Origin of the sequence: Streptomyces sp. NPDC020996, from assembly GCF_040641355.1 — a bacterium.
Lineage (GTDB): Bacteria > Actinomycetota > Actinomycetes > Streptomycetales > Streptomycetaceae > Streptomyces.
Map to the genome: position 1 here is coordinate 1 of NZ_JBFADM010000044.1, position 49,150 is coordinate 49,150.

General features: G+C 74.3%; 43 protein-coding genes and 3 pseudogenes. 23 read left to right on the top strand and 23 right to left on the bottom strand.

Annotation, left to right across the window (positions count from 1 at the left end; translation table 11 throughout):
• The 4 genes and pseudogenes from AB0G63_RS26395 to lnt form a co-directional block, all read right to left on the bottom strand.
• Positions 1 to 227, bottom strand: a pseudogene (locus AB0G63_RS26395) (serine/threonine protein kinase); the annotation flags it as partial.
• Positions 228 to 303: 76 nt separating this feature from the next.
• On the bottom strand, positions 304 to 1,104 hold the full coding sequence (locus AB0G63_RS26400) for a 3-hydroxybutyrate dehydrogenase (RefSeq protein ID WP_360754806.1): 801 nt from the start codon (positions 1,102 to 1,104) through the stop codon (positions 304 to 306).
• A gap of 54 nt (positions 1,105 to 1,158) precedes the next feature.
• The gene (locus tag AB0G63_RS26405) at positions 1,159 to 1,638 is read right to left on the bottom strand and encodes an NUDIX domain-containing protein (protein ID WP_360754808.1); all 480 of its coding nucleotides are present in this window, start codon (positions 1,636 to 1,638) and stop codon (positions 1,159 to 1,161) included.
• Positions 1,639 to 1,706: 68 nt separating this feature from the next.
• The gene (gene lnt, locus AB0G63_RS26410; RefSeq protein WP_360754810.1) at positions 1,707 to 3,317 is read right to left on the bottom strand and encodes an apolipoprotein N-acyltransferase; all 1,611 of its coding nucleotides are present in this window, start codon (positions 3,315 to 3,317) and stop codon (positions 1,707 to 1,709) included.
• Positions 3,318 to 3,657: 340 nt separating this feature from the next.
• Here lnt and AB0G63_RS26415 point away from each other — a divergent pair, with 340 nt between their 5' ends.
• Positions 3,658 to 4,635 (top strand): O-antigen ligase family protein, encoded by a 978-nt coding sequence (locus AB0G63_RS26415; RefSeq protein WP_360754968.1) that lies wholly within the window; start codon positions 3,658 to 3,660, stop codon positions 4,633 to 4,635.
• A gap of 9 nt (positions 4,636 to 4,644) precedes the next feature.
• Here AB0G63_RS26415 and AB0G63_RS26420 read toward each other — a convergent pair whose 3' ends face one another.
• Positions 4,645 to 5,190: a hypothetical protein gene (locus tag AB0G63_RS26420; RefSeq protein WP_360754813.1), complete on the bottom strand. Its 546-nt coding sequence runs from the start codon at positions 5,188 to 5,190 to the stop codon at positions 4,645 to 4,647.
• A gap of 129 nt (positions 5,191 to 5,319) precedes the next feature.
• Positions 5,320 to 6,105, bottom strand: coding sequence for an aspartate/glutamate racemase family protein (locus AB0G63_RS26425; protein ID WP_360754815.1), 786 nt, complete (start codon positions 6,103 to 6,105; stop codon positions 5,320 to 5,322).
• Between the two features lie 57 nt (positions 6,106 to 6,162).
• Between AB0G63_RS26425 and AB0G63_RS26430 the strand changes: the two genes are divergently transcribed.
• The gene (locus AB0G63_RS26430; protein ID WP_360754817.1) at positions 6,163 to 7,338 is read left to right on the top strand and encodes a glycosyltransferase; all 1,176 of its coding nucleotides are present in this window, start codon (positions 6,163 to 6,165) and stop codon (positions 7,336 to 7,338) included.
• Between the two features lie 16 nt (positions 7,339 to 7,354).
• Here AB0G63_RS26430 and AB0G63_RS26435 read toward each other — a convergent pair whose 3' ends face one another.
• On the bottom strand, positions 7,355 to 8,668 hold the full coding sequence (locus tag AB0G63_RS26435; protein ID WP_360754970.1) for a TerD family protein: 1,314 nt from the start codon (positions 8,666 to 8,668) through the stop codon (positions 7,355 to 7,357).
• 306 nt (positions 8,669 to 8,974) lie between these two features.
• Between AB0G63_RS26435 and AB0G63_RS26440 the strand changes: the two genes are divergently transcribed.
• The 4 genes from AB0G63_RS26440 to AB0G63_RS26455 all read left to right on the top strand — a co-directional run bounded on the left by AB0G63_RS26440 (position 8,975) and on the right by AB0G63_RS26455 (position 13,874).
• On the top strand, positions 8,975 to 9,415 hold the full coding sequence (locus AB0G63_RS26440) for a DUF6643 family protein (protein WP_360754820.1): 441 nt from the start codon (positions 8,975 to 8,977) through the stop codon (positions 9,413 to 9,415).
• Positions 9,416 to 9,514: 99 nt separating this feature from the next.
• Complete coding sequence (locus AB0G63_RS26445; protein WP_360754823.1) at positions 9,515 to 10,351, top strand: MOSC N-terminal beta barrel domain-containing protein; 837 nt, start codon at positions 9,515 to 9,517, stop codon at positions 10,349 to 10,351.
• Between the two features lie 371 nt (positions 10,352 to 10,722).
• Positions 10,723 to 11,328 (top strand): hypothetical protein, encoded by a 606-nt coding sequence (locus AB0G63_RS26450; protein ID WP_360754825.1) that lies wholly within the window; start codon positions 10,723 to 10,725, stop codon positions 11,326 to 11,328.
• Between the two features lie 107 nt (positions 11,329 to 11,435).
• Positions 11,436 to 13,874 carry a right-handed parallel beta-helix repeat-containing protein gene (locus AB0G63_RS26455; RefSeq protein WP_360754828.1) on the top strand — a complete coding sequence of 813 codons (2,439 nt, stop codon included), beginning with the start codon at positions 11,436 to 11,438 and terminating at the stop codon, positions 13,872 to 13,874.
• Here the strand turns inward: AB0G63_RS26455 and AB0G63_RS26460 are convergent.
• Positions 13,844 to 16,195, bottom strand: a complete 2,352-nt coding sequence (locus AB0G63_RS26460) for a hypothetical protein (RefSeq protein WP_360754830.1) — start codon at positions 16,193 to 16,195, stop codon at positions 13,844 to 13,846. The genes AB0G63_RS26455 and AB0G63_RS26460 overlap by 31 nt on opposite strands.
• A gap of 322 nt (positions 16,196 to 16,517) precedes the next feature.
• Between AB0G63_RS26460 and AB0G63_RS26465 the strand changes: the two genes are divergently transcribed.
• Positions 16,518 to 17,336, top strand: coding sequence for a DeoR/GlpR family DNA-binding transcription regulator (locus AB0G63_RS26465; protein ID WP_360754833.1), 819 nt, complete (start codon positions 16,518 to 16,520; stop codon positions 17,334 to 17,336).
• A gap of 151 nt (positions 17,337 to 17,487) precedes the next feature.
• Positions 17,488 to 17,958: an SRPBCC family protein gene (locus tag AB0G63_RS26470; protein WP_360754836.1), complete on the top strand. Its 471-nt coding sequence runs from the start codon at positions 17,488 to 17,490 to the stop codon at positions 17,956 to 17,958.
• A gap of 4 nt (positions 17,959 to 17,962) precedes the next feature.
• Here AB0G63_RS26470 and AB0G63_RS26475 read toward each other — a convergent pair whose 3' ends face one another.
• Complete coding sequence (locus AB0G63_RS26475; RefSeq protein ID WP_360754839.1) at positions 17,963 to 19,087, bottom strand: PLP-dependent cysteine synthase family protein; 1,125 nt, start codon at positions 19,085 to 19,087, stop codon at positions 17,963 to 17,965.
• 332 nt (positions 19,088 to 19,419) lie between these two features.
• Here AB0G63_RS26475 and AB0G63_RS26480 point away from each other — a divergent pair, with 332 nt between their 5' ends.
• The gene (locus AB0G63_RS26480; protein ID WP_360754841.1) at positions 19,420 to 19,743 is read left to right on the top strand and encodes a hypothetical protein; all 324 of its coding nucleotides are present in this window, start codon (positions 19,420 to 19,422) and stop codon (positions 19,741 to 19,743) included.
• A 259-nt stretch (positions 19,744 to 20,002) separates the two neighbouring features.
• Positions 20,003 to 20,527 (top strand): ATP-binding protein, encoded by a 525-nt coding sequence (locus AB0G63_RS26485; protein WP_360754843.1) that lies wholly within the window; start codon positions 20,003 to 20,005, stop codon positions 20,525 to 20,527.
• A 141-nt stretch (positions 20,528 to 20,668) separates the two neighbouring features.
• On the opposite strand, the pseudogene AB0G63_RS26490 reads toward AB0G63_RS26485, so the two are convergent.
• The 3 genes and pseudogenes from AB0G63_RS26490 to AB0G63_RS26500 all read right to left on the bottom strand — a co-directional run.
• Positions 20,669 to 21,580, bottom strand: a pseudogene (locus AB0G63_RS26490) (ABC transporter permease); the annotation flags it as partial.
• A 54-nt stretch (positions 21,581 to 21,634) separates the two neighbouring features.
• Positions 21,635 to 21,931 carry an SHOCT domain-containing protein gene (locus AB0G63_RS26495; RefSeq protein WP_360754846.1) on the bottom strand — a complete coding sequence of 99 codons (297 nt, stop codon included), beginning with the start codon at positions 21,929 to 21,931 and terminating at the stop codon, positions 21,635 to 21,637.
• 171 nt (positions 21,932 to 22,102) lie between these two features.
• Positions 22,103 to 22,615 carry a hypothetical protein gene (locus AB0G63_RS26500; RefSeq protein WP_360754848.1) on the bottom strand — a complete coding sequence of 171 codons (513 nt, stop codon included), beginning with the start codon at positions 22,613 to 22,615 and terminating at the stop codon, positions 22,103 to 22,105.
• Positions 22,616 to 22,928: 313 nt separating this feature from the next.
• On the opposite strand from AB0G63_RS26500, the gene AB0G63_RS26505 reads away from it, so the two are divergent.
• Complete coding sequence (locus tag AB0G63_RS26505) at positions 22,929 to 23,561, top strand: DUF5701 family protein (protein WP_360754972.1); 633 nt, start codon at positions 22,929 to 22,931, stop codon at positions 23,559 to 23,561.
• A 6-nt stretch (positions 23,562 to 23,567) separates the two neighbouring features.
• Here the strand turns inward: AB0G63_RS26505 and AB0G63_RS26510 are convergent, their stop codons facing one another.
• From AB0G63_RS26510 to AB0G63_RS26520, 3 genes are read right to left on the bottom strand one after another with little or no spacing between them, the layout of a single operon-like run.
• The gene (locus tag AB0G63_RS26510) at positions 23,568 to 24,020 is read right to left on the bottom strand and encodes an RpiB/LacA/LacB family sugar-phosphate isomerase (RefSeq protein WP_360754851.1); all 453 of its coding nucleotides are present in this window, start codon (positions 24,018 to 24,020) and stop codon (positions 23,568 to 23,570) included.
• A gap of 22 nt (positions 24,021 to 24,042) precedes the next feature.
• On the bottom strand, positions 24,043 to 25,284 hold the full coding sequence (locus tag AB0G63_RS26515; protein ID WP_360754854.1) for an ROK family protein: 1,242 nt from the start codon (positions 25,282 to 25,284) through the stop codon (positions 24,043 to 24,045).
• Positions 25,285 to 25,320: 36 nt separating this feature from the next.
• Positions 25,321 to 25,962 (bottom strand): alpha-ketoglutarate-dependent dioxygenase AlkB, encoded by a 642-nt coding sequence (locus AB0G63_RS26520; RefSeq protein WP_360754857.1) that lies wholly within the window; start codon positions 25,960 to 25,962, stop codon positions 25,321 to 25,323.
• 234 nt (positions 25,963 to 26,196) lie between these two features.
• On the opposite strand from AB0G63_RS26520, the gene AB0G63_RS26525 reads away from it, so the two are divergent.
• Complete coding sequence (locus AB0G63_RS26525) at positions 26,197 to 27,330, top strand: methyltransferase (protein WP_360754975.1); 1,134 nt, start codon at positions 26,197 to 26,199, stop codon at positions 27,328 to 27,330.
• On the opposite strand, the gene AB0G63_RS26530 is transcribed toward AB0G63_RS26525, so the two are convergent.
• Positions 27,331 to 28,185, bottom strand: coding sequence for a ketose-bisphosphate aldolase (locus AB0G63_RS26530; protein ID WP_360754859.1), 855 nt, complete (start codon positions 28,183 to 28,185; stop codon positions 27,331 to 27,333). It lies immediately after the preceding gene.
• 140 nt (positions 28,186 to 28,325) lie between these two features.
• Positions 28,326 to 29,207, bottom strand: a complete 882-nt coding sequence (locus AB0G63_RS26535) for an SIS domain-containing protein (protein WP_360754861.1) — start codon at positions 29,205 to 29,207, stop codon at positions 28,326 to 28,328.
• 130 nt (positions 29,208 to 29,337) lie between these two features.
• Between AB0G63_RS26535 and AB0G63_RS26540 the strand changes: the two genes are divergently transcribed.
• From AB0G63_RS26540 to AB0G63_RS26555, 4 genes are all read left to right on the top strand, one after another.
• The gene (locus tag AB0G63_RS26540) at positions 29,338 to 30,117 is read left to right on the top strand and encodes a DeoR/GlpR family DNA-binding transcription regulator (RefSeq protein WP_360754863.1); all 780 of its coding nucleotides are present in this window, start codon (positions 29,338 to 29,340) and stop codon (positions 30,115 to 30,117) included.
• Positions 30,118 to 30,348: 231 nt separating this feature from the next.
• Positions 30,349 to 32,187, top strand: a complete 1,839-nt coding sequence (locus AB0G63_RS26545) for a glycoside hydrolase family 15 protein (protein ID WP_360754865.1) — start codon at positions 30,349 to 30,351, stop codon at positions 32,185 to 32,187.
• A 158-nt stretch (positions 32,188 to 32,345) separates the two neighbouring features.
• Entirely contained in the window at positions 32,346 to 33,908 is a 1,563-nt protein-coding gene (locus AB0G63_RS26550; protein WP_360754868.1) for an amidohydrolase, read from the top strand.
• A gap of 717 nt (positions 33,909 to 34,625) precedes the next feature.
• The gene (locus tag AB0G63_RS26555; protein WP_360754872.1) at positions 34,626 to 34,907 is read left to right on the top strand and encodes a hypothetical protein; all 282 of its coding nucleotides are present in this window, start codon (positions 34,626 to 34,628) and stop codon (positions 34,905 to 34,907) included.
• Between the two features lie 266 nt (positions 34,908 to 35,173).
• Here AB0G63_RS26555 and AB0G63_RS26560 read toward each other — a convergent pair whose 3' ends face one another.
• Entirely contained in the window at positions 35,174 to 35,986 is an 813-nt protein-coding gene (locus AB0G63_RS26560; RefSeq protein ID WP_360754874.1) for an SAM-dependent methyltransferase, read from the bottom strand.
• 233 nt (positions 35,987 to 36,219) lie between these two features.
• Here AB0G63_RS26560 and AB0G63_RS26565 point away from each other — a divergent pair, with 233 nt between their 5' ends.
• Positions 36,220 to 37,473: a SpoIIE family protein phosphatase gene (locus AB0G63_RS26565; protein ID WP_360754876.1), complete on the top strand. Its 1,254-nt coding sequence runs from the start codon at positions 36,220 to 36,222 to the stop codon at positions 37,471 to 37,473.
• Between the two features lie 24 nt (positions 37,474 to 37,497).
• On the opposite strand, the gene AB0G63_RS26570 is transcribed toward AB0G63_RS26565, so the two are convergent.
• Positions 37,498 to 37,938, bottom strand: coding sequence for an ATP-binding protein (locus AB0G63_RS26570; RefSeq protein WP_360754879.1), 441 nt, complete (start codon positions 37,936 to 37,938; stop codon positions 37,498 to 37,500).
• Positions 37,939 to 38,209: 271 nt separating this feature from the next.
• Here AB0G63_RS26570 and AB0G63_RS26575 point away from each other — a divergent pair, with 271 nt between their 5' ends.
• The 3 genes from AB0G63_RS26575 to AB0G63_RS26585 all read left to right on the top strand — a co-directional run bounded on the left by AB0G63_RS26575 (position 38,210) and on the right by AB0G63_RS26585 (position 40,225).
• Positions 38,210 to 39,088, top strand: a complete 879-nt coding sequence (locus AB0G63_RS26575; protein WP_360754881.1) for a helix-turn-helix transcriptional regulator — start codon at positions 38,210 to 38,212, stop codon at positions 39,086 to 39,088.
• The gene (locus tag AB0G63_RS26580) at positions 39,085 to 39,336 is read left to right on the top strand and encodes a DUF397 domain-containing protein (RefSeq protein ID WP_360754884.1); all 252 of its coding nucleotides are present in this window, start codon (positions 39,085 to 39,087) and stop codon (positions 39,334 to 39,336) included. Before AB0G63_RS26575 ends, AB0G63_RS26580 begins: the two co-directional genes overlap by 4 nt.
• Positions 39,337 to 39,418: 82 nt before the next feature.
• A complete protein-coding gene (locus tag AB0G63_RS26585; RefSeq protein ID WP_360754887.1) occupies positions 39,419 to 40,225 on the top strand; it encodes an SAM-dependent methyltransferase in 807 nt (268 codons plus the stop codon).
• On the opposite strand, the gene AB0G63_RS26590 is transcribed toward AB0G63_RS26585, so the two are convergent.
• Genes AB0G63_RS26590 through AB0G63_RS26600 form a run of 3 tightly spaced genes read right to left on the bottom strand, consistent with a single transcriptional unit; the run spans position 40,215 to position 43,032 of the window.
• The gene (locus tag AB0G63_RS26590) at positions 40,215 to 41,000 is read right to left on the bottom strand and encodes a cupin (RefSeq protein ID WP_360754890.1); all 786 of its coding nucleotides are present in this window, start codon (positions 40,998 to 41,000) and stop codon (positions 40,215 to 40,217) included. The genes AB0G63_RS26585 and AB0G63_RS26590 overlap by 11 nt on opposite strands.
• A complete protein-coding gene (locus AB0G63_RS26595; protein WP_360754893.1) occupies positions 40,994 to 41,920 on the bottom strand; it encodes a PmoA family protein in 927 nt (308 codons plus the stop codon). Before AB0G63_RS26595 ends, AB0G63_RS26590 begins: the two co-directional genes overlap by 7 nt.
• Positions 41,917 to 43,032 carry a Gfo/Idh/MocA family oxidoreductase gene (locus tag AB0G63_RS26600; protein ID WP_360754896.1) on the bottom strand — a complete coding sequence of 372 codons (1,116 nt, stop codon included), beginning with the start codon at positions 43,030 to 43,032 and terminating at the stop codon, positions 41,917 to 41,919. The genes AB0G63_RS26595 and AB0G63_RS26600 overlap by 4 nt, the downstream gene beginning before the upstream one ends.
• Before the next feature lie 262 nt (positions 43,033 to 43,294).
• Between AB0G63_RS26600 and AB0G63_RS26605 the strand changes: the two genes are divergently transcribed.
• Positions 43,295 to 45,025 carry a serine/threonine-protein kinase gene (locus AB0G63_RS26605; RefSeq protein WP_360754899.1) on the top strand — a complete coding sequence of 577 codons (1,731 nt, stop codon included), beginning with the start codon at positions 43,295 to 43,297 and terminating at the stop codon, positions 45,023 to 45,025.
• Between the two features lie 111 nt (positions 45,026 to 45,136).
• On the opposite strand, the gene AB0G63_RS26610 is transcribed toward AB0G63_RS26605, so the two are convergent.
• On the bottom strand, positions 45,137 to 46,831 hold the full coding sequence (locus AB0G63_RS26610; RefSeq protein ID WP_360754902.1) for a cellulase family glycosylhydrolase: 1,695 nt from the start codon (positions 46,829 to 46,831) through the stop codon (positions 45,137 to 45,139).
• Positions 46,832 to 47,078: 247 nt separating this feature from the next.
• Here AB0G63_RS26610 and AB0G63_RS26615 point away from each other — a divergent pair, with 247 nt between their 5' ends.
• A complete protein-coding gene (locus AB0G63_RS26615; RefSeq protein ID WP_360754905.1) occupies positions 47,079 to 48,764 on the top strand; it encodes an FAD-dependent monooxygenase in 1,686 nt (561 codons plus the stop codon).
• A 150-nt stretch (positions 48,765 to 48,914) separates the two neighbouring features.
• Positions 48,915 to 49,150, top strand: a pseudogene (locus AB0G63_RS26620) (hypothetical protein); the annotation flags it as partial.

The following is a 49,150-nucleotide window of genomic DNA, read 5'->3' on the forward strand; positions in this document are numbered from 1 at the left end:
CGTCCGGCCGCGGCGGTCGCCGGGCCGGGGCGTTCGGCACCGGCGGTCGCCGGACCGGGGCGTTCGGCACCGGCGGTCGCCGGACCGGGGCGTTCGGCACCGGCGGTCGCCGGACCGGGGCGTTCGGCACCGGCGGTCGCCGGACCGTGGTGTTCGGCCCCGGCGGTCGCCGGGGCGGGTGGCGCGGCGCCGACCCGCTCGGCGGACTGCGTGTGATCGCGAGGCATACTCACAGGATCACCCATCGCACGACCACCCCGTCAGCCCTGTGGACAACTCGGCGGCTCAGTGGAACCGGCCCGCTCAGTGCGCGGTCCAGCCGCCGTCGAGGACGAGCGAGGTGCCGGTCACGAAGGAGGCCTGCGGGGTGCACAGGTACGCCACGGCCTCGGCGACCTCCTCGGGTTCGACGAGTCGTTTGACGGCGCTGTCCTGCAGGAGCACCTCCGTCAGCACGCGTTCCTCGGGGATGCCGTGCGCGCGGGCCTGGTCGGCGAGCTGCTTCTCGACCAGGGGAGTGCGCACATAGCCCGGATTCACACAGTTGGAGGTGACACCGTGGGGCGCCCCTTCGAGGGCCGCGGTCTTGGACAGCCCCTCCAGACCGTGCTTGGCGGAGACGTAGGCCGACTTGTAGGCGGAGGCGCGCAGGCCGTGCACGGAGGACACATTGACGATACGGCCCCACTTCTGCCCGTACATGTGGGGCAGGGCGCCGCGGATCAGCCGGAAGGGCGCCTCCAGCATCACGGTGAGCACGGTGTGGAACACGTCGGGCGGGAACTCCTCGATGGGGCGTACCAGTTGGAGCCCGGCGTTGTTGACGAGGACATCGGTGCCGGCGGCCGCCCGCTCGGCGGCGTCGAGGTCGGTGAGGTCGAGGACGTGGGGCTCGACGCCGCCCACCAGGCCGGCGGCACGGTCGGCGAGCTCCTCCAGTCCGGCGGCGTCCCGGTCGACCGCTCTGACCTTGGCCCCGGCGGCCGCGAGCCGCAGCGCACAGGCGCGGCCGATGCCGCCGGCGGCACCGGTGACGAGGGCGGTACGACCGCCGAGGTCGAGGGAGGACGCGTGGGGGGCCGCAGGGGCGGTGGGCGGGGTCATGCCTCGACCCTAGGCAGCACCCCCGCCCCACCACATGTGGTCAGCACCCACACTTCACTCGTCACTCATGGGCTGGAACCATGTGGGTTCGTCGGACAGCGCCTGCTTGATCCGGAAGTGCTGGTACTCGCCCATCTCGGGCAGCGCGTCCAGTTCGAACCAGCCGACCTCGAGGGACTCGTCGTCGTTCACACACGCCTCGCCGCCGACCGCCCGGCAGCGGAAACAGATGTCCATGAACTGGCAGATGTCGCCGTTGGGGTAGGTGACCTGCCGGCCCGACCTCACCGCGACGACACGCTCGACGACGCACCGTACGCCCGTCTCCTCGAACACCTCCCGCACGACGGCGGCCGCGGGCTGCTCGCCCGGGTCCGGGATACCGGAGATCACCGTCCACTTGCCGTTGTCCGCGCGCTGCCCCAGCAGGATCCGGCCCTCGTCGTCGAAGACGACGGCGCTGACACCCGGGAGCCAGAGCAGCTGGTGGCCGGCCGTGGTCCGTATACGGCGGATGAAGTCAGGAGTAGGCATGAGTCCGACCCTAACCGGCCGACCGCGCCGCCTCCGTGCGACGCGAGGGGCGTGCGTCCGGCGTACGGCTACGCCGCCCCGGCGCGCCGCCCGCGCACTCCGGCTGTGATCGCCCAGCCCAGTCCCCCCGCGGCGACCAGCAGCAACAGCATCTCCGGCAGGACCCCCAGTCGGGTGGCCGGCGTCTCGGAGGAGCGCAGCGGCACCTTCTGGACCAGGTGACCGGGCACGAACATGCCGGTCTTCTGGGTGATCCTGCCGTCCGGCATGATGATCGCGCTGACGCCGCTGGTGACCGGCACGGTGACCGTCCGGCTGTGCTCGACGGCGCGGACCCGGGACATGGCGAGCTGCTGGTACGTCATCTCGCTGCGGTCGAAGGTGGCGTTGTTGCTCGGCACGGAGATCAGCTGGGCGCCGTCGGCGACCTCGGAACGCACGGCCCAGTCGAAGGCGGCCTCGTAGCAGGTGACGAGGCCGACCTTGGCGCTGTCCATGGTGAACACGCCCGGCTCGGTGCCCCGGCTGAAGTCCTGGCGGACCATCGAGGTCCAGTCGCTGTTGATCGCGCCGATGAGCGAGCGCAGCGGGAGGTACTCGCCGAACGGCTGGATCTGCCGCTTGTCGTACGTCTGGGTGGGGCCCTTGACCGGGTCCCACAGGATCTGCTCGTTGTACAGCTTCCCGTCCCGTTCGACGACGCCGCCGACCGAGATCGGCACGCCGACGGCCTTGGCCGCCCGGTCGATGACGGCGCGCGCGTCGGCGTAGACGAACGGGTCGATGTCGGAGGAGTTCTCCGGCCACAGCACGAAGTCGGGCCTGGCGATCCGGCCCGCATCGACCTCGGCGGCCAGGCGTTCGGTCTCGCGGGCGTGATAGTCGAGCACGGCCCGCCGCTGGGCGTTGAACTCGAGACCGGAGCGGGGCACGTTGCCCTGGATGACGGCGACGGTGCTGTAACCGTCCTCCGCCGCGTCGCTCACCAGGGACCGGGCGGCCAGCGCGCCGACGACCGGGACGGCGACGCTCAGCAGGGCCACGGCCGCCGCGGACCGCCGCACCGCCCGGGTGCGGCGCCCCAGCACCGCCAGCCGTACCGCCTCGCACAGACCGAAGCCGCACAGCACGACCCCGAAACCGAGCACCGGGGTGCCGCCGACCGCGGCGAGCGGCAGGAAGACTCCGTCGGCCTGCCCGAACGCGATCTTGCCCCAGGGGAAGCCGTGGAACGGCACACGCGCGCGTACCGCCTCGCCGGCGATCCACACCGCGGCCGCCCAGACGGGCCACCCGGGCAGCCGCGAGACCGCGGCCACGCCCGCGCCGACCAGAGCGACGAAGACCGCCTCGATCGCCACCAGCGCCAGCCAGGGCCCGGGGCCGACCTCCACCCCGGTCCACACCAGCAGCGGGAGCAGGAAGCCCAGGCCGAACAGGTAGCCGAGGCCGAGGCCCGCCTTCCAGCCGCGTCCGCGCAGCACTCCGCCGAGGACGGCGAAGGCCGGCAGGGCCAGCCACCACACGGTGCGCGGCGGGAAACTGACGTAGAGCAGCACTCCGGAGAGCGCCGCGACGAGAGCCGGGAGGAGACGCACCAGCCGTGCCGCACGCCACCCGGGGGCGATGCGCGACTGCGACGGGGCCGACTCGTCCACGGAGGTTGCGGTGACGGTCACCCTGCGGAGTCTACGGCGGGTGACCTCGGCACGGACAGCGGCGGTCGGTGCGGCGGCGGGGGCCACTCCGGCCGGCCGGGCTCCCCCCATGAGGGCGGCGCGGTCCGAGGGCTCGATCCGGCGGCGCGATCCGGCCCGACCCGTCCACACGACGCCCCTCAGCGGTTACGGTGTGCCGGGGCCTCGGTCGCCCGGCCGTCGCGGCCGGACGGGTCCGGGGCGTGCGGGGTCGGGACGGCGGCCGGTTTCGGGGGGCGGGGTGCGTTCCACGGGGATGACGTCTGTGGCGGGTCCTGGGGAGGACGGCGACAGACGGAACGTTTCTGACGCGACGGGCGTGCTGGTGCTCGGGGCGTGCGCCGCCTGGTCGCTGATCACGGCGGGCGTGCGCGGCGGCCGCCCGGAGGGCGTGCTGCTCGCGGTGCTGGCCGTGGCCGCCGGCTACGCGACGGGCCGGATCTGCGGCGCGCTGTTGCCGGTCGCGGCCCCGTGCGCCGGGGCACTGGCCGGGGCCGGCCTCACGGTGGCCGTCCCGCGTCTCACGCCGGGCCCGCAGATCGCCGTACCGCTCGGACACGCCGGAGCCACCGCCGCCCTGCTGGTGCTCTCCACGGGCGCCGCGTGCTGCGCCGCCTGGGCCGCCGCACCGGGCCGGCGGCCGGCCCTCGGCGCGCTCGCGGCCGGCATCACGGTCACCGCGGCCGTCCTCGGGTCGGTCACCGGGTTCGTCGCCTGCGCCGCCGTGCTGCTGTGCTCGCTCGCCGCCGGCCGGGTGCACCGCCGCGGCCCGGGCATCGCGGGCCTGGCGCTGAGCGCGGCCCTGATCACCGCGGGAACCTGGGCCGTGGCCGGGGACGCGCTGCCGGGCGGGCTCGCCCGGTTCCTGGAGGGCCCGCTGACCCAGCACCGGATCGGGCTGTGGCACGACGCCTCGGGGCTGGCACGCCGGGACGCCGCCCTCGGCGTGGGCCCGGGACGGTTCGGCGACCTGAGCCCGACGGCGCTCCGGACACTGCTGCCGGACGGCAAGCCGCACTCGGCGCCGCTGCAGCAGGCGGCGGAGCAGGGAGTCGTCGGCGTGCTGCTGCTGGCGGCGGCCTTCTGCTGGGTGCTGTACGCGCTGTGGCGTTCCGCCCGCCCCACGCCCGTGGCGCTCAGCGCGGGCGCGGCCCTGACCGCGGTGGCGGGCATCGCCTCGGTCGGCAACGCTCTCAGCTTCACCGCCGTCTCGGCCGGCGCGGGCGTCCTGGCGGGTCTGGCGACGGCACGTCCGCTGACCGACGACGCACCGGGACGCGCCGGCCGGGCGCGGGCCTGAGCCCGCCGGTCAGTGCGAGGCGGCGGACGGGCCGGGACGCAGGCGGTCCCGGATGACCCGGACCGCGGACTCGGCGTCGTCGACGGTCACGGTGAAGGTGTGCCCGTCCCACAGACGCAGTACGACGCCCTCACCGCGGCGCACGACCACGGCGGTGCCCTTCTCGGGCCGCCAGCGGTAGCCCCAGCCGCCCCAGTGACGTGGCGTGACGTGCGCGTCGTACTCCGCGCCGGCGACCTGCGAGAGGGGGATGCGGCGGCGCGGCACGCCGATGTGGCCGCAGCGCACCTCCACGCACTCCCTGTCCAGCCGCAGGTCGACGTGCACGAAGGCGAGGGTGCCGAAGAGGACCAGCAGCCCGGCGGCGATGCAGCCGACCACCGACATGACGAGCGGAGCGGCGCCGGACGACCAGGCCGAGTCGACGGCCAGCTCGATGCCGAGCGCCATGCAGGCGGCGCCGCCGAGCGCCAGCAGCCACTGCATCCGGTTGGTGGCGCGTCCGGTCCAGACGTCCGGGGGCTTGGCGGAGTGGCGGTGGGGGTGGTCCCTCATGACTACGAGGTTACTCAGGTTTCGCTGCGCGGACACCGGGTCGCGGAGAGTGACGCGACACACCGGAGGGAGTGTGACGCCACCCGCCGGAGCCGGCGCGGACGGCCGGCTTCCGGATCGCGCCGCGGGTCATCCGGCGGGCGTGACCGCCTGCAGCAGCTGTCCCTCGTCGTAGGCCAGGGCGGGTTCCGGAAGCACGCCCTCGCGTCCGCTGAGCAGCACGGTGAGGGTGCCGGACGCCGCGGCCCCGGTGGCGGGCTGCTCGCCGAGCCGGCGCAGCGCCTGCGCGGCCACGGCGCCCGCCGAGCCGTGCAGGACGAGCGGCGGGCGGCCGGGGCGCTGCACGGCGGCGCGGATGCGTTCGGCGACGAGTTCGTAGTGGGTGCAGCCCAGGACGACGCTCGTCACGTCGCCGGGGGTGAGCGCGGCCGCCGCGGCGACCGCGGTGTCGATCGCCGCCTGGTCCGCGTGCTCGACGGCCTCCGCGAGACCGTGGCACGGCACCTCGGTGACCTTCACTCCGTCGGCGAATTCGGCGATGAGGTTGCGCTGGTAGGGGCTGCCGGTGGTGGCGGGCGTGGCCCAGATCGCGAGGGGGCCGCCGCCGGACGCGGCCGGCTTGATCGCCGGGACGGTGCCGATGACGGGCACGCCGGGTTCCAGCAGGGCGCGCAGGGCGGGCAGGGCGTGGACGCTGGCGGTGTTGCAGCCGACGATCAGGGCGTCGGGCCGGTGCGCGGCGGCGGCCTCGGCGACGGCCAGGGCGCGCGCGGTCAGGTCCTCGGGGGTCCTGGGGCCCCAGGGCATGCCGTCGGGGTCGAGGGACAGGACGAGATCCGCGTCGGGCCGCAGGCGCCGTACCGCGGCGGTGGCCGCCAGCAGACCGATTCCGGAGTCCATGAGCGCGATCTTCACCCGGTCACGATAGACGATGGGCCCTCGGCGGCCCGTCGGTTGGGGCAGACTGCGGACGTGAGCCCCGTCGCGTGGACCGCCGCCGTATCCCTCGCCGCCTGGCTGTGGCTGCTGCTGTGCCAGGGGTTCTTCTGGCGCACGGACGTAAGGCTGCCGCCACGCGAGGAGCCCGGCGACTGGCCGACTGTGTGCGTCGTCGTGCCCGCGCGCGACGAGGCCGCCGTGCTGCCCGAGAGCCTGCCGTCCCTGCTCGCGCAGGACTACCCGGGACGCGCGGAGGTCTTCCTCGTCGACGACGGCAGCCGTGACCGCACCGGGGAACTCGCCCGCGAGCTGGCGCGCGAGCACGGCGGCCTGCCCCTGACCGTCGGCTCGCCCGGCGAGCCCCCGGCCGGCTGGACGGGCAAGCTGTGGGCCGTGCGGCACGGCATCGCGCTGGCACGCGCACGGGACCCCGAGTACCTGCTGCTGACGGACGCGGACATCGCGCACGCGCCGGACAGCCTGCGGCAGCTGGTCGCCGCCGCCCGCACCGGCGGGTTCGACGTCGTGTCGCAGATGGCGCGGCTGCGGGTGGAGAGCCTGTGGGAGCGGCTCGTGGTGCCCGCCTTCGTCTACTTCTTCGCCCAGCTGTACCCGTTCCGCCGGATCGGCAGGAAGGCGGCGCGGACGGCGGCCGCGGCGGGCGGCTGCGTCCTGCTGCGCGCGGACACCGCCGAGCGGGCGCGCGTCCCGGACGCCATCCGGCACGCGGTGATCGACGACGTGGCTCTCGCGCGCGCGGTCAAGGCGGGCGGCGGGCACGTCTGGCTCGGGCTGGCCGAGCGGGTGGACAGCGTGCGGCCGTATCCCCGCCTGCACGACCTGTGGCGGATGGTGTCGCGCAGCGCGTACGCCCAGTTGCGGCACAGTCCGCTGCTGCTGGCGGGCACGGTCGCCGGGCTGGTGCTGGTCTACCTGGTGCCGCCCGTGACGCTCGCCGTGGGAGCGGCCGCCGGCGACGCGGCGGCCGCGGCCCTCGGCGGCCTGGCGTGGCTGGTGATGGCGGGGACGTACGTGCCGATGCTCCGCTACTACCGCCAGCCGCTGTGGCTCGCGCCGCTGCTGCCGTTCACCGCCTTCCTCTACCTGCTGATGACGGTCGACTCCGCGGTGCAGCACAGCAGGGGGCGCGGTGCGGCCTGGAAGGGCCGCACCTACGCCCGCCCGGACGCCGCGCCCGACGAGGGGTGACGGCGGGGACCGGCGGCTACTTGCGGCCGGGCGTCCAGTTCATGCCCCAGCCGTAGGCGTGGTCGACGGTCCGCTGCGGGCTCACCCCTCGCTCGGGCACCAGGTAGCGGGCCTCGCGCTGGACGACCAGGTCCTGGCCGGTGTTGGTGATCAGAGCGAGGGCGCACACGGGCGAGGGGACCGTGCACTCGTCGAGCGAGAAGTCGATCGCGGCGCCGAACTGCGGCTGGAGGGTGACCGTGGCGTGCAGGTCGGCGAAGGAGCGGGCGCCCTCGTAGATCGTCACGAAGACGAGGATCCGCCGGAAGGCCTGCTTGTGGTCGAGGTTGACGGTGAGGTTCTCACCGGTCTCGACGGCGCCGGTGCGGTCGTCGCCGTCGAGGTGGATGTACGGCGGCTGGTGCAGCGATCCGAAGGCGTTGCCGAGGGCCTGGACGACTCCCTTGCTGCCGTCGGTGAGCTCGTACAGGGCGCACAGGTCGAGGTCGAGGTCGGAGTGCATGGCGACCGCGCGGCCGCGTTTGCTGCCCCAGCCGGAGAACTGTTTGCGCACCTGCCAGTTGAGGTTCACCCGCATGGCGCCCGAGGTGCCGCCCTGCTTGGCGAGCGAGACCGCGGGGGCCGCCTTGGTGAGCGTCACCTTGGTCAGCCGGACCGGCGCCGCGGGGACGGCCGGCTGCGGGGGCGGGGGCATGGTGACCGGCGGCGGCATGGTCACCGGGGGCGCGACCGGCGGGGGCATCGTCACCGGAGGGGCGACCGGCGGGGCCGCCGGGGCGGGGGCGGGGGCGGCCGGGCGGGCCGCGTGCTGCGGCTCGTCCACCGTGATCCCGTAGTCGGTGGCCAGTCCCTCCAGGCCGCTGCCGTATCCCTGCCCGACGGCACGGAACTTCCAGGCTCCCTGACGGCGGTAGAACTCTCCCAGCACGAAAGCGGTCTCCACACTCGCGCCCGCGCTGTCGAACCGGGCGACCACGCCGTCCCGCGCGGCGTCGCGGACCTCGATGTACAGGCCCGGGACCTGCCCGAACGTGCCGCCGTCCGCGGACGCCACGACGACGACGGTCTCGATCGCGGGCTCCACGCGCGTGAGGTCGACGAGCAGGGTGTCGGTGACGCCGCCCGCGGTGTTGCGCTTGCCCTCGTGGCGGACCGCGCCCGAGGCGTGCAGCGGCTGGTTGTAGAAGACGAAGTCGCCGTCGGAGCGGACCTTGCCGCCCACCAGCAGGAGCGCCGAGGCGTCCGCGTCCGGCACGCCCGGCCCGCCGCGCCAGCCCAATTCGACCCTCAGTGCCGTGGTCGGCACCGGAGTATTTGATCCTTTCGGCATTGACATGTCCGCCCCCATCACGTGTCAGCACGCGAGTCCGCGTCCCGGCAGCCCTTCGGTTCTCCCGCACAACCTATTCCCTGGGGCCGCCAACTCACATGAGGGGCGAGGGAAGACCGGCGACCAACCCGCCGGTAACCCGCCCGGAACTTGGGCTTTACCCGATCCGAACACCACCCGGACCCGGATCCGCGCCCCTTTTTGCCAAGTTCGATCGCATTGGGCGTCGGGAGTCACTGCCGACGCGCAAAACAACCCTCTTATCGGTCTCCCCAATCAGCACATCGTGGGCTTAACTTATGTGCCATGACCTCCCCCCGCTCCACTTATGGCGGCGGCTACTACTCCGCCTCCTTCCCGGACACCCCGATCTACGACTCGCTCGTCGCCGAGCGGGGCACCCCGCAGATCGCCCCGATCCGGGTCCCCGCCGCGTACGACATGCCGGGCAGTCATCTGCCGGCCCTGCCGTCGGCTCTGCCCGCCCTGCCGTCGGCCCCGTCCCAGCCCTCCTACGGATACCCGCAGGCGCAGCAGCCGGCTCCGTTGCAGCAGGCGCCCGCGGCCTACATCCCGCAACAGGCCTCCGCGCAGCGCGGTTACCCCGGCCCGCAGCAGCCGCAGCCGCCGCGCCCGGTGGCGGCGACCGGCATGGGCTACGAGGCGATGCGGCCCGCCGCTCCACGGCCCGCCACGCCCTCGTACCAGGACCCGTACAACAACCAGCAGCAGTACCGCGGTTACTAGGACCGCGGCTCGGCTGCCGCGCCCCGCGGTTCCGGCGTGCGCGCCGGACGGGCCCGGCCGCCGTCCCCGGCTGTCGCTGCCGCCTGGCACGATGGCCGCATGGGGAACGCGCTGCTGCAGTCGATACACGTCCATCCGGTCAAGGCGTTCCGGGGCGTCTCGCCCCGGGAGGCCATGGTGGAACCCTGGGGGCTGGCCGGAGACCGGCGCTGGGTGCTGATCGACCACGGGGGAAAGGTCGTCACCCAGCGTCAGCAGCCGCGCCTCGCGCTGGCCGCCGCCGAGCTTCTGCCCGGCGGCGGCGTTCGCCTGTCCGCGCCCGGCGCCGACCCGTTGAGCGTCGCGGTCCCGCGCCCGGACGGCACCGTGCCGGTGGAGATCTTCGGGGACAAGGTCGAGGGCGTCCCGGCCGACGATCCGGCCGCGCACGCCTGGTGCAGCGCCTACCTCGGCGCCGACGTGCGCCTCGTGCACATGGACGACCCGGCGACGCGCCGGCCCGTGGACCCGGCGTACGCCCGGCCCGGCGAGACGGTGAGCTTCGCCGACGGCTACCCGCTGCTGCTCGCCTCGGCCGCTTCGCTGGACGCCCTCAACTCCCTGATCGCGCAGGGCGAGTACCCGGCCGAGGGCCCCCTGCCGATGAACCGGTTCCGGCCGAACGTGGTCGTGGCCGGCGCCGACGCCTGGGCCGAGGACGACTGGACGCGCCTCGCCATCGGGGACGTCGTCTTCCGCGTCGCCAAGCCGTGCGGGCGCTGCGTGGTGACCACCACCGACCAGGAGACCGCGCGGCGGGGCAAGGAGCCCCTGCGCACGCTCGGCCGCTACCGCCGCTTCGGCGGCGGTCTGCTGTTCGGGCAGAACCTCGTCCCGCTCACCCGCGGCACCCTCCGCGTCGGCGACCCGGTGAGGATCCTCGACCCGGCGGCCTGACGAACCGGCTTCCGGACACGGCCGACCGGCGCCCCGCCGGGACGAACGGGCGGCCCGGTACGGCGACCCCGGAGCCACTGCGACGGCGACACCGCGCAGGTGGCCGGAAAGATCCGGACAACGTGCGGCGGGCGGGAACCGGCAGCCGGAGGCCGCGCGTTGAGTCGTCGTGAGGAGTCCGAGGATTCCTGATCCGAGGAGTGCTGAGGAGTGCTGAGGAGTGCTGAGGAGTCCTGAGGCTTCCTGAGGAGTCCTCAGACGTCCTGATCGAGGGCCCGGTCGGTCGGCAGTGATGTCGCTCTCTTTCGACCGGGTCCGCGGGCGAGCGGCTCCGCCGGGGGTTATCACGGAGCGGGAGGGGGTGCGAGACGGTGCGAGCTATCGGCGGGCTCCGGCGCTGGCGGCGCAATCCGCTGCGCCGTACGACCGACCTGGTCGAGGCCTGGGTGGCGCTGGTCGCCCTGCTGCTGATGCTGGCCGTCGCGCCCCTCGTCGGCACGCTCGCCGGCGGCGCCGCCCAGCAGACCCTGCAGCGGTCCGTGCGGGAACAGCACCGGGCCCGCCACCTGGTGACGGCCACCGTGGTGCGCAAGCTGGACCGCGCCCCGCTGGACACCGACCCCGAGACCTCCTCGGCGCGGGACCTGCGCAGCCGCGTGCTCGCCGAGTGGACCGGACCGGACGGCTCCGCGCACCGCGAAGTGGCCATCGCCGGGCTGGTGTCACCGCACGCGGGCGACCGCTTCGCGATATGGACGGACCGTCAGGGCCGCATAGCGGCCCGGCCGCTGGACTCGGCCACGGCGACCACGCACGCGGTCCTCGCCGGCGTCGGCGCCGCGCTGCTGACCGCCGGCGTCGTCGAGTGCGCCCGGCGGCTGATCGTCTGGCGCATGGTCCGCCGCAGGTACGCGCGTTGGGACCGGGCCTGGGAGCAGGCGGGCCCGGACTGGGGCAGGACCGGCACCGGCAGCTGACGGCCTTCGGACTGTGGTCAACCCACCCCCCTCGCGCACGCTACGGTGGACCGGCCGAAGCATTCGGCGACAACCCGCGTCGACACAGGTGGGGGCACAGCAACGCCATGGCACAGGGCACGGTCCAGGTGACGCACACCGGCACGTCGCGGTGGCGGCGCCGCACGGGTGAGTACGCATCGCTCGCCGCCGCTCTGGAGGCCGCGGCCGACGGTGACGTCCTCACCGTCGCCCCCGGCACCTACCGGGAGAACCTCGTCGTCCAGCGGGCGGTGACGCTGCGCGGCCCCGAGGGCGCCCCCGGCTCGGTGCGGATCGCGCCCGTGGACGGGGTGCCGTTGACCGTGCGTGCCTCGGCGGTGGTGCAGGACCTGTACGTGGAGGGCCAGGACGCGGCCGCGCCCGCGCTGCTCGTCGAGGAGGGCGCGCCGGAGCTGACGGACGTCCGGGTCGTGACGCGGTCCGCGGCCGGCATCGAGGTACGCGCGGGCGCGCGGCCGACCGTGCGCCGGTGCACCGTCGACAACCCGGCGGGCATCGGCATCGCCGTGGTCGACGGCGGGGGCGGCGTGTTCGAGGAGTGCGAGGTCGTCGCGGCCGGGCAGGCGGGCGTCGCGGTGCGCGGCGGCGCGCACCCGCGCCTGGAGCGCTGCCGGATCCACCACGCCTCCGGCTCGGGTCTGACCGCCACCGGTGAGAACTCGGCACTGGAGGCGGTGGGTTGCGAGGTGTACGAGGTCCGTGGCAGCGGCGTCCAGGTCACCGGCCGTGCCACCGCGCACCTCACCGACTGCGATGTGCACCGCACCACGGCGGACGGCGTCACCCTCGACACGGAGGCGGTGCTCACCCTCGCCGACTGCCGCATCCACGACATCCCGGAGAACGCGGTCGACCTGCGTTCCCGCTCGGTCCTCACCCTGACCCGCACGTCGGTGCGTCAGTTCGGGCGCAACGGGCTGTCGGTGTGGGACCCCGGCACCCGCGTCGACGCCAACCAGTGCGAGATCTTCGACAGCACCGGCGACTACCCGGCCGTGTGGGTCAGCGACGGCGCGACCGCGGTCCTCGACTCGTGCCGGGTGCACGACGTGCCGGACGCCCTGTTCGTCCTCGACCGCGGTTCGCGGGCGGACGTCGTCGACAGCGACCTGTCGCAGGTGCGCAACACGGCGGTGTCGGTGAGCGACGGCGCGACCGCGCAGCTCGACGACTGCCGCATCCGGGACGCCGCGACGGGCGCCTGGTTCCGCGACCACGGCAGCGGCGGCACCCTCAACAACTGCACCGTGGACGGCACGCAGACCGGCGTGATCGTCACCAAGGGCGCCGACCCCACCATCGAGCGGTGCACGGTCGACTCCCCCGCCGAGGCCGGCTTCTACGTGTCGGCGGGCGGCCGCGGCTCCTTCCTGAACTGCCGGGTGACGGGCAGCGGCGGATACGGCTTCCACGTGATAGACGGCTGCCGTACGACGCTGAAGAAGTGCCGCACGGAGCGGTGCGCGCGCGGCGGCTACGAGTTCGCGGACGCCGGTGCGGACGCCGCGCCCGGCGCCGGTCCGGTGGTCGAGGACTGCACCAGCGACGAGAGCGCGGGGGTGCGTCCGCCCACGGCCCGGGAGACCGTCACGCAGACGACCGCCCCGTCCGGCGGCCTGCTGGGCACGGTCCCCGGCCCCCGCAGCGGCGACACGGCGCCGGTGGCCGCCGCCACGCAGCCGGAGCAGCCGGCGCGGGCCTCGCAGGACGTGCTCGGCGAACTCGACGCGCTGGTGGGCCTGGAGAGCGTCAAGCGGGAGGTGCGCGCCCTCATCGACATGATCGAGGTGGGCCGGCGCCGCCAGCGGGCGGGGCTGAAGGCGGCCTCGGTCAAGCGGCACCTGGTCTTCACCGGCTCCCCCGGCACCGGCAAGACCACGGTCGCCCGCCTCTACGGCGAGATCCTCGCCTCCCTCGACGTCCTGGAGAAGGGCCACCTGGTCGAGGTGTCCCGGGTCGACCTGGTCGGCGAGCACATCGGCTCCACGGCGATCCGCACCCAGGAGGCCTTCGACAAGGCGCGCGGCGGTGTGCTGTTCATCGACGAGGCCTACGCGCTGTCCCCGGAGGACGCCGGCCGGGACTTCGGCAAGGAGGCCATCGACACCCTGGTGAAGCTGATGGAGGACCACCGGGACGCGGTCGTCGTGATCGTCGCGGGCTACACGGCCGAGATGGAGCGGTTCCTGTCGGTCAACCCCGGTGTCGCCTCGCGCTTCTCACGGACCATCACCTTCGGCGACTACGGTCCCGAGGAGCTGCTGCGGATCGTGGAGCAGCAGGCCGACGAGCACGAGTACCGGCTCGCGCCGGGCGCGTCGGAGGCCCTGCTGAAGTACTTCACCGCCCTGCCGAAGGGGCCCGCGTTCGGCAACGGCCGTACGGCCCGGCAGACCTTCGAGGCGATGGTGGAGCGGCACGCTAGCCGGGTCGCGCAGCTGGCCGAGCCGGACACCGACGACCTGACCCTGCTCTACGCCGAGGACCTGCCCGAGTCCTCCTGAGGGCGCGGGCCGGGCAGTCCGGGCCGCAGCCGGGCCAGCAGCCGCTCGCGTTCCTCGGCGAACGCCGGGTCCGCCTGGTAGTCGGAGTGGCCGAGGATCGGGGCGGGCAGCGGATGACGCGCGGTGCGGCCGTAGGCCAGCGGGTCCTTCAGCGGGGGGCGGTCCACCTCGGGCCCGCAGTCGCCGGGCAGCCGGACCGGGCCGCCGATGGGGTCGGTGGGCCGGTAGAGGTTGCGCCAGCAGTCGACCTCGTGGTGCAGGCCGGTGAGCGCGGCCGGGCCGAAGTGGGCCGGGAACCAGCGGCCGTAGAGGCGTTCCAGCGGGGAGCCGTAGGTCAGCAGGGCGATCCGTTTGCGGTCGGCGGGCCCCAGCTGCCAGGCTGCGGCGGCCGCGAGCACGCTGCCCTGCGAGTGGCCGGAGAGCACGAGCCGGCCGCCGGTGGCGCGCGTCCAGGCCGCCATCCGCCAGGTCAGGTCGGGCACCGCGCGCTCGGCGTAGCAGGGCGGCGCGAAGGGGTGGGCGGCCCGGGGCCAGAAGGTGCCGACGTCCCACAGGATGCCGATGGTGCGCCGTGCGGAGGCGTCCTTGTAGGCGCGTCTGCCCCAGGTGACGAACAGGATGAAGCCGAACCCGATCAGCCAGGAGCCCAGCGCTTGCGAGGTCGCCGCGGCGCCCTGCACGAACGTCGGGGCGTGCCCGGCGGCCTGGCCGGGCGCCTTCTCGGTGAACTGCGCGCCGAGGAGGGCACCGGCGCCGAGGACCAGGGTGGCGACGGAGACGACGGCGACGACCAGGGGGCCGCGGTCGGTGAGCGCGGCCATCGCGCGGGTGGTCGCGATGCGGCGGGTGCGCGCCGTGTCCTTGGGCTCGCCGGGGTAGTCGTGCTCCACCCGGCCCAGCTCGCCGCGCCGCAGCAGCCAGGTCCGCCGTCCCAGCCGGCCGCACAGCACCAGTACGACGACGAGCAGCAGGGGAATCACGGACGCCTGCCAGGTGAGCAGGACGGGCGGGCCGTCGATGGAAGCGCCGGTGCCGTCGAGCCAGTCGGACACCCGCTGCGCCACCCCGCCGGACATCACCCCGCCGAGCGCGCAGGCCAGCAGGGCGACGGCGGGTCCGCCGAGGCCCCGCATCGCGGCGCGGGGGTCCGGGTGGGTGCGGTACAGCAGGCGGGCGGTCACGCCGAGGGCGATCACGAGCAGGCCCTGGAGCAGGGCGATGCCGCCGAACGTGGTGTGGCCGCCCGCCAGTCGGCCCGCCGACCGCCATCCCGGGCGCTCCCAGCCGGCGTAGACCACGGTCAGCGCCAGCAGGGCCAGCGCGGTGAGCGGCAGGCGGCGCACCAGATGCTCGTCGAGGTGGCGGTCGAGGCGGTTCTCACTGCGGCCGCGGCGGCAGACCACCCACAGCACGGCGGCGTCGGCGGCGACGAACGCCGCCTGCAGGCCCCGGCCCAGCACGTCGAGCACCGCCGGTCCGCCGGGTGCCCGGTCGAAGCGCGCCGCGGCCGAGCCGACCGCGGCGGCCACCGTCAGCAGCCCGGCGGCGGTGTGGGCGGCGCGCAGCCGGGCGACCAGCCGCCGCCCGTACCAGAAGCCGGGACGGCCCAGCGCGGTACGGCCGGTCTCCTCCTCCGGCTCGTCGGTCCGGGAGAGCGGCTGCTGGGACTCGTACGCGCTCCAGGTGCGGTGGGAGAGATACCACAGCAGGCCGGTGAGCGCGGCCGGCACCGCCGCGGCGAGGGCGAGCCTGCGCCCGGGCCGGCTCCACCAGCCGGCGTGCGCCGCGTCGGGCGAGAGGAAGCCCAGCCAGGAGTGCCGTTCGGCGCACGCGCGCGTGCCCGCGCACTGCCAGGCGACGAGGTCCAGGGCGACCTCGCAGGCCGCCGCGACCAGCAGCACCGTCAGGGTCAGTCCGGCGAGCCGCACCAGCAGGCCGTACAGGCGGACCGTGCGGCCTCGCCCGCGGGCGGTGGGGCGCATCCAGTGCGCGAGGTTGACGACCATGAACGGCAGCAGCAGGAGCCACAGGGCGCGGCTGCTGTCGCCGGAGGTGAGGTTGCACCAGACGTACGCCTCCGGCACGGGTCTGCCGCGGTGTTCGCCGGGTCTGCTCTCCGCGTCGGCGTCGACGGCGCGCCGGAAGACGGCCGCCGTGTGGTCACCGGTGACCCGCACCGTGCGCGGGTCGTCGAGCATCTTCTCGGGCGTGGTGCCGCCGACTCCGTGCACCAGGAGTTCGAGGGCGGCTGCGGATTCCCCGGACCGCGCGGCGGGGCCGTCCGTCCCGCCGGCCGAGGCACGTTCCTGCGCACGTTCCACTGTCGCACTTCCCCGTGACGCGCCGTTGCGTTGTGCGTGCGGGCACAGGATCTCCGCTGGGAGGGCGGTTCACACCTGTCGTTACCGAATCTCGCCTGTCCGGGTGACCGGAGCGGGACGCACGGGAAACGGGTGGCGGGTGTGCGCTGGGGGCCGCCGGTGGCGCCGCTGTCCGCGAGGCGTGCGAGGATGGGACGCCCGCGCACCGGGGCCGGGAGAACGTCCTGGTCGACGAGGGTCCCCCCGGGTTCGGGCGGAGCCGAGGATCCGGGGAGGATACGCGGGGTGTGGCGGACCGCTTGACGAAAGGACCGGAGCGTACGTGAGCGAGAATCAGAACCTCCTCGCGGAGCAGCGGCGCGCCCTGATCCTGGACGAGGTGCGACGCCGGGGCGGCGTGCGCGTGAACGAGCTGACGCGCAAGCTCGGCGTGTCGGACATGACGGTACGCCGCGACCTGGACGCGCTGGCCCGGCAGGGCATGCTGGAGAAGGTGCACGGCGGAGCGGTGCCCGTGGTGGAGGCGAGCACCCACGAGCCGGGGTTCGAGGCCAAGTCGGGGCTGGAGCTGACCGCCAAGGAGGACATCGCGCGGACGGCGGCCCAACTGGTGGCGCCGGGCACCGCGATCGCGCTGTCGGGGGGCACGACGACGTACGCGCTGGCCCACCATCTGCTCGACGTGCCGGACCTCACCGTCGTCACCAACTCGGTGCGGGTGGCCGACGTCTTCCACGCGGCGCAGCGCACCTCGGGCCCCCGGCAGGGCGCGGCCACGGTGGTGCTGACCGGTGGCGTGCGCACCCCGTCGGACTCGCTGGTCGGCCCGGTGGCCGACCGGGCCATCGGGGCGCTCCACTTCGACCTGCTGTTCCTCGGGGTGCACGGCATATCCGTCGAGGCGGGTCTGTCGACGCCGAACCTCGCCGAGGCGGAGACCAACCGCCGGCTGGTTCAGTCGGCGCGGCGTGTGGTGGTGGTCGCGGACCACACCAAGTGGGGTGTGGTGGGGCTGAGTTCGTTCGCGGAGCTGGAGCAGGTCGACACCCTGGTGACGGACGCGGGTCTGCCGGAGCCGGCCCGCGCGGAGATCTCGGAGCAGCTGCGGCGGCTGGTGGTGGCGGGCGAGCCGGAGGACTGATCCGGCGGGACGGTGCGGGCAGCCGGCCGGACGGTCCAAGGGTCCGGCCGAAGGTGCAGGCATCCGGCCGGACGGTGCAGACATCCGGCGGGCCGCCGGATATCGTGCCGCCGACAGGCCGACCGCCCTTCCCCTCAAGGGGGTTATGTCCATGCCGCGCCGACTGCGTCCCGTCGGGCTCGACTTCCTCGAGACCGCGCCCGTCCGACTGGTCTTCGCCCGGGAGGTCCGCGCCGCCCCGGACGCGGTCTACCGCGCGCTCGCCGAGGACGTGCCGGGCTGGGCGGAGTGGTTCGCGGCGGTGACCGCGGCCCGGCCGCTCGACGACGGCGCCCGGCGCGAGATCCGGCTCAGGGGCGGCACGCGTCTGGAGGAGACGGTCCTCGCCGCCGAGAAGGCGCGGGTGTACGCCTACCGCGTGGACGCGACCGGCGCGCCGGGGCCACGGGCGCTCGCGGAGGAGTGGCGGCTCGTGCCCGCCGGCGACGGAACGCGCGTGCGGTGGACCTTCGCCGCGGACGGGTCGGCGCCCTTCCGGCTGGTGGTGAAGGCCGCTCGGGCGGGCCTCGGCCGTGCTTTCCGGGACGCGGTCACCTCGCTGGACCGGCGCCTGACGCGCTGAGGGCTCAGCCGGACCAGACTCCGGTCCGCAGCAGGGACTCGATCGCCGCGGTGTGGGGCGCGATGTCCAGGTCCTGTTCGGCGAGCCAGGCGTCCGAGTAGTACTTGTCCAGGTACCGGTCGCCCGGGTCGCACAGCAGCGTCACCACGCTCCCCCGGCGCCCCTCGGCCACCATCTCGGCGACGATCTTCAGCGCGCTCCACAGCCCGGTGCCGGTCGAGCCGCCGGCCCGACGGCCGATGACCCGCTCCAGGGCCCGTACGGCGGCGATGGCGGCCGCGTCGGGCACCTTCATCATCCGGTCGATCGCGCCGGGCAGGAAGCTCGGCTCCATGCGGGGGCGGCCGATGCCCTCGATGCGGGAACCGCAGTCGCAGGTGACGTCCGGATCACCCGTGCTCCAGCCGTCGAAGAAGCACGAGTTCTCCGGGTCGGCGACGCAGACGCGGGTGTCGTGCTGCATGTAGTGGACGTAGCGGGCGATGGTCGCCGAGGTGCCGCCGGTGCCGGCCGTGGCGACGATCCAGGCCGGCTCCGGGAACCGCTCCAGCTCCAGCTGGCGGAAGATCGACTCGGCGATGTTGTTGTTGCCGCGCCAGTCCGTGGCCCGTTCGGCGTAGGTGAACTGGTCCATGTAGTGGCCGCCGGTCTCGGCCGCCAGTCGGGCCGACTCCTCGTACATGCTGCGCGGGTCGTCCACGAAGTGGCACTGTCCGCCCTGGAACTCGATGAGACGGCACTTCTCGGCGCTGGTCGTGCGCGGCATGACCGCGACGAAGGGCACGCCGATCAGCTTGGCGAAGTACGCCTCCGAGACGGCCGTCGAGCCGCTGGACGCCTCGATCACCGGTCGGCCGGGCCGGATCCAGCCATTGCACAGGGCGTAGAGGAAGAGCGAGCGGGCGAGCCGGTGCTTGAGGCTGCCGGTCGGGTGCGTCGACTCGTCCTTCAGATACAGGTCGACCCCCCACTTCTCGGGCAGCGGGAACCGGAGCAGGTGGGTGTCGGCGGACCGGTTGGCGTCCGCCTGAACCTTGCGCACCGCTTCTTTCAGCCAGCCGCGGTAGGTCTCGTCGCTGCGGTCGATGTCGAGGGTCACGCCGTCCGGGATCTGCTGGGAAATGGTCACGGCGGTGCTCCTCACGCAGGGCCGCACACGGGGGAAGGCACGGCCGTCGCACCGATGATAGACATCTCACGCACGCTTCTCACCTGCATAAACGCTGCTTTGAGCAGCCCAAAGACCGGCCTGGGGCACAGGGGGCGCAAGGGGGTGGGGGCGCATTCACGCGTGTGCTCCGGGCGCGCTGGGTGAGGCCCCCGTGCGCACTGGTGCCCGACGCCGGGCGCGGGCAGACTGCAGCGGACGGAGACACACTGGATCACCATGCGAGCGGCTGGACCGCGGCCCGCCCGGGCGGGCGGTCGGCGCACCGGACACGTACGAGGGGGTGGGGCGGCATGGCCGAGCCGGAGTTCACGGCCACGGGCGTGCGGATCGGGAAGCGGCTGCGTTCGCTCACCCGGGCCGGACAGGTCCGGATCAGCGGCGGCAGGGTCGAACTGCTCACCAGCTACGGCAGCGAGATCGACAGCGCGCCGGTGCGGGCGGTGCGCGCCTCGCGGCCCTGGTTCGCGCCGCAGGACCGGGCGCTCGCGGACCTCGGCGGCAAGCGGTACCTGCTGACCCTGGGCGATCACGACCCCGCTCCGGGCGAGGCGGGACCGCCCGCGGCACGCCGGTTCATCGAGGCCGTCCGCGACGCGGCCCGGCGTGGCGGCTGAGCGCGTCCCGCGCCGCCCGGCGGACCGGCCGGCGCGGGACGCGCGGGAGCCGCGGAATACGCGGGATCCGCGGACGGTCCGCGCGAGTTGCGGTGTCGCGCCCCTTGCGCCACGCTGGTCACACGTCACTCTGGGTTTACCGGCGATAACGCTGCGAACCAGCCCGCCGGGCACGACAGCAGGCGGCCTTTTCCATTCTGGCGCTGCTGGATCCGAACTCCGTGTTCTTCCGGACCCTTCAAGTCGGGGAGTCGCAGCCGTGATCAGTCACCCAAGCAGGCACTGCGCGGTAGAGCTGCAAGCCCTGCCGTCGCGGATCGGCCAGGTCCGCAGAATCCTCTCAGCGCAGTTGCGCTACTGGCATCTGGACACCCTCATCGACCGCGCCGTGCTCGGTGTGACGGAGCTGTTGACCAACGTCCACCGGCACGCCCAACCCGACAAGGTGTGCACCGTCGAGATAGAGCTGCTGCTGGACCGGCTCATGGTCTCGGTGCGCGACCACGACCCCCGGCTGCCCGAGGTACGGGACGTCGGCCCCGGCGCCACCAGCGGGCGCGGGCTCGCCATGGTGGCCGCCATGAGCGAGAGCTGGGGCGCGCGCCCGGACGGCGAGTCGGGCAAGGTCGTCTGGTTCACCCTGCCCACCTCGCCGGTCACCGCCGCCGCCCGACCCCCGCGCCGCACGGCCGACACGCCGGCCCGCCGGTTCGCCGAGGTCGAACCCGTGGCCGACGGCCACAGGAACGCACACGCTCCCGCCCGGTCCGCCGTCGCAGGCTGACCGGGCGGTGAGACATCCCGGCACGCGCCCGCGCCGCCGCCCCGCGGCCGGCACGTGGCCGGCACGCGGCGGCGCGGGGGCGTCGTCGGGCCCCGCCGCCGGGATCGTCGCCCGGCCGTCACCATCAGTCGGCCGTCACCGTCAGTCGGCGGCGACGGCGCGCAGGACGTCCAGGCACGCCGCCCGCCGGGCCGGGCGCAGGCCCGCCAGAACGCCGGCCGTCAGGCCCACCAGGGCCACGGTCAGCAGCCGCACGGGCGGGACGGCGAACGCGAAGGCGTTGTCGCTCGCTCCGTCGGAGGCTTCGACCAGGGTCCAGCCTGGGAAGGTGCCCGGGGCGAGGCCGTTCACGGTGCCGAGGGCGGCGACGAGGACGGACTCCCAGCGGACCATGGCCCGCAGTTGGGGCGGGTCTGGCCGACGGCCCGCAACAGGCCCAGTTCGCGGGTGCGTTCGTGAATCGCCGGGTGAGGGCGTTGGCGATGCCCAGCAGCGCGATCAGGCGAGCGCGAACAACGCGCAGACCAGGGTCAGCATCATGTGGATGCCGCCGGCCGAGGAGCGCGCGTACGCGTCGCGGGTCTGCACCTCGGGGTTGCCGTAGCGAGCGGCGACCCTCCGCACCGCGGCCCTGCCCGCGTCCGCGCTCACGCCGTCCCTGAAGGTGACCGCGACGAGCGTGTCGGCGTCCTGTGTGCGGTGCGGGGCCCAGGCGGCGCGGGTGATGACGTAGTCGCCGGCGAGTTCGGAGCGGCCGTAGACGGCACGGACGGTGAACGTCTTCGTCCGGCCGTCGGCGAAGGTGAGCCGCGCCGTGTCGCCAGTGGTGAGGTGCTGCCTGTCGGCCTCCTTCCGGGTGAGGGCGATGCCGTCGGCGCCGAGGGGGCGCAGGGAGCCGTCGAGGTCGCCCAGGTCGAAGGTGCGTTCCAGGGCGACCGGGTCGGTCACGGTCAACGCCTCCCCCCTGCCGTCGACTACGGCCACCCCGCGGCCGAGCCCCACGGCGGTGTCCACCTCGGGCAGGCAGCCGATCGCCCCGGCGAGCCGGGGGCTGTACCTTGACGGCGTCGACGACCCGGGCGGCCGTGCGGGTGGCGGTCGTCGTGGTCATGCCGCACCGCCCCTGCCGCCCCTGCCGGTGCGGCCGAACTGCGCTTCCAGGGCGGGCAGTCGGCGCCAGTACTCGTCCTCGTCGATCTCACCGGAGGCGAAGCGGTGGCCGAGCACGGTGATCGGTGAGTTCTCCTGAACGGTGGGCCGCCACGGGGCGCCGCCGCGTCCGCGCCGCACCGTGCGGCGCAGCAGGGTGACGGCGCCGGTCACGACGGCCGCCCAGACCAGCGGCGGGAACAGCAGGATCCACGGGCCGGGCCCGCCGTCGCCGAAGTGCGCCAGGGTCTGCATGTCGGTTCAACTCCTCGGAGTCGCGATGGAGGTGACGGAGGCGGTGGCCTCGTCGTCCCGTCGCTTCCGAGGGTCGTCCCCGAAGGGGGCCCCGGTCGTCGTACGGCCGGCGGCGCCGCGCCTACCACGGGGGGAGTACGCGGGCGGCGGGCGGCTGCTTCCCGGTCCGGCTCAGCGGCGGGTGACGTCCCCGTGACTGATGAGGTAGTGGAAGGTGTCGGAGTAGCCGATCGACGGCGTGATCAGCAGGCTGACGTCGACGGGCGCGGGCTCGGTGCTGGCGGTGGCGAACTCGCGGACCGCGTGCCTGCCGGTCAGCGGGTACCAGAACCAGCCGCCGGCCTTGCCCACCGTGATGTGGTCGGACTCCTTCCAGACCCCGCCGTCACGGACGAAGACCCGCATGCGCACGGTGGCGGCGTACTTGTCGGACGTGGACCGCAGGGCCGTGAGCGTGACCTTGTAGTCCGTGCCGAGAACCGATGTCGCGATGTCCTGGGACTGCGGGGCCGTCCGGGCGGGCGCCGACGCTCCGGCGTCCGCGGTGGCGACGGAGCCCGTGATGGCCAGGGTGGTGAGTACGAGCGCTGCGGCGGCGAGTGCGACGGTCCGCCGGCGCGGCCTGTGCGGTGTCTTGTCCGTCGCCTCTGTCGCCTCTGTCGTCTCTGTCGTCTCTGTCGTCATGTCGGCCTCCCTCGCTGAAGGGGACACGCGGGCGGCGACCGGCGGTTGCGGACCGTTCGGCCCTGGGCGCGGCGGCCCCGTGGACGTTACCTGTCAGTATGTACGGTTCCGCACCTGCGGGCCTGCGCTGAGTCACCGTCGGCGCACAGGGCGAGGACACGCGGGAACGATCCGGCGGGCCGATTCGTTGCCCGGACCCATCGACGTCGCGATCCCTGGGAGCATCGTGCCCGCAAACACGTCCACCACATCCGCCACGTCCGCCACGTCGGCCACGTCCGCCGCTTCCACCGTTCTCCCGGCCCTACCTGCCCTGAGCGCGCAGGCCGAACGACTGATCGAACTGGGGGTGCACCGGTCAGCGGGGCTGTCCGCCGCCCGGCTCCGCGCCTTCGCCGCGGCGGCGGCCGAGGCCGTCGCGGGCGGGGAGGGCGCCCTGCTCACCGTGCACCCGGACCGGGCGCCCGCCTCCGCCCTCGCGCCGCTGCTTCGCCATGACGGCAAACCGGGCTTCGTCGTGACGGACATGACCGATGTCGACCTCTTCGCCCCGCTCGACGGCGTCGTGCTGCCGGACTCCCCGCTCCACGTCGTCACCGGCCTGGACCGCGGCGACCACATGGCCGGCTGGAGTCCGGACGAGGCGCTGCCCGCCCTCACGAAGGAGGCCCGTACCCCGTTACTGCTCACCGAGGGCATCCACTGGGTGCTGCAGCAGCCCGCCGTCCTGGAGCGCAACCACTGCTTCATGACCATCGGCTCCCGGCTGCGCAAGGCGAGCGGCGTCCTGGACGCCCGTACCCCGGCGATCTGGATCAGCAACGGCACCGGGCGGGACGGCCGCGAGCGCCGCGACGCGCCCAAGGTCGGCTGGTGCTGGGCGGGCAACCGGCACACCTGGCTGGGCTTCGCCTCGGCGGTGGACCGCCGGGGCGGGGACCGGTAGGTCGTCTCACCGGGGGCGGGACGAGGGGTCGGGGTCGAGGAGGGCCACGTTCGCGCGGTCCTCGGGGTCCTCGCTTGGCTCGGCGGCGAACCAGGCGTCGAGGATCTCCTTCAGCAGAGGTCCGGACGTCAGCCGCAGGCTCAGCGCCAGCACGTTCGCGTCGTTCCAGCGGCGGGCGCCGTCGGCCGTGCCGGCGTCCGTGCACAGGGCGGCCCGCACCCCCGGCACCTTGTTCGCGGCGATGGACGCGCCGGTGCCGGTCCAGCAGCACACGACCGCCTGGTCCGACGTCCCGGCGGCGACCTCGCGGGCCGCGGCCCGGGAGCACACGGCCCACTGCGGGTCGTCGCCGGCCTTCAACGCCCCGTGGGTCACCACCTCGTGGCCGCGTTCGCGCAGTTCGTCGACGAGGAGGCGGGCAACCGGCTCGTCCATGTCCGAGGAAACGGAGATGCGCATGGTCGGTCTGGCTCCTTCGGGCTCAGGCCGCCAGCGCGGCCAGGGGGTCGTCCAGGACCGGCTGCCACGCCAGCTCCGCGGCGCCGACCAGGCTGTTGTGGTCCAGGCTGCAGGCCAGGATCGGCACGCCGCCGCTCTGGCCCCACAGGCTGCGGCCGGAGACCACCGCGCGCAGCCGGTCGGGGTCGGCGTCGAGGAGGGTGCGGTGCAGGCCGCCGAGGATGATGCGGTCGGGGTTGAGGATGTTGACCAGGCCCGCCAGGCCGAGGCCGAGGCGGTCGATGAGGGTCTCGGCGGCCGCGCGGACGGACGGAGTGTCGTAGTGGTCGCGGATCAGGTCGCGGGCCTGCTGCAGCAGGGAGACCTCCGGGCCGGGGTCGAGGCCGGCGGCCGTGAGGAAGGCCAGCGGATCGGCCTCGACGTCGAGACAGCCGCGGCTGCCGCAGTGGCAGGGGCGGCCCTCGGGGTTGACGGTGAGGTGGCCGACCTCCAGCGCCAGGCCCGAACTCCCGGTGTGCAGGCGGCCGTCCAGCACCAATGCGCCGCCCACGCCGCGGTGCCCGGTGGCCACGCACAGCAGGTCCCGCGCGCCGCGGCCCGCCCCGTGCCGGTGCTCGGCGAGCGCGGCGAGGTTGACGTCGTTGCCCGCGAAGGCCGGTCCGGTGATCCCGGCCTCGCGCACCCGCTCCGCGAAGATCCGCCGCACCGGCGCGCCCACCGGCCAGGCGAGATGCAGCGGGTTCAGCGCGAGGCCCTCCGGCTCGGCGACCGCGGACGGCACGGCCAGTCCGGCGCCGACGCAGCGCAGGCCGGTCTCCCGCAGCAGCCGCGCACCGGCGTCGACGACGGAGCCGAGCACCTTCGCCGGGTCCGCGTCGACGGTCTCGCAGCCCGGCGCGGTGGCGACGATCCGGCCGCCGAGGCCGACCAGCGCGGCCCGGAACCCGTCGGCGTGCACCTGCGCGGCGAGGGCGACCGGCCCGTCCTCGGCGATCTCCAGCCGGTGCGAGGGCCTGCCCTGCGAGCCGGCCGCCGCGCCGGGCCGGGCGTCGACCCGGATCAGCCCGAGCGCCTCCAGCTCGGCGGCGACCGCGCCGGCCGTCGCCCGCGTCACCCCGAGTTCGGCGGTGAGCACGGCCCGGGTGGGCGCCCGTCCGGTGTGCACGAGCTCCAACGCGGGGCCGAGCGCGCCGCGCCCCCGGTCCAGACGCGTCCTCGAGGTGGTCCCTTCCCCCGCCGGCCGGGGGTCCGCCTTGCCGCTCATGAGGGCGAGTCTCCCATGATCCGCGAGCGCGCCGGGCTACGGGCCGCCGACCCGGAGCGTGACGTTCAGCCGTCCGGTCAGCCCCAACTCCGTTGGCCCGGTGCCCGGATGGACCCGGGGCACGCCGTGATGGGCGAGCCGGGACGGGCCGCCGAAGACGAACAGGTCGCCGCTGCGCAGTTCGACGTCCGTCCAGGGCCTGGTGCGGGTCTCGGCGTTGCCGAAGCGGAAGACGCAACTGTCGCCCAGGCTGAGCGAGACCACCGGCGCGTCGGACCTCTCGTCGCTGTCGCGGTGCATGCCCATGCGGGCGTCGCCGTCGTAGTAGTTGATCAGCGCGATGTCGTAGGGGGGTGTCGTCGTCCCCAGCGTGTCCGCGACGGCGCGGCGGGCCAGGTCGCCGAGCCATGCCGGGAACGGCTTCACCGGGGCGCCGTCGCCGTCGACGGCCGTGGCGGCGTAGCCGTACGGGTACCAGTGCCGGCCGAGGCAGACCTGGCGGGCGGACATCGTGCCGCCGCCGGGCGTGCGGACGGTGCGCAGGCCGGCGGGCGGGCGGGCCCACCCGCGGCACGCCCGCAGCAGCTCCCGCTGACCCGCCGCGTCCAGCCAGTCCGGTACGTGCACCGCGCCGGGCGCGACCTCGGTGCGGAACCGGGGGAACAGTCCGGCATCCATGTCTTCCATCGTGCCCCGTTCCGCTGCGCGAGCTCGACGGGCGGGGCGGGGCCGGGACGGACCGGAGCCAGGACGGACCGGGGCCGGGGCCGGGACGGACCGGAGCCAGGACGGACCGGGGCCGGGGCCGGGGCGGACCAGAGCCAGGACGGCCGCGGGGGACGCGGTGCCGCCCGGGCGACGCCGGACGACCCGCGCGGCAGGCCTTAGCCTTGGGGCACGATGAACGACCGGATGATCACGCCCTGGGGCGAGCTCGCGCTGACCCGTTTCCCGCACGACCCGCGCGAGAGGCTGCGTGCCTGGGACGCCGCCGACGCCTACCTGCTCCGGCACCTGGCCGCCGAGGAGGTGCCGCTGTCGGGCACCGTGGTGGTGGTCGGGGACCGGTGGGGCGCCCTGGTCACCGCCCTCGCGGCGCACCGGCCCGTACAGATCACCGACTCCTTCCTGGCGCAGGAGGCGACCCGGGCGAACCTGGTCCGGGCCGGGGCCGAACCGGGGACCGTAGGACTGCTGACCACCCAGGACCCGCCGCCCGAGCGGGTCGACGTGCTGCTGGTGCGGGTGCCCAAGAGCCTGGCGCTGCTCGAGGACCAGCTGCTGCGGCTGGCGCCCGCCGTGCACGCGGGCACGGTCGTCGTCGGCGCCGGGATGGTGAAGGAGATCCACACCTCGACGTTGCGGCTGTTCGAGCGGATCCTCGGCCCCACCCGCACCTCGCTCGCGGAGCAGAAGGCCCGCCTGATCTTCTGCACGCCGGACCCGGCGCTTCCCCGGCCCGTCAACCCGTGGCCGTACAGCTACGCCCTGCCCGACGGGATCGGCCCGCTGTCGGGGCGCACCGTCGTCAACCACGCGGGGGTGTTCTGCGCCGACCGGCTCGACATCGGCACCCGCTTCTTCCTGCGGCACCTGCCGGCCGGGCGCGGTGCCCGGCGGGTGGTGGACCTGGGCTGCGGCAACGGTGTCGTCGGCGCGGCGGTGGCGGCCGCCGATCCGGCGGCCGAGGTGCTGTTCGTGGACGAGTCGTTCCAGGCCGTCGCCTCGGCGGAGGCCACGTGGAAGGCCGGCGGGCTGCCGGGACACGCCGAGTTCCGGGTCGGGGACGGGCTGGCGGGGGTGCCGGACGGCAGCGTCGATCTGGTGCTCAACAACCCGCCGTTCCACTCGCACCAGGCGACGACCGACGCCACCGCGTGGCGGATGTTCAGCGGCGCCCGGCGTGCGCTGCGGCCCGGTGGCGAGCTGTGGGTGGTCGGCAACCGGCACCTCGGGTACCACGTCAAGCTGCGGCGGCTGTTCGGCAACAGCGAACTGGTCGCCGGCGACCGGAAGTTCGTGGTGCTGAAGGCCGTGAAGAGGTGATCAGGCGCGGGCGAGCACGCCGGTGATCCGCTCCACCGTACGGGCCATCGCCTCGCGTCCCACGCTCAGGTAGGCGCGGGAGTCCGCCGCCTCGGGATGGGCGGCCAGGAACGTGCGGATGGCGCCCGTCATGGCGAGGTTGAGGGCGGTGCCGACGTTCACCTTGGCGATGCCGCCCGCGACGGCGGCGACGAGTTCGCCGTCCGGGAGCCCGGAGGAGCCGTGCAGTACGAGGGGCACGTCCAGGGTGGCTGACAGGCGTTCGAGGAGGTCGTGGTCGAGGGTGGCGGTGCGCGTGGTCATCGCGTGCACGCTGCCGACGGCGACGGCGAGGGCGTCCACGCCGGAGCCGGCGACGAAGGCGCGGGCCTGGTCGGGGTCGGTGCGGGCGCCGGGGGCGTGGGCGTCCAGCGGCGGCCGGTCGTCCTTGCCCGCGATCTGCCCCAACTCCGCCTCGATCCAGAGCCCTTGGGCGTGCGCCCAGCTCGCTGCCGCGCTGGTCGCGGCGAGATTGTCCGGGTAGGGCAGGTGGGAGGCGTCGTACATCACCGAGCTGAAGCCGGCGTCCGGCGCCTGCCGCAGCAGGCCGTCGCTCCGGACGTGGTCGAGGTGCAGGGCGACCGGGACGGCTGCGCGTTCGGCGGCGGCGACGGCGGCGCGGGCGAGCGGCAGCAGCCGCCCGTAGCGGAACTTGACGGCGTTCTCGCTGACCTGGAGGACGACGGGGGCCCGCGCGGACTCGGCGCCGGCGATGACGGCCTCGACGTGTTCCAGCGTGATGACGTTGAAGGAGGGGACGGCGGAGCGGGCCGCCGCGGCGCGGGCGACGAGCTCGCCGGTGGTCACGAGGGGCACGGCCGGTCCTTTCCGGGACTCCGGGGCTTCAGGGCAGACGGGCTCAGGGAATAGGGGATCAGTGCTCTGGGGCACCGGGCTCCAGGGCTCCAGGGCACAGGGCTCCAAGCCTCCAGGGCTCAGGGCTCAGGGCTCAGGGCTCAGGGCGTGAGGATCACGGAGCGGGTGAGGTGGCGCGGGCTGTCCGGGTCGAGGCCGCGGGCGGCGGCCACGGCGACGGCGAGGCGCTGGACACGGACCAGCCCGGCGAGCGGGTCGAGGCCGTCCGCCACCCACGTCCCGCCGGTGGCGCGGACCTGTCCGGCGAGCCCCTCGGGCGGGTCGCCGAGCATCCAGGTGGCGGTGGAGCGGGTGGTGATGCTGATGGGGCCGTGCCGGTACTCCATCGCCGGGTAGGCCTCGGTCCAGGCGAGCGCGGCCTCGCGCATCTTCAGTGCGGCCTCGTTGGCCAGGCCGACCGTCCAGCCCCGGCCCAGGAAGGTGAACTGCGCGCAGTCGACGAGCCCTTCGGGCAGCGGGGTGGCGAGCGCGGTGCGGGCGTCGGCGACGACCGCGTCGGTGTGCAGGCCGAGGTGGGCACGCAGCAGGGTCAGCGCGCTGGTCGCGAACCGGGTCTGGACGACGGAGCGTTCGTCGACGAAGCCGAGTACGACGGTGTCGTCGGCGGCGTCCATGACGGGCGTGTCCGGGTCGGCGGTGACGGCGACGGTCCGGGTGCGCCCCTTAAGCCTGCCGAGCAGCTCCAGCACTTCGGTGGTGGTGCCGGAGCGGGTGAGGGCGACGACGCGGTCGTAGGACCGCCCGTGGGGGAACTCGGAGGCGGCGAAGGCGTCCGTCTCGCCCTGGCCCGCGGCCTCGCGCAGGGCCGCGGCCGCCTGCGCCATGAAGTACGAGGTGCCGCATCCGGTGAGCGCGACCCGCTCCCCCGGCGCCGGAAGCACACCGGCGTGCCGTCCGGCCTCCGCGGCCGCGCGCGTCCAGCACTCGGGTTGGCTGGTCAGTTCGTCCTCGACGTACGTCATGGCGTCCCCTCCTCGTCACCGCGCCTTGCTTTTTCTTGCAAGATACCGAGCTTTTTCGAGCAACTTCAAGCATCTCGACGGGATCACGGTGCGCTAGGGTCGCCGGGAGGCCGAGGGACGGAGGGTGCGGATGTCGCGGGACGCCCGCTGGAAGGCGCTGCTGGAACTGCTCGTCGAACGCGGCCGGCTCGACGTGGAGGAGGCGGCCGCCGATCTGCGGGTATCGGCCGCGACGATCCGGCGCGACTTCGACCAGCTCGCCGAGCAGCAGATGCTCGTACGGACCCGGGGCGGCGCGGTCGTGCACGGGGTGTCGTACGAGCTGCCGCTGCGCTACAAGACGGCCCGGCGCGCCTCCGAGAAGCAGCGCATCGCGCAGGCCGTCGCCGCGCTGGTCTCCCCCGGCGAGGCGGTGGGGCTCACCGGCGGCACCACCACCACCGAGGTGGCGCGCGCCCTGGCGGTGCGCGCCGATCTGGCCTCCGGTTCGCCGGCGCTCACCGTCGTCACGAACGCGCTGAACATCGCCAACGAGCTTGCCGTGCGCCCCCAGTTCAAGATCGTGGTGACCGGCGGGGTCGCCCGCCCGCAGTCGTACGAACTCGTCGGGCCGCTCGCCGACGGGGTGCTGGGGCAGATCACCCTGGATGTGGCGGTGCTCGGCGTGGTCGCCTTCGATGTCGCCCACGGGGCCGCCGCGCACGACGAGGCGGAGGCCGCGGTCAACCGGCTGCTGTGCGAACGGGCCGAGCGCGTGGTGGTCGCGGCCGACTCCAGCAAGCTGGGCCGGCGCGCGTTCGCCCGCATCTGCGCGGCCGACGCGGTGGACACCCTCGTCACGGACACGGCGGCGAGCCCGGACGCGGTGCGGCGGTTCGAGGAGGCCGGGGTGCGGGTCGTCGCCGTCTGACCCGACGCCGACCGGGCCTCGACGCACTCCGCGGTCGCGCCCCGACGATCTCTGCGGTCGCGCCTTCGCGAACCCCGCGCCCTCGCCTTCGCGGACTCCGCGTCCTCGCCTCCGCGAACCCCGCGCCCTCGCCTCCGCGATCCCACCACTCTCGCCTTCATGAACCCCGCGCTCGGGGCGGCGATCCGCCCTAAGCTGGAGCGGGGATCCGGTCGGGGCAGGGAGGCTGCGATGGGCGGTAGCGCGACCGACGAGCAGAGGCCGGGGTCCGCCCCGCGCTATCTGCCGATCGCGGAGCACGGACTCATCGGTGATCTGCGCAGCGTGGCCCTGGTGGGCACCGACGGCACCATCGACTGGTACTGCTGTCCGTCCTTCGACGCGCCGAGCGTCTTCGCGTCGATCCTCGACGCCGAGCGCGGCGGCTGCTTCGAGTTGGCGGCGGCCGTCCCCGCGACGACGAAGCAGTTCTACTTCCCCGACACCAACGTCCTGATCACCCGCTTCTTCACCGAGGACGGTGTCGGCGAGGTGCAGGATTTCATGCCCATCAGCGGCGAGAAGGTCGAGGCCGACCGGCACCGGCTGATCCGGCGCGTGGTGTGCGTGCGCGGCTCGATCCCGTTCAGCGTCCGGATCGCCCCGCGGTTCGAGTACGGCGCCCGGCCGCACACCCTGCGCATGATCAGCGGGGTGGCGCTGTTCCAGACCGACGCGCTGTCGCTCGCGCTGACCGCGACCGTGCCGATGGAGGCCGACGGCCCCGACGCGCGGGCCGACTTCAAGCTCGCCGAGGGCGAGTCGGCGGTGTTCGCGCTCGACCAGGTCGGCGGGGACGTGCAGCCGCGCGGGTGCGCGCGGCTCGAGGCCGAGGAGCAGTTCACCACCACGGTGGCCTACTGGCGGCGCTGGCTGTCCGCCTCCAAGTACCGGGGCCGCTGGCGGGAGATGGTGCACCGCTCCGCGCTCACCTTGAAGCTGCTCACCTACGCACCCACCGGCGCGATGGTCGCCGCGCCGACCACGAGCCTGCCCGAGGAACTGGGCGGCGAGCGCAACTGGGACTACCGGTACATGTGGGTGCGCGACGCGGCGTTCTGCGTCTACGCGCTGCTGCGGCTCGGCTTCACCGGCGAGGCCGAGGCGTTCATGGACTTCGTGACCCGGCACGTCAGTCCCGGCGACGGCAAACCGTCGGGCCCGCTGCAGATCATGTACGGCATCGACGGCCGCACCGACCTGCCCGAGGTCGAGCTCGGCCACCTGGAGGGGCATCACGGTTCGGCGCCGGTGCGGGTCGGCAACGGCGCCGCCGCGCAGTTGCAGCTCGACATCTACGGCGCGCTCATCGACTCGATCTACCTCTACGACAAGTGGGCCAAGCCGATCTCCAGCGACCAGTGGGACGACGTGTGCGCGCTGGTGGACTGGGTGTGCGAGCACTGGGACCAGCCCGACGAGGGGATCTGGGAGACCCGCGGCGGCCGGAAGAACTTCCTGTACTCACGGCTGATGTGCTGGGTGGCGATCGAGCGGGCCATCCGCATGGCCAACCGGCGCGGCCTGCCCGCCGACCTGCCGCGCTGGCGGCAGTGCCGGGACACCATCTACCGGCGGATCATGAGCCGGGGCTGGTCGGAGTCCCGGCAGGCCTTCGTGCAGCACGAGGACGGCGACGTGCTGGACGCGGCGGTGCTGATGATGCCGCTGACGAAGTTCATCGCCCCGACCGATCCCAAGTGGCTGTCCACGCTCGACGCCCTCACCCACGACCTGGTGTCCGACTCGCTGGTCTACCGCTACGACCCGACGGCCAGCCCCGACGGGCTGCACGGCGACGAGGGCACCTTCTCCATCTGCTCGTTCTGGTACGTCGAGGCCATGGTGCACGCCGGGCGGATCGACGAGGCCCGCCTCGCCTTCGAGAAGATGCTGACCTACGCCAACCATCTCGGCCTGTACGCCGAGGAGATCAGCCACACCGGGGAGCAGCAGGGCAACTTCCCGCAGGCGTTCACCCATCTCTCGCTCATCAGCGCCGCCTTCAACCTGGACCGGGCCCTCGGCTGAGACCGGCGGCCGCGTGCGGCGGGGGGCCGTGTCACCGGTCGGTCACCGGCGCGTAGCCTCGGAGCCGGATCAGCCGGATCAGCCGGATCAGCCGGTGGGCAGGGTGGTATGTCACGCGCCCCCGCCCGTGGCATGTCGCGCCGACGACGGGAGCCCTCATGACGAGCCTCGACGGGATGCCCGGTCCCCGGGCCGGTGAACCGGGCGACCCGCCCGCGGTGACGCTCGCCCGCGTGCGGATCGGGCCGGGCGGGCCGCTGGGCAGCGTGCGGGTCGCCGGCGGGAGGATCGTCGCCGTGATGGCGGAGGACGGGCGCGGGGGCGTCACGGAGGAGGCCGCGGGGAACTCCGCAGGGGAGGCTGCGGGGGACGTGGTGGTCGACCTGGGCGGGCGGACCGTCCTGCCCGGTCTGTGGGACGCCCACGTGCACATGGCCCAGTGGGCCGGCAACCGGCACCGGCTCGACCTGTCCGGCATCGGCTCCGCGCGGGCGGTGGCCGAGGCCGTGCGGCGGCACGCGACCGGCCTGCCCGCCGGGGAGATGCTGACAGGCCACAGCTTCCGGGACGGGCTGTGGTCCGACACACCGCACCGGTCGCTGCTCGACGCCGTGTGCCCGGACCGGCCGGTCGCGCTGGTCGGCGCGGACCTGCACGCCGCGTGGCTGAACTCGGCGGCACTGGCGCGGGTCGGACGGGGCGGCCATCCGACGGGGCTGCTGCGGGAGCACGAGTGCTTCGAGGTGCTCGACGCGCTGACCGAGGCGCCCGCGGAGGTACTCGACCGGTGGGTGGCCGAGGCGTGCCGGGACGCGGCCGCGCGGGGCGTCACGGGCATCGTCGACTTCCACTTCGCCGACAACGTCACCGACTGGAGCCGGCGCGCCGCGGCGGCACCGCTCGCGGTGCGGGTACGGGCCGCCGTGTATCCGGCGCAGTTGGAGGAGGTGATCGAGCGCGGGCTCCGCACCGGCGACGTCCTGCCGGGGACCGGCGGCATGGTCCGGGTCGGCCCGCTCAAGGTGTTCACGGACGGTTCCCTCAACACGCGCACCGCGCTGTGCCGCGACCCCTACCCGGGTCTCGAGGGCACTCCGGAGGCTTACGGGGTGCAGGAGACGCCGCGGGAGGAACTGGTCCGGCTGATGCGGCGGGCCGCCGCGCACGGCCTGGAACCCGCCGTCCACGCGATCGGCGACCGCGCCAACACGCTCGCCCTCGACGCGTTCGAGGCCGTCGGCTGCCGGGGCCGCATCGAGCACGCCCAGTTGCTGACGGCGGCGGACGTGCCGCGGTTCGCGGAGCTGGGCATCACGGCGAGCGTGCAGCCCGCGCACGCCCCCGACGACCGCGATGTCGCCGACCGGCACTGGGCCGGACGCACCGGGCGCGCGTTCGCCTACGCCGACCTGCTGGCGGCCGGCGTGCGGCTGGAGTTCGGCTCCGACGCCCCCGTCGCCCCCCTCGACCCGTGGCTGGGCATCGCGGCGGCCGTCAGCCGCACGGCCGACGAGCGGCCCGCCTGGCACCCGGAGCAACGCCTGCCGGTTGGGGCGGCGCTCGCGGCGTCGGCGCTGGGCCGTTCCCGCCCCCGCGCCGGCGCCCCGGCCGACCTGGTGATCGTCGACGCGGACCCGCTGGAGGCGGACGCCCCCACGCTGCGCGAAATGCCGGTACACGCCACGATGGCCGCCGGCCGCTGGACACACGGCCCCTTCTGAGCACACGCGCGAGGCACACCGCGTGCACGTGAGCACCATGTGCGACGCGACGCCCATCACGGTCGCGGAAGCGACGCGAGCGCGAGCGCCAGCCACCCGCCGGGCGCGGAAGCGACACGGACGCGGAAGCGACGCAGGCGGCGCGAGGCGAGCGCAACGCGCGACGCAGGCGCGGAAGCCACCGGCCCGGGACCGCGCACAGCTGCGGACGGGACGGCGCGTGTCGTGTCCGGCCGCCCCGCCCGCGGTCGCCGGACGGCGTTCGCGGGGTGTTCACGATGGCATCAGGCCTGGGGCGCGGTCGAGCCGAGCGCAGCAGGCCCCCGAGCCGGCCCTACGAGCCGCGCCGACCGTACCAGCCGCGCCGACCGGCCGGGGAGCGCGCGCCGCGTCGGTCACGGTCGACGGTGCCGGCCCGGCGCGCGGCGCCGTAGCCGCCGGCCGGCCCGACCGCCAGGGCCGGACGGCCCCCGCCTCACCCCGGTGGCCCCTCCGCGCACGGCACCGGCCGCGTTGCACTGGGAACGGAAGCGGCGCCGACGACCGGGAGGCGAGGGGCATGGCAGGGACAACGCCGAAGACCGCCACCGCACGTCCCGTCGACGCCCCGCATCCCGGCCCGCCGTGTCCGCGGGTGCGCCGACCGGACGGCCCCTCCACCTCGCCGGTCGTCGGGCGCCCGGACCGGGCCGGCCCGCTCTGCTCGGAGCCGGTGTCATGATCGCCATAGCCGTTCTGCTGCAACTGCTCATCCTCGCCGGTGCGTTGTACGACACCGCCCGTCTGCTGAGCCCGGCCGCGGGCCACCACGCCGTGCGGGTACGACGGCACCGCGCCGCCCTGGAGGCGGCCGAGGGACGACTGGTGGGACAGCGGCTGCGCGGCCGGATCGACGCGGCCGCCTACCGGGAGAGGATGCGGTCCCTCGCCGAGGACCGGTCCCGCCCTGCCGTTCCGTGGCATCGGAGCCGGGAGGCCGGGCCCGGGTCCGCCGACTAGACGGCGGGGACGTCCGGTCCCTGACTGCCACCCGCCGCGCGGGGTGTGCCCGCCCGCTGCCCGGAGCGGCGCCCACCCCGGGGAACGGCCGCCCGGAGGGAGGCACGGTCGCACGTGGGTCGTCCACCGCGCCCTGGCCAGCCCGGCCGCCCCCGGTCCGCGCGCAGCCTGGTCCTCCGGCCCGGACCGGCACCCCCCTGCCGGGGTCCGGGGACAGAGGCTCCGGTCTGCCCCCGCCCCCGTCGCTCCCGTACGGACCGCCCCCGTCAGCCGCTCCTGCGGCCCACCCCCGCGTACACCCAGTACTCCGACGGGTTGTCGGGGACGCGGTCGTGCGGGTCCGGGCGCCACACCGGGACGTGGACCAGGCCCGGGTCCACCAGGTCGAAGCCCGTGAAGAGGCCGAGGATCTCCTCGTGGGAGCGGGCGGTGACCGGCGACGTGGCCCTGGACCGGTACAGCCGGCCCACCGCGGCGGCCGTGTCCGGGCGGTCCTGGTTCGTGGCGTGGGACAGGGCCAGCCAGCTGTCGCCGGGCAGGGCGTCCCGGAAGCCGGCGACGATGCCGGCCGGGTCCTCCTCCGGTGTGATGAAGTGCAGGATCGCCACCATCAGCACCGCGACCGGCTGGTCGAAGTCGATCAGTTTGCGCAGTTGCGGTGAGGACAGGACCTCGTCCGGGCGCCGGATGTCGGCGTCGACGATTTCCGCGTCCGGATTGTCCGCGAGCAGCGACGCGCTGTGGGCGACGGCGACGGGATCCTTGTCGACGTAGACCACCCGGGCGCCGGGGCTGGCCGCCTGCGCCACCTCGTGCACGTTGCCCTGCGTGGGGATGCCCGAGCCGAGGTCGATGAACTGCCGCACCCCGTTGTCGACCAGGAAGCGCACAGCCCGTCCGAGGAAGGCGCGGTTGGCCCGGGCGAGCATGCGGACCTGGGGGTCGATGGCCGTGAACGCCGCCACCGCCTCCCGGTCGATGGCGAAGTTGTGCTCTCCGCCGAGCATCGCGTCGTACATCCGGGCGACGCTCGCCTTGTCGGGATCGGCTCCCGGCGGCAGAGGTCCACTGTCGGTCACCAGAACATCCTTTCGGGACACAGCACTTGACACATCATCATATAGTTGCCGACGACCCGCGGCGATATCGTTGTCGTCGCCGCGCGCCCCGGCCCCCCACCCGGAAAGGCACCACGACCCTGCGGAACGAACCGCGCAGCCGCACCGAGGACACCCCCACCGCACTGCCCTCTCCCCGTCGTTCGGCCTTCTCCCCCGCGGCCGACGTCATCGGCTCGGAACTCGACCTGCGGATGACCGGCAGCCACGTCGTGCACGCGCTGGCGCCCGGCTTCTGCGACGCTGCCTCCGTCTACCTGCTGGAGCGCTGGCGCCGCGAGGAGACCGCGTACGTCACCGCGGACCCGCCCCAGATCGAAGCGCGCCGCCTGGCCCTGCGGGTGGGCACGGACGCGCCGGAGGCGTGGGAGGGCGTGCTGCCGGTCGGCGAAGTGATCGTCTTCCCCCGCGAGACGCCGTACGCCCGCGCGCTCGCCGACGGACAGGCCCAGCTGCACGACTCCGTCGACGCGCACACGGCCGAACGGCTCACCGCGTCCGGCCCCGGCGACATCCGGATCGACATGCTGCTGCAGGCGGCGTCCTTCCTGGTGGTGCCGCTGCGGCTGCGGAACACCGCGATCGGCTTCATCGCCTGCACGCGCGGGCCGGACCGGGGACCGTTCGTGACCGCGGAGGTGGCCGCGGTGGAGTCGCTGGCCGCGCGGGCCTCCATCGCGCTGGACAACGCGCGCCGCTACGAACGCGAGCGGCGCACCGCCCTGGCCATCCGCAACAGTCTGCTTCCCGGCACCGTCCGGGAGGCCGAGGGCTGCCGCATCGCCCACGGCTGCCTGCCGGCCGGGCAGGGCACGGTCATCGGCGGCGACTGGTTCGACGTGCTCAACAGGCCGGGCGGCCGGGTCAGCCTGATCGTCGGGGACGCCATGGGGCACGGTCCGGAGTCCGCGGTCGCGATGATCCAACTGCGCACCGCGGTCCGTACCCTGGCCGGACTCGACATGCCCGCCGTGGAACTCGTACGCCGGCTGGACGCGCTCGCCAGCGACACCCCGGACGCGTCCTTCGCGACCTGCATCTACGCCGAGTGGGATCCGCGGCAGGGCACCTGCACCCTGGTCGGGGCGGGACACCCGCCCCCGCTGCTGCGCGGTCCGGACGGCCGGACCGCCCCGGTGGCGCTCGCCGGGGCCGGCCTGCCCCTCGGACTGGGCACGGGCGGCTACGAGGCGACCGTGCTGAAGGTGCCGGAACCGGCCCTGCTCATGCTCTACAGCGACGGGCTCGTCGAGTCCCGCGAACACGACATCGACCAGGAGATCGCCCGCCTCGCCCGCACGCTGGACGAGGCCGCCGCCGACCACCCGGACGCGGACGCCGGCGGCCCGGACCCGCTGCCGGCGCTGTGCCGGCGGCTGCTGCACAGCACGGCTGTCGCCGACGACCGCACCGTGCTGCTCGCCCGGCTGACGCCGGCACGGGACTGAGCCCACCGCCGTCCCGCCCGGAGGTCAGGCCGTCAGGGTCGCCCACACGGCGTTGCCGCCGGTGAGCCGCGAGCGGTCCACGCCCCAGGCCTGGGCCAGTTGCTCCACCAGCAGCAGACCGCGTCCGCCCTCGTCGTCGGGGCCCGGGTCGCACCGGGGCAGGTCGCGGCCCGTGTAGTCGTGGTCGTGCACCTCCAGGCGCACGCATCCGTCGGCGACCAGTCCGATGCCGCACAGGATCCGCGCGCTGAGCGTGTGGCGCACGGCGTTGGTGGCCAGTTCGGACAGCAGCAGCACCGCGTCCGCGCACACCTCCCCGGGCACCCGCCAGCCGGTCAGCCGCGCGCCGATGGAGCGGCGGGCGACCCGGACGCTGGAGCGGTGCGCGGGCAGTTCGAGCCAGTGCGCGCGATCCGGGTCAGGGACGTCTAACAGCTGGGAGTACGAGGTCGTCTGGGAGAACACGGTGTTGGCCTTCCGTGGGGGCGGAGCACAGCCGGGTTGGCGGGGGACGTACACCGAACGAATGAGCACGCCAACTCCATTGGGACTATGGATCGTTGACAGGAAAGCGCTCGCGTTCTGGCGGCACGGATCACACAAGTAACTATGCTCGCACCCGAGTTCAGGCTGCAACCGGCTCCCTGATAATTTCACACAGCCCGGTGTCAGTCTGGCGGCGTCATCAAGTGCCTGTCAGACTCGGGTGGGTGACGGACCCTCAGGAGGTAAGGGCGTGAGCGAAGGCCGTTCGGGTGCGGGCAGCGGCGCCAGCGCGCCCACCGTGCTCCGCATGATCCTCGGCCGACGGCTGCAGGAGCGGCGGCAGAACGCCGGCGCCTCGCTGGAGGACGCGGCGCGGGCGCTGCGGGTGAAGACCCTGACCATCCGGCGCCTGGAGAAGGCGGAGGTCGGTCTCAAGCCGCTCTACGTGGAGAAACTGCTGGAGACCTACGGGGCGGACCGGCAGGAGATCGACGAGTTCGTCGCCCTCGCCGAGCGGGCCAACGAGCCCGGCTGGTGGCACACGTACCGGGACGTGCTGCCCACCTGGTTCAGCGCGTACGTCAGCCTGGAGACCGGCGCCAAGACCCTGCGCACCTACGAGCCCCACTACGTCACGGGCCTGCTGCAGACCCCCGCGTACGCGCGCGGCGTCCTCGGCGGCGGCTTCCCCAACGACAGCGACGAGGACCTCGAGCGGCGCGTGGACCTGCGGCTGCGCCGCGCCGGCCTGCTGGACAGACCCGACGCGCCCACGCTGTGGGTGGTGATGGAAGAGGCCGTGCTGCACCGGGTGGTCGGCGGTCCCGAGGTCATGCGGGAACAGATCGAACGGCTCCTGGAGGTCTCGGAGCTGGAGCACGTCAGCATCGACGTCGTGCCGTTCACGGCCGGCGCCCACGTCGGCGCCTGCGCGCCGTTCACGTACTTCCGCTTCGAGGAGCCGGAGCTGCCCGACATCGTCTACAGCGAGATCCTCTCCGGCGCGATGTACCTGGACCAGCGTTCGGACGTGGTGGCTCATCTCGAGGCGCACAACCGCATGTCCCTGCTGACCTCGGACGCGGAGAGCAGGGCGCTCCTGAACCGCATGCGCAAGGAGTACTCATGACCACCATCGACGATGACGTCTACAACGGGATGCCCGCGTCGGACCTCGGCGAACACGGCTGGGAGTCTCCGTGGAGCGGTCCGAACGGGGGCCAGTGCGTGCAGACGAAGCAGCTCGCCGACGGCCGGGTGGCCCTGCGGCAGTCGACGGATCCCGCCGGTCCCGCGCTGATCTACACCCCCGAGGAGATCGCCGCGTTCGTCGCGGGGGTCAAACGGGGTCTCGCCGACCACCTGGCGGCCGGCTGAGCCGCCCACCGAACCCGAGCGGGAGCCGGCCCCGGCCCGCGACCTGCCCGAAACCCCCACGAAAACCACTGAGAGGGACAGGATGACCAACTCGCACGCCGCGCGGGACATCGACACCAGCAGGCCCCACTCCGCGCGGATGTACGACTTCTACCTCGGCGGCAAGGACCACTTCGACGTCGACACGAAGGCGGCGGAGACCGTGGCGGCGGCCTACCCGGGCATCTTCACCTGCGCCCGCGAGAACCGCGCCTTCATGCACCGGGCCACCCGGGTGCTCGCCCGGGAGCACGGCATCCGCCAGTGGCTGGACATCGGCACCGGCATCCCGACCGAGCCCAACCTGCACCAGGTCGCGCAGTCCGTGGTCCCGGAGGCACGCGTCGTCTACGCCGACAACGACCCCCTCGTCCTGAAGTACGCCGAGCGTCTGATGCGCAGCACGCGACAGGGCCGCACCACGTACATAGAGGCGGACGTCAACGACCCGGACACGCTGCTGAACGCGCCGGAGCTGGCCGAGGTCCTGGACCTCACCCGGCCCGTGGCGCTGTCCCTCAACGCCCTGATGCACTTCGTCACGGACGCGCAGGACCCGTACGGCATCGTCAGCCGTCTGCTGGCGGTGCTCCCGTCGGGCAGCGCGCTGGCGCTGAGCCACTGCACGCCCGACTTCGACCCGGCCACCTGGCAGAAGGTGACCGACATCTACACCGGCGCCGGCACGCCCGTGCAGTTCCGCTCCAAGGACGCGGTGGCCCGCTTCTTCGACGGACTGGAACTGCTCGAACCGGGCATCACCGTCGGCCACCGCTGGCGCCCGGACAGCGAGCCCGTCGCCTCGGACGCCGAGGTCAGCCTGTGGACCGGGGTGGGCATCAAGCCGTAGGGCCGCCGGGGGCGTCCTCGTCGGCGTACGGCAGGGTCGTCCCGGGCAGCGCGTACTCGTCGCGCAGGCCGCACATGCCGTAGCCGCCGCGCCGGGTGGGCGTCGCCGCGTACGCGGTCGCCCCGGCCAGGTACGCCGGCTCGCCGGCGGCCAGCGCGTCGAGCTGGGCGCCGGTGCGTTCGGCGGCGGCCAGGGCGCCGGCCCGCCACAGCTCGCGCCAGGCCGGGACGTTGTGGCGCACCAGCCGGGCGGCGGCGCGCTGGAACTCCCGGAACGGGCCGTCGTCGCCGGCGGCGAGGGCCTCCCGCAGCGGCAGATAGCCCCGCACGGCCAGGTCCCGGCGGCGCCGGGCGGCCGCCTCGGTACCGGGTCCGGTGCCCGGCGGGAGCGTCGCCGCGTCCCGGTACCTCTCGGGGTCGGCGAGCACCTCGGGCGGGAAGGTGAAGACGGCGTCCCCGGCCTCGGGCAGCCCGCTGTTCTGCATCAGGACCGTGACGCGCAGGCCGTCGCGCTGCACCATGCGGTGCACGGTGCCCGGCGTGAACCAGGCGACGGACCCGGGCTGCAGCGGGATGTCCCGGCAGCCGTCGGGGCTCAGGGTCTGCACCGCGCCCCGGCCGCCGGTGACCACGTACGCCTCCGTGCACACCAGGTGCAGATGCGGGCTGCCGCCGCACACCCCGTCGGCGGCCGGCCAGTCGTAGGCGCTGAGGTGGGACAGGCCGACGGCGCCGGGCAGCGGGTGCGGCAGGGCGGGGCCGGCCGGGGTCACCACGGCAGGCCCTTCAGGTGCCCGGCGACGCGGTCGCGGTCCCAGGCTCCGTCGGCGACGACGACCCGGTAGCGGTAGGCGAAGGACGCGCCGGGCGGCAGCTCGAACGTCTCGAAGAACGCCCAGGAGAACGCGACCGTGGGGATCGGCTCGGCGCGCACGAACCAGTGCGACGGGTGGATCGCCGTCGTCTCGTCGAGGTTCTCCGGCGCGTGGGCGAAGACGACCGTGGAGTGCGCGTCGACCTCGTCGTGCTCGGCGGTGTACGCGAGCCACGGCCCCTGGGTGCCCATCAGCGCCCCGGCGTCGGCGACGCCTTCGGGTCCGAAGACGGTGCCGCCGGTGAAGTCGCGGGGACCGCGCCACTGCAGGCCGGTGTATCCGGCCATTTCGCGGCCCTCGGTGGTCGGGGAGCCGAAGACCAGGGGCTCGGCGCGGGCGTTGGTGAGCCGGATCGACCAGTCCAGCGCCCAGGCGCCGGCCTCCTCGTCGACCGAGTGCACGGTCAGCCCGCGGGTCTCGCCCGCCCACTCCTCGCCGCCGTGCGCGACCCAGGTGAGCCGCTCGGTGAGGGCGAGGCGGCCGTCCTCGACGGTGAGGGCGGTGAAGCCGTCGTGCCGCATGGAGCCGACGCGTCCGGGCAGGACCTGGTAGCCCTGGCCGCGGACGTAGGAGTTGCCGCCCCAGAAGTTCTGCCCGGACAGGTGACTCGCCGTCATCTGCAGGCCCTTGTGCCAGCGGTGGTCGTTGGGGCGGTAGCCGGTGACCGTGCGCCCGGCGAGGGTGCGCACCGGGTGGGCGTAGGGCTTGCGCGACTCGTACGCCTGCGGGTCGGGCCGGTAGACGTAGCGCAGGATCTCGGTGCCCGCGGCCGTCGCGACCGCGATGTGCTCGCCGTGGACGTGACTGACGCGGATGCTCATGCGCGCTCCTCGGGGGCCCACTGCGGGTGGTCGCCGTGCATCGCCGCGTAGTACGGGTCGCCGGGGCCGATCTCGCCCGCGTGCACCGGGCGTCCGGTGAAGGCCGACTTGTAGAGGGCGGCGGCGAATTCCAGGGTGGCGCGGGCGCCGGGGCCGCTGCCCGGCGGCCGGGTGCCGCTGTCCCAGGCGTCCAGCAGGGCGCCCAGTTGCGCGGTGTGCGAGCTGGGCACGTCCGCCGCGGGGGTGCGCCAGGCGGCGGCGCGCCCGGCGTCGACGTGCGGCGCCGGGGTGTAGACCCAGTCCTCGTTGCGGTACCCGTACAGGTGGGTGAGTTCGACGGTGGCGTCCGCGCAGTCGACGCGGATCCGGCTGACCTCCTGCGGGGACAGCACGCTGTTGACGACCGTGGCGACGGCGCCGTTCGCGAAGCGCACCAGGGCCGTGGAGACGTCCTCGCTCTCGGTGTCGTGGACCAGGCGCGCCGCCATGCCGCGCACCTCCTCCCACGGGCCGAGCAGGTGCAGCAGCAGGTCGTACTGGTGGATCCCGTGGCCCATCGTCGGCCCGCCGCCCTCGCTCGCCCAGGTCCCGCGCCACGGCACGGCGTAGTAGGCGGCGTCGCGGTACCAGGTGGTCTGGCAGTGGGCCACCAGGGGAGCGCCCAGCTCCCCGCTGGCGATCAGGTCCCGGGCGTGCGCGGCCCCGGAGCCGTAACGGTGCTGGAAGATCACGGACGCGTACGCCCCCGACGCCTCCTCGGCCGCCGCGATCTCGTCGTACTCGGCCAGCGACAGGCACAGCGGCTTCTCGCACAGCACCCACGCGCCCGCCTTCAGCGCGGCCACCGTCTGCTCGCGGTGCAGCGAGGGCGGCGTGCCGATGAGGACGAGATCGGGCCGTACTGCGTCCAGCATGGCGCTCGTCGAGGTGTATCCGGCGACGTGCTCCCCGGCGAGTTCCCGGAAGGCGTCGAGCCTGCCGCGGTCCACGTCGACGGCGGCGACCAGTTCCACCCGGCCGCCGTGGGCGCGCAGCGCGGGCAGATGGCTGCCGGCGACGATCGCGCCGGTGCCGACGACGGCGACGCGGCGGGGAGCGGGGCGTGGGGACATACGGGTCCTCCTCGGGGTGCCGACGACCGATGGCAGGCAGAAAGCGCTTGCCCTGCGGGATGACCCTAGGCGCCGGGAGATTGTCAGGACAACCCCTCGCACGACGACGGAGCCCGCGTCTCAGGGGTCGGAACAAGCCATCCCGCGCGACGCGACGGGGGCGGAAGTGGGAGAAACCCTCGGTACGCGCCGCGGCTGGGCTAGCCTCGTCTTCCCCTGGACAGCGAACTGGCATACGTCGAAGAGAATTTCGGGGGAACCCGTGTCACAACAGCGGCCGGCACCGGACCCGGCGGCGGACGAGGCCGCCGTGCTGCGGCAGGCCGGCGCCTCTCCCCTGCGCGCCGGCGACCCGGACGGCATCGGTCCGTACGTGCCGCTGGCCCTGCTCGGCAGCGGCGGCATGGGGCGGGTCTTCCTCGCCCGCCCCGCGGACGGCAGTCCCGTCCTGGCCGCGGTGAAGGTGATCAGGCCCGAGTACGCCGACGACCCCGGCTTCCGGCGCCGGTTCGAGCGCGAGGCGGCGGTGCACCACCGCGTCCGCACCCCGCACACGCCGAGACTGTGCGGCACGGGCTCCGGGGACGAGCTGCTGTGGATGGCCACCGAGTACGTGCCGGGGCTCGACCTGGCGGCGGCCGTGCGGGAGGGCGGCGCCCTGGAGACCGCGGCCGTCTGGCGGCTCGTGGCGGACGTCGGACAGGCGCTCGCGGCGCTCGCCGCCGCGGAGATCGTGCACCGCGACCTGAAACCCTCCAACGTCCTGCTCTCACCCTGGGGCGCGTACGTGATCGACTTCGGCCTGTCGAAGGCGGTGGACTCCAGCGCGCTCACCGGAACCGGCAACCGGGTGGGCACCCCGGCCTACATGTCGCCGGAGCACCTGAGGACCGGTCGCTGCGACACCGCGTCGGACGTGTTCTCGCTGGCCGGGACGCTGGCCTACGCGGCCACGGGCCGTGCCCCGTTCGGCGACGGCACCGGCGTCGACGTGATGCACCGGGTGGCGTTCGAGGAGCCGGACCAGGACCTGCTCGACGAGGTCCGCGCCCGCGACGCGGACCTCGCCTCCCTGCTGTCCGTGTGCCTGGTGAAGGAACCCGGGCTGCGGCCCGCTCCGCACGAGCTGATCGAGGCGGCCGAGGAGCACATCCGCACGTCGTCCGTGTGGCCCGAGTCGCTGGAGAGCCGGGTGCTGGCCCGGCACCGGGCGTACGAGGTGCTGCGCCGCCTCCCGGCCGGGCGGCCGGCCCGCCCGGAGCCGCCGAAGGCTCGGGCGGGGGCGGTGGATCCGCGGGCGGGTACAGCGGAGGCGGGGCCCGGGGCGGCGGAGGCACCGGCTCCGCCTCCGGCGGAAGCCCGCTCCCGGGCGCGGCGCAAGCCGGCGCCGGCCGTCGCCGCCGGCCTGGCCCTCTGCGCCGCCGCGGGCGCCTTCGTCATCGCCCATCACCACCAGGCCCCCGCGACCGCCACCGCCCCCTGGACCCGTGCCACGGCGGGCGCGGGCGGCGGCTCGGGCGGCTCCGGCCTGCTGCCGCTGCCCGGCGGCTCGGGCCGCGCGCCGGGCATGTCCGGCAAGAGCGCCGGCGGCGCCGCTCTCGCCCGCGACGCCGGCCGGCCCCGGGCGTCGGGCTCCGTGACGGCCACCCGCGCGAACGCCGCCCCGGCCGCCGAGACATCGGCCGCCGGGACGCCGTCGCCGGGCGGCTCGCCCACCGTCTCGCCCTCGGGGTCCGCGAACGCGCCGGAGCCCTCGGAGTGCACGTACTACTCCGGCAGCGGCCGCACCCGCCGGGGGGACAGCGGCCGGCGGGTCCTGGAGGTCCAGTGCCTGCTGGCCGAACACGGCTACACCGGGGCGGGTTCGGACGCCGAGGGCGAGTTCGGCGCCGGTACGGAGTCCGCCGTGCGCGGCTTCCAGAGCGACCAGGGGCTCCAGCCCGACGGCGAGGTGGGACGCGAGACCTGGGCCGCCCTGCGCGGCACCGGGTGACGCCGTGCGGGGCGGGCGACGCCCTGCGGGGCGGATGACACCGCGCGAGGCCGATGACACCACGCAAGGCCGATGACACCGCGCGGGGCCGATGACACCGCGCGGACCGGGTCAGCCGGTGGAGCAGGCGGCGCCGTTCAGCGTGAACGCCGTCGGCGCCGTGTTGGCGGTGCCCTTGGCGGCGGTGAAGCCGACGGTGACCTTGCCGCCGGCGGGGACGGTGCTGGTGTAGGAGGCGGCCGCGACGCTGACCGTGCCGCCGCTCTGGGTGGGCGTGCCGCCCCACATGTTGGAGATCGTCTGGCCGTCGGCGAAGGCGAAGCCGAGCGTCCAGCCGTCGATGGCGGTGGCGCCGGTGTTGCCGATCGTGATCTCGCCCTGGAAGCCGCCCGGCCACTCCCCCACGACGCGGTAGCCGACGGAGCACGACGTCTTGGCGCCCTCGGCCGTGGTGACGTCCACCGTCGCCGAGCGGGGCGAGCGGTTCCCGGCCGCGTCGCGGGCGCGCACGGCGAAGGTGTACGCGGTGGCGGCGGTCAGGCCGGTCACGGTGGCGGTCCCGGTGGTGGAGGTGGCGACCCTGGTCTCGGTGCCGTCGCCGCCGACGCGCACCACGTCGTAGCCGGCGACGCCGACGTCGTCGGTGGCGGCGGCCCAGGTGAGGGTGACCGACTTGGCCGTCGCCGAGGACGCGCTCGGGGTGCCGGGGGCGGTCGGCGCCTGGGTGTCGCCGGAGCTCTGTCCGGCGTAGACGGTGGCCTCCTTCGCGGTCCGCGCGATGCCGTCGGCGCCGTTGAAGACGCGCACGCCCCAGGAACTGAGCCGGGTGGCGTCGAAGCCGGTCGCCAGGTCCAGGATCGGGTCGGTGTTGCCGCTCCAGGACCAGGCCAGGTAGCCGAGGTTCAGCTGACCGGCGGCGGCCATCATCGTGTCCTCGTCCGGATCGCCCCACTGGTCGGCGGGGCCGCCGAACTCGCCGATGAGGATGGGCAGTTTGGCGTCGACGAAGGCGTTCAGGTAGTCGGTGATCTCCTGGGCGGTGTCGAAGACGCTGTACATGTGGATCGAGAAGATCAGGTTGCCGGTGGAGTCGGCGTCGTAGACCGACCGGGCCTGGGCGCGCATGACGCCCTGCCAGTCCTGCCCCCAGTTGGGCGCGTCCACCATGAGGGTGTGCGCGAGTCCGGCGGCGCGCAGCTTCTTGACGGCGGCGATGGTCGGCGCGGTCCAGCCGGCGGGGTCGGTGTTGCCCCAGGGCTCGTTGCCGATGTTGACGACGATGTAGTCCTCCTGACCGGCGAGCACGTCCTTCAGGCCGATCCAGTAGTCCGCGGCCTCGTCCAGCGTGCCGGCCGCGCTGTCCTCGCCGTAGCCGGTGGTGTCGTGCACCTCCAGGACGCAGATGAGGCGGTTGGCCTTGCACTGCGCGACGACGTCGGCCACGTCCGCGGGGCTGTTCGCGCTCCAGCGGTGGCCGTCGGCCAGGACGACGCGCACCGTGTTGGCGCCCAGCGCCTTGATGTCGGCCAGCGACTGCCGCGTCCGGCCCGGATACCAGGTGTGGGCGTGGTTGACGCCCCGCATGACGAAGTCGTTGCCGTTGCCCTCGACCAGGCGGCCGTTGCTGATGTGCAGGCCGGCCGCGCGGACACCGGGCGGCTCGGCGTGCGCGACGGCGGGGAAGGCTGCGGTGACGAGGACCAGCCCGAGCAGGCCGGCCAGTGCGGTCAGCAGGCCCTCCAGAGGGCGCTTTCGTGCCGTGCTCCTCGGTGCGGTCGTGGGTGTCGCTGTTCTCGCTGTTCTCACTGCGGCTCCAGGGAGTGAGCGCCGGATGGCCCAGGCGTCGGAAGGGGAACGGGACTGAATGTGGGAGCGCTCCCATGAAGCCATCTTTGCCAAGTACACGTCAACCCTGCGGAGCGGTTCCCGGCGCGGGCGGACCCGTGTCACGTAAGCGGGTGAAGCCTGAGCCGCCCTCCGCGCCGCGGGGCATTGATGAAGATCCCCGCCGGATCCGGCCGGGACGGCGGACACGACACGCTGGAGGCACGTGATGAACACAAGAGCCGAACGGGCGGACGGGACGGATCAGCGCGTCCCGGTCCTCATCGTCGGCGGTTCCCTGGTCGGCCTGTCGACCTCGTTGTTCCTCGGCAGGCTGGGGGTGCGGCACACGCTCGTCGAGCGGCACGCCGGCACCTCCATCCATCCCCGCGGCCGGGGCAACAACGTGCGCACGATGGAGCTGTACCGGGTGGCCGGCGTCGAACCCGCGATCCACGCGGCCGCGGTCACCCTCGCCGACAACCACGGCATTCTGCAGACCCCCGCCCTCGTCGGCGAGGCGGGCGAATGGCTGTTCAAGGAGATCGACCCGGGCGGCGGGCTGGCCCGCTTCAGCCCGACCTCCTGGTGCCTGTGCAGCCAGAACGACCTGGAACCGGTCCTGCTCGACCACGCCGCGGAGCTCGGCGGCGATCTGCGCTACCACACCGAACTGATGTCGTTCGACGCCGACTCCGCGGGTGTCACCGCGGTGGTCAAGAGCCGGCGCACGGGCGAGCACACCACGATCCGCGCCGACTACCTGGTCGCCGCCGACGGCCCGCGCAGCCCCGTCCGGGAGCAGCTGGGCATCGGCCACAGCGGACCGGGCGACCTGTTCCACAACGTCAGCGTCACCTTCCGCTCCCGCCGCCTCGCCGAGGTCGTCGGCGACCGGCGGTTCATCGTCTGCTACCTCACCCGTCCGGACGCCGACGGCGCGCTGCTGCCGGTGGACAACCGCGAGAACTGGGTCTTCCACGCCCCCTGGCACCCCGAACACGGCGAGACGCTGGAGGAGTTCACCGACGAGCGCTGCGCCGACCACATCCGCCGGGCGGTCGGCGACCCGGACCTCGACGTGGAGATCACCGGCCGGGCCCCCTGGCACGCCGCTCAGCGCGTGGCCCGCAGCTACCGGACCGGCCGCGTGTTCCTGGCCGGCGACTCGGCCCACGAGATGTCCCCCACGGGCGCCTTCGGTTCCAACACCGGCATCCAGGACGCGCACAACCTCGCCTGGAAGCTGGCCGCGGTGCTGGACGGCTGGGCGGGCGAAGGGCTGCTGGACTCCTACGACGCCGAGCGGCGTCCGGTGGCGGAGGCGACCAGCGCCCGGGCGGCCGCCCGGTCCGCCGAGCACAGCCACCCCGGCTTCGCCCCGCCGCCCGGCACCGGCGGCGGGCCCCAGCGCGGGCTGCTGAACGTCGCCCTCGGCTACCGCTATCCGCGCGGCGCCGTCGTCGGCGCCGACCCCGCGACCCCGGTCGTGCCGGAGCGACTGGAGCTGACGGGGGAGCCCGGCAGCCGGGCGCCCCACCTGTGGATGGCGCACCGGGGCCGCCGGATCTCCACCCTCGACCTCTACGAACGCTCGCTCGTCCTGCTCAGCGACGCCGACGTGCCGAACGGCTGGCACGAGGCCGCCCTCCGGCTCGCCGGGCGGCTGTCCGTCCCGCTGGCCTCCTACCAGGTGGGGACCGGGCCGGACGCCGAGCTGGTGCCCGAGGACGGCGCGGGCTGGACGGAGCGCCACGGCACGGCGGCCGGGGGCGCCGTGCTCGTCCGCCCCGACGGGTTCGTGGCCTGGCGGTCGGCGGGTCCGGCGGCGGATGCCGAAGCGGCGCTGCGCGAGGTGCTGACCACGCTGCTGGCTCTGCCGCGGTCCGGCCCGGACGTTGGGCCGGCCCGGTGAACGCGGAGCCTGAGACGTGCCGGTCGTCACCCGGCTGAGCGCCCCGAGTGGTGAGCGGCGGCCGACTGCCTGACGGTGGTTCATATCGGGGCCGGGTCATTCCAGCTGACGAAGCACCAGCTGCCCGGCTCGCGACGGAAGGAACATCAGATGCGTTCTGCTCGCATGCTCCTGGCCACCGGGGCGGCCTCGGCCGTCCTCGCCCTCGGCGCCCCGGGCGCCTATGCGTACGCCTACGGAGGTGACAGCGGCCACGGGGACTCCGGCTTCAGCAAGGAGGACTCGGGCGGCAAGAAGGAGGACGGCGGCAAGGAGGACGGCTTCGACAAGAAGGAACACGACAAGGACGGCTTCGACAAGCCCCACGGCGGAATGCACACCGGCGG

Bases quoted from the DNA above. Each gene is read 5' to 3' on its own strand.
- AB0G63_RS26440 (WP_360754820.1), top strand. From the start codon at position 8,975: ATGACCTCCCCCCGCTCCACTTATGGCGGCGGCTACTACTCCGCCTCC.
- AB0G63_RS26535 (WP_360754861.1), bottom strand. From the start codon at position 29,207: ATGACGTACGTCGAGGACGAACTGACCAGCCAACCCGAGTGCTGGACG.
- AB0G63_RS26595 (WP_360754893.1), bottom strand. From the start codon at position 41,920: ATGAGCATCCGCGTCAGTCACGTCCACGGCGAGCACATCGCGGTCGCG.
- AB0G63_RS26405 (WP_360754808.1), bottom strand. From the start codon at position 1,638: ATGCCTACTCCTGACTTCATCCGCCGTATACGGACCACGGCCGGCCAC.
- AB0G63_RS26545 (WP_360754865.1), top strand. From the start codon at position 30,349: ATGGGCGGTAGCGCGACCGACGAGCAGAGGCCGGGGTCCGCCCCGCGC.
- AB0G63_RS26510 (WP_360754851.1), bottom strand. From the start codon at position 24,020: ATGCGCATCTCCGTTTCCTCGGACATGGACGAGCCGGTTGCCCGCCTC.
- AB0G63_RS26585 (WP_360754887.1), top strand. From the start codon at position 39,419: ATGACCAACTCGCACGCCGCGCGGGACATCGACACCAGCAGGCCCCAC.
- AB0G63_RS26500 (WP_360754848.1), bottom strand. From the start codon at position 22,615: ATGACGACAGAGACGACAGAGACGACAGAGGCGACAGAGGCGACGGAC.
- AB0G63_RS26550 (WP_360754868.1), top strand. From the start codon at position 32,346: ATGACGAGCCTCGACGGGATGCCCGGTCCCCGGGCCGGTGAACCGGGC.
- AB0G63_RS26400 (WP_360754806.1), bottom strand. From the start codon at position 1,104: ATGACCCCGCCCACCGCCCCTGCGGCCCCCCACGCGTCCTCCCTCGAC.
- AB0G63_RS26435 (WP_360754970.1), bottom strand. From the start codon at position 8,668: ATGCCGAAAGGATCAAATACTCCGGTGCCGACCACGGCACTGAGGGTC.
- AB0G63_RS26525 (WP_360754975.1), top strand. From the start codon at position 26,197: ATGATCACGCCCTGGGGCGAGCTCGCGCTGACCCGTTTCCCGCACGAC.
- AB0G63_RS26445 (WP_360754823.1), top strand. From the start codon at position 9,515: ATGGGGAACGCGCTGCTGCAGTCGATACACGTCCATCCGGTCAAGGCG.
- AB0G63_RS26420 (WP_360754813.1), bottom strand. From the start codon at position 5,190: ATGAGGGACCACCCCCACCGCCACTCCGCCAAGCCCCCGGACGTCTGG.
- AB0G63_RS26580 (WP_360754884.1), top strand. From the start codon at position 39,085: ATGACCACCATCGACGATGACGTCTACAACGGGATGCCCGCGTCGGAC.
- AB0G63_RS26515 (WP_360754854.1), bottom strand. From the start codon at position 25,284: ATGAGCGGCAAGGCGGACCCCCGGCCGGCGGGGGAAGGGACCACCTCG.
- AB0G63_RS26615 (WP_360754905.1), top strand. From the start codon at position 47,079: ATGAACACAAGAGCCGAACGGGCGGACGGGACGGATCAGCGCGTCCCG.
- AB0G63_RS26540 (WP_360754863.1), top strand. From the start codon at position 29,338: ATGTCGCGGGACGCCCGCTGGAAGGCGCTGCTGGAACTGCTCGTCGAA.
- AB0G63_RS26495 (WP_360754846.1), bottom strand. From the start codon at position 21,931: ATGCAGACCCTGGCGCACTTCGGCGACGGCGGGCCCGGCCCGTGGATC.
- AB0G63_RS26520 (WP_360754857.1), bottom strand. From the start codon at position 25,962: ATGGATGCCGGACTGTTCCCCCGGTTCCGCACCGAGGTCGCGCCCGGC.
- AB0G63_RS26480 (WP_360754841.1), top strand. From the start codon at position 19,420: ATGGCCGAGCCGGAGTTCACGGCCACGGGCGTGCGGATCGGGAAGCGG.
- AB0G63_RS26565 (WP_360754876.1), top strand. From the start codon at position 36,220: ATGACCGGCAGCCACGTCGTGCACGCGCTGGCGCCCGGCTTCTGCGAC.
- AB0G63_RS26470 (WP_360754836.1), top strand. From the start codon at position 17,488: ATGCCGCGCCGACTGCGTCCCGTCGGGCTCGACTTCCTCGAGACCGCG.
- AB0G63_RS26455 (WP_360754828.1), top strand. From the start codon at position 11,436: ATGGCACAGGGCACGGTCCAGGTGACGCACACCGGCACGTCGCGGTGG.
- AB0G63_RS26555 (WP_360754872.1), top strand. From the start codon at position 34,626: ATGATCGCCATAGCCGTTCTGCTGCAACTGCTCATCCTCGCCGGTGCG.
- AB0G63_RS26600 (WP_360754896.1), bottom strand. From the start codon at position 43,032: ATGTCCCCACGCCCCGCTCCCCGCCGCGTCGCCGTCGTCGGCACCGGC.